The organism is Rahnella sp. NRRL B-41462 (assembly GCF_003263525.1).
In the GTDB taxonomy this organism is placed as follows: Bacteria; Pseudomonadota; Gammaproteobacteria; order Enterobacterales; family Enterobacteriaceae; genus Rahnella; species Rahnella aceris.
On sequence record NZ_JYDF01000014.1, the window covers coordinates 1 to 57,671 of the forward strand.

Consider the following 57,671-nt stretch of genomic DNA (forward strand, 5'->3'; position numbering starts at 1 on the left):
GGGGGACGTGCTGAATAACACCACCGGCATCTCGACGGAAGTCATCGACAGCGAACGCGTATCCTATTTCTCCCGCGGTTTTTACATCAATAATTACACTTACGACGACATTCCAACGTCCGTCAGCGACACCTGGAACTTTGGTGATGCCGCCGAAGACACCGCGATTTATGACCGCATCGAAGTGGTGCGTGGCGCCACAGGCCTGATGACAGGGGCGGGCAATCCGGCCGCCTCTGTCAACATGGTGCGTAAACACGCCGACAGCAAAGAATTCACCGGCGATATCAGCGCCAGTTACGGAAGCTGGAACAAACAGCGTTACGTGCTCGATGCTTCCGGCCCGCTGAATCAGGAAGGTTCGGTGCGCGGGCGCGTGGTAGCCGGTTATCAGGATCAGGACAGCTGGCTGGATCGCTATCACAAGCGTAAAAAATTCTTCTACGGCGTGGTGGATGCCGATGTGACCGATAACACCACCGTGTCGCTCGGTTACGATTATCAGGAAAATAACACCGGCAACCCGACCTGGGGCGGCCTGCCAACCTGGTACACAGACGGCTCGCGCACGCATTATGACCGCAGTACCAACACTTCCGCCGACTGGACGAATTATGCCATTCAGTCGCGTAAAGTGTTCGCCAACGTTAAACATGACTTTGATAACGGCTGGACATTCCGTGTAAACGGCACACATGGCGAGCAAACGTTTAATGATAAATTGCTGTATCTGATGGATTTCCCGGATCACACGACGGGCACTGGTCTCAGCGGTTTTGGCAGTAAAGACCGTGGCACGCGCAAAGTGGATTCCCTCGACACTTACGCCACCGGGCCGTTTGAACTGTTTGGCCGTCAGCACCAGATGGTGGCTGGCGTCAGTTACAGCCGCCAGCACAACCAGACTTACAGCGCAGACGGTTCTCTCGACAGCGACACAATTGGCAGTTTTGGCAACAGCTGGAACGGCAATGTCAGCGAGCCGGAGTGGGGAGACTGGTATCTGAATGCGGACGATGTCATCCGCCAGAAAGCCGGTTATTTTGCCACCCGCTTCTCACTGGCGGATCCGCTTTCGCTGATCGTTGGCGCACGTTATACCCAATGGAGCACCAATGGCAGCAGCGGCAGCATGAGCAAGAACAACATCACGCCATACGGCGGTCTGGTGTATGACATCAACGACACCTGGTCGGCATACGCCAGTTATACGTCCATCTTCCAGCCGCAGACTGACCGCGATATTAACGGCCATTATCTGTCCCCAACCACCGGGAAAAATTACGAAACCGGGCTTAAATCCGCGTGGATGGACGGTCGTCTGACCGCCACAATGGCAGTATTCCGTATCGAACAGGATAACGTGGCACAGGAAGATGGCAGCAATTACGTTAACGGCTCCAGCGAGCAGGCGTATGTCGCGGTCAGCGGCACCGTCAGCAAAGGCGCTGAGTTTGAGATCAACGGCGCGGTGACCGACAACCTGCAAATGACCTTTGGTGCGACGCGTTATGTCGCGAAAGACGAAACCGGCAGCCGTCTCAACAGCAATATGCCGCAGACCCAGCTGAAATTGTTCAGCCGTTACCAGTTACCGATGATGCCGGATCTGACCGTCGGCGGCGGTGTAAACTGGCAGAACCGCACCTTCCAGGATGCTACCGGGCCGGACGGCGAAACGCATCGTGTATCGCAGGGCAGCACCGCGCTGGTGGACCTGTTCACGCGTTATCAGGTGACAAAACAGCTGTCCGTGCAGGCCAACATCAACAACCTGTTTGACCGCACGTACTACTCGTGGCTCAGCGATTACGCCGTTTACGGTGAACCGCGCAATGTCTCGGTCAGCGCAAATTACACGTTCTGATATGAAGGTTTAACGCGCAATAAAAAAGGCACCGCCTGCGTGTTCAGGCGGTGCCTTACTGTCATTCTCTGTCCGTGCACGGGACTATCGTCGCGTGATCAGAGGACTGGAAGCAGCGGCAAAGGAATTCAGCATAGATGGATGTCAGCTAACTTATTTCAGCTTCCCCAGCGGCTTTTCAGGTAACGGACCGCGTCCAGCGTCTGCGGCTGGTTGAGGTAGTTTTCGCGGAACAAAATCGTGCCGTTAATTTGCGGTACGGATTCATTCATATCGAGCTGTTTCTTCAGCTCCGGCACGCCGCCGCTGACCATCCAGTCCGGTTCATTTTTGGACGGTTCACCCACTTTATACAACGCCACACCAATGTAGAGCCGCGTATGTGTGGGCTTGACCACATTTGCCCACCAGTTTGCCAGCACGTCATAACGCGCCGCCTTGCGGGAGAATGGCCAGTACAGTTGCGGCGCAATATAATCGAGCAAACCTTGTTGCACCCACAGGCGGGTATCCGCATAGGCTTCATCGTAAGCCGCTGCGCCGGAAGTTTGTGAACCTGCCGGATCATGCGACACGTTACGCCAGACACCCGCCGGACTGACGCCAAATTCCACACCCGGTTTCAGCTGTTTTATGGTGCGTGAAACCTGCTCAATCAGCATCTGGGTATTGTGACGCCGCCAGTCGGCTTTAGAAGCGTAACCCTGACCGTACTTCCGGAACGTCAGGCTGTCATCCAGCGAGGAACCCGGTGATTCGGAATAAAAATAGTCATCAAACTGCACACCATCGACAGGATAACGCGCCACCACTTCCGCCACGATGCTGGTGATCCAGTCGCGCGCCTCAGGAATACCAGGGTCCACCACGAAACGATCCCCGGAGGTTCGGATCCAGTCGCGGTGCAGCACAAACACGCTGGCAGGGTGCAGTGGCAATGTCTGATTCAGTTCCGCCACAGTCGAAGGTTTGGTGTTCACAGACACACGGTAAGGGTTAAACCACGCATGGACTTTCATCCCGCGCTTGTGCGCTTCATCGAGCATAAACTGCAACGGGTCATAACCCGGATCCTGACCAATTTTACCCGTCAGCATATCTGACCACGGCAAAATTTTTGAAGGCCAGAACGCAGTACCGTCAGGTTTTACCTGGAAGAAAACCGTATTGATGCCCAGACTTTTAAGCTTATCCAGCTTGGCAGTCAGCGCTTGCTGCTGCTGGCTGATGCGCAAAGACGCACTGCCAGCATTCACCGAATTAACCGGTGGCCAGTCGAGGCGGGAAACGGTCGCCAGCCAGACGCCGCGCACGGGTTCATGACTCTGCACAGGTTGACCAGGAAGAGGGTGCTTCGCCACTGGCGGCAGCGGCGTCACCAGTGATTTTGGCGGTGTCGAGGCACAGCCAGCCACCAGTAACAGCGCAAAAGCCACAACGGCACCAGGGTGTTTGACGGCGGTGACGCAAGGAAAATGACGGGAAAAAGCGATGATAAACTCCGGTGATGTCTGGTCGTCGCGCGAAAAGAAACATTTTCTTATTATTGAAATTAAAGTCAATCACTCATGCACTTAGCGCTGACGTCAGCGCAATCCGCAAACCTGCCAGGATTTCGATTTCTGGAATCTGATACTGTATTTAACATAATCATGATTATGCGCACCGAAAGCAGGCGCCATATTTCCCTGAGTTCATTTCTGAAATCTGTGCTTTGAAAGCCATCATATATGGATTAGCATATGTTTTATTAATCCACAACGGGACTCAATATGTTACAGCCTGCGCAGCTTTTTAAACTGCTTGCCGACGAAACGCGCTCGACTATTGTGATGCTTCTCAGGGAATCAGGAGAACTTTGCGTTTGCGATATCTGTGCCGCAACAGCGGAATCACAACCCAAGATCTCCCGTCACATCGCGCTGTTACGTGAAGCCGGACTGGTCACAGACCGCCGGGAAGGAAAATGGGTACATTACCGCCTCTCACCACAAATGCCTGCATGGTCAGCGGCGATTATCGATTCTGCATGGAACTGTGACCGCGAAAACATACGCCGCAAGCTGAATAATAAGTCACCGGTTTCATGTTAAAACCATAAACACATTCACTATAACAAATATGTACGGAGTCGATCATGTTGCTGGCAGGTACTATTTTTTTACTCACCCTGATTCTGGTTATCTGGCAGCCCCGCGGGCTGGGCATTGGCTGGAGCGCCATGCTGGGTGCGGGTCTGGCATTACTGACGGGTGTCGTTCACCCGGGTGATATTCCGGTTGTCTGGCAAATAGTCTGGAACGCAACGGCCACTTTTATTGCCGTTATCATTATCAGCCTGCTGCTGGATGAATCGGGTTTCTTCGAGTGGGCGGCACTGCATGTTGCACGCTGGGGAAACGGACGCGGGCGTCTGTTATTTACCTGGATTATTTTACTGGGCGCGATGGTCGCTGCCCTGTTCGCCAATGATGGTGCCGCACTGATTCTGACGCCGATTGTCATGGCGATGCTGCTGGCTCTGGGTTTCAGTCGCGGCGCGACATTAGCCTTTGTCATGGCAGCCGGGTTTATCGCGGATGTTGCCAGCCTGCCGCTGATCGTCTCAAATCTGGTGAATATTGTCTCGGCTGATTTCTTCAACCTGGGATTCACGGAATATGCGTCCGTCATGGGCCCGGTTAATCTGGCAGCCATTGCGACAACACTGGTCATGCTGCACCTGTTTTTCCGCAAAGACATCCCGCCGGTTTACGATATTTCTCTGCTGAAACAGCCTGCTGAGGCTGTCCGCGATGCCAGCACCTTCAAAGCAGGCTGGCTGGTTCTGATCCTTCTGCTGGCGGGTTTCTTTGGTCTTGAACCCCTCGGCGTACCGGTCAGCCTGGTCGCCGCTGTCGGCGCACTGATCCTTTATATTATCGCCAGGAAAGGTCACATCATTAATACCGGCAAAGTGCTGCGCGGCGCGCCGTGGCAAATCGTCATTTTCTCGCTGGGTATGTATCTGGTGGTTTATGGTTTACGTAATGCCGGGCTGACGCATGCCCTGTCTGCCGTGCTGAATCAGCTGGCAGAACAGGGTTTATGGGCCTCTACGCTGGGAACCGGCTTTATCACCGCCTTCCTCTCTTCCATCATGAACAATATGCCGACCGTGCTGATCGGGGCGCTGTCGATTGATGGCAGCACAGCCACGGGAGTCATTAAAGAGGCGATGATTTATGCCAACGTGATCGGCAGCGATCTGGGGCCAAAAATCACCCCGATTGGCAGCCTGGCAACACTGTTATGGTTGCATGTGTTGTCACAGAAGAATATGACGATTACCTGGGGATATTACTTCCGGGTGGGTATTGTCATGACTCTGCCTGTGCTGTTTGTCACGCTGGCAGCTTTAGCGCTGCGGTTGTCTGTGGCGCTGTAACGGATGTTTAACGCCTGACCTCACACTAAGATTGAAAAAGAGAACCTCCTGATGAGCAATATCACTATTTATCACAACCCGGCCTGTGGTACATCGCGCAATACCCTTGAGCTGATCCGCAACAGCGGCGCTGAGCCCACCGTGATTTTGTATCTTGAAACCCCACCGGCCCGTGAAGAACTGGTAAAACTGATTGCGGATATGGGTATTCCCGTGCGGGCCTTGTTACGCAAAAATGTCGAGCCGTATGAGCAATTAAAACTGGCAGACAATCATTTCAGCGACGATCAACTGATCGACTTCATGTTGCAGTACCCGATTCTGATCAACCGGCCGGTGGTTGTCACGCCGCTGGGCACCCGGTTATGCCGCCCTTCTGAGGAGGTATTAGCGATCTTGCCTGATGCGCAACGTGGCGCGTTCACCAAGGAAGACGGTGAAGCAGTTATTGATGAAAACGGCAAACGTATAACGAAAATCTAAAAAAAATAAGGCCGGTCATCAGACCGGCCTTATTGATTCTTAGCGGTATTCGACAAACACCTTACCCGCCATCAGGCATGTGACACCGGTTTTTGTTCTGTCTTAGACTGAACGTTTTCCAGCATTCTGCGAACCGGAATGATCAGGACGAACAGCACCGCAGCGCAGATAAGCAACGCAATGGAGCAACGGGCGAACAGGTCAGGCAGCATATCCAGTTGATCGGCTTTTACGTGTCCGCCAATCAAACCGGCCGCCAGATTCCCCAGCGCACTGGCACAGAACCACAGGCCCATCATCTGACCGCGCATTCTTTCCGGCGCCAGCAGCGTCATGGTCGCCAGACCAATCGGACTCAGGCACAGCTCACCGAGCGTCAGCATCAGAATGCTGCCCACCAGCCATAATGGCGATACGCCTGCCCCGCCGCTGTTCAGCACGTTCTGGGCAGCCATCATCATGATCCCGAAGCCCGCCGCCGCGCATAAAATGCCGATGATGAACTTGGTGATGCTGCTCGGGCGCACGTTTTTACGCGCCAGCAACGGCCATGCCCAGCTGAATACCGGTGCCAGCAGGATGATAAACAACGCATTGATGGACTGGAACCAGACGGCAGGAATTTCAAAATCACCGATCATGCGGTTGGTGTAGTCGTTGGCGAACAGGTTGAACGAGGTCGGCTTCTGCTCAAACGCAGACCAGAAGAAAGCAGCCGAGACCAGCAAAATAAAGCACACCAGCAGTCGGGCGCGCTCTTTCCGGTTCAGTCCGGCAAACAGGAACAGATAGATAAAATAGAGCGCAACGGACGCCGCAATCACATACACCAGCACGCTGGCGACGGCAACCGGGTTAATGACGATCACGCCCTGCGAGATCAGCGCAACGATGATTGCCACACCGGCGGCCAGCGCCAGCAGCCAGACACCTACACCGTTTTTCTTAGCAACCGGACTGTTCCAGGTGGAATCCAGTCCCACTTCGCTGTCGTAACGTTTCATGGCCGGCACGGCGTACAGACGGAAGATAATCAGCGCCACCAGCATACCGATCCCCCCGATACCAAAGCCCCAATGCCAGCCATGCGTTTTTATCAGCCAGCCGGAAATCAGCGGCGCGATAAACGACCCCATGTTAATGCCCATATAAAACAGTGAGAAACCGCCATCACGACGCGCATCACCTTTTTTATACAGCGTGCCCACCATGACCGAGATGCACGTTTTGAACAGGCCGGAGCCGAGAACAATAAACATCAGGCCGATAAAGAACAGGCTGTCGCCCATGAAAGCGGAAAGCGCAATCGACAGGTGGCCGAGCGCAATCAGAATCGATCCGTACCAGACCGCCCTCTGCTGCCCGAGCCAGTTATCTGCCAGCCAGCCGCCCGGCAGCGCCGCCAGATACATACAGCCAGCAAATATACCGACGATAGCTGATGCGTTTTCACGCGCAAGCCCCATACCGCCGTCGTAAACCGTCGCCGCCATAAACAGGATCAGTAAAGGACGGATGCCATAAAACGAGAACCGCTCCCACATTTCAGTGAAGAACAATGAGCCGAGCGGATAAGGATGGCCGAAGAAGGTCCGGCTTTCGTTTTTATTAACAGAGGAATGCATAAATTCTCCAGAGAAAGTCTGTCGTAATCGTTGTGAATACCCTTGCCCGGCGGCTGTCTTGCAGCCGCTCTTAAGCATTCAGCGCTTATTATTTGATTGCCGAATACCGGTATTGTCTGGCATTAACCGCAGAAGTTTTAGAGGAAAAGTCGACTAATGTCCACTTTTACAGATTTTATAGCGGCAGAAAACCGGACATGGCAGGTGAATTTACGAAGAAAAAAGCCCCTCAGGATAAAATATGCATTCAGAACAACGCCCCTTCACCGGCTGCCGTTGGCAAAATATGTGCCGGTATAGGGGATTGGCAGGTAGTCATGAAAGATCTGTTTTAATGTCTGCTCAGGTTCGATATCCGCAAACACATCAGGATAAAGGGTTTTTGCCATGAACTCGGTCGCGGCAACATGCCACGGGCTGAGGTAGAAATTATGCCATATCATCCCGGTGCGGCCGTTATGCACCGCTTTAAGTTCACGCAATCCATTCTGCCTGGCAGTCAGTTCCCGCAGACTTTGTTGTGCCATTTCCGGTGATATGGCGGGCCCCAGTTTCAAATCATTCTGATCATCAGGAGAACCTGCACCCGTGGCGAAATAAACCTCAGGTTGCGCCATGATAACCGTTTCTTCATTCAGCTGGCCAAAGACACCCTGCACCGTTTTGCTGGCGATATTATCCCCTCCGGCAAAATTCAGCAGTTCACCAAGACTGCCTTTCACGGCAGTCACGCAACATTCATTGCGACGCCCAAGATGTAACTGAAGCAGCACCGTCGGTTTGTGGCCGGAATAAGCGGCCAGACGATCATGGATAACCTGCATATGAGTATCGTAAAAGTGATTAAATGCCTGGGCGCGTGCAGTCTGGTTAAGCACCTCGCCCAGAATACTCACACTGCGCGTAGTATTTTTCAGCAGATGGACACGAAGATCGATTTTCACTATCGGGATATGCGCAGCGTTGAGCATTTCTTTAAGACGCAAATCGGCATCGTCATAGCGCGCAAGGCTGGGCAGGATCACCAGATCTGGTTTCAGCGCCAGCACCTTTTCAGGGTTCATATCATTTGTTCCCCCCAACCCCAGCGACGGAATCGTCAATATATGCGGAAAACGCTGCGCAAAAATGTCCCAGGTCTGGCTGTCATACTTCTTCAGATCGAGTGGCCAGCCGACAATCCGTCTGACAGGATCACCCGTTTCCAGAAGGGCCAGCGTATAAAGCATCCGGCTTTCGCCCAGCACGATACGTTGCGGATTATCGGGAATGTCCACATGATTACCGTCGATATCGATGACAGTGCGGGCCTGTACGCCAAAGCCCGTCAGCAACAACATAAACAGCACAGTCATAACAGAATATCTACGCGCTCGCGGAGTCAACCGCAGATCAGAATTCAACACTTGCCTGCACCATAAGATTACGGGTTTCACCTTCGCGCACGCGCAGGTTACCGCCGCTGGACGTGTAATAATGTTTGTTGAACAGGTTATTCAGGTTGAGTTTCAGCTGCGTCTTCTCCCCGAACAGACGGTTGTTCCACGCAACAAAACTGTCAGCCACAACATAATCAGGTAACGTGAAACTGTTCTCCGGGTCTCCCGCACGGGTGCCGACATAACGCGCCCCGCCGCCGACACGGAAATCACCCGGCAGGCCGTTAATCACCAGATTATGGCTCAGATAGAGCGCGCCCGAATGGCGCGGCGCATTCTGCAAACGGTTGCCGTTATTCGCAGAGTTTTCACCGTCATCCACAATTTCGGCTTTGTCATAGCTGTAATTGGCACTGACTTCCCAGTCAGGAAGGATCTCACCATTCAGCTCAAATTCCGCCCCGCTGGAACGTGCTTTATCAATGGCGCGTGTTTCGCCGTTAATGCTCAGTGACATGTCCCGCTCATCGATACGGTACAGCGCCACGCTGGCAAACATGCGTGGCGTAATCTGCCATTTACTGCCCACTTCCCAGGTAGTGCCCTGTTCAGGTTTTCCTACGTTGCCGTCATCGTCTACATCCGTTGAGGGCGTAAAGGATTTGCTGACGCTGCTGTAAAGAGACACCTCTGGCGTGACTTTATAAATCAGACCGGCCTGAGGTAAAAACTTATTCCCTTCGGAATCAAGCGTCTGAACGACGGGGTCAAAGCCTTTTGAGGCTCGCTGCTCATAATGTTGATAACGGCCGCCAAGCACCGCAATCCAGTCCGGTGTCAGTGAAATGCTGTCTTTGGCATACACCGAACGACTGTGTATCCGGTTCAGGTTATTGCCGTTAGCCGTATTCTCAGTCGTGCTGTCGGCGACCGGGGAGAGAATGTCGTATTGCGGATCCATAAAGTTGAAGCTGCTGTTGGCTTTGCCCTGGTATTGATGCGCACGATAAGTCTGGTTCATCTCATAATCAGTGCCCAGCACAAGATCATGATTCATACCCAGAATGTCCTGTGAACCCAGCAGATCCCAGGAAACATATTTGGTCTTGTGATTAAAACCGCGATTGGCATCCGCCCTGCGCGTCACGGCGCCGGTTGTCGCGTTAACCGCTGTCACCCTGACTTCGTCATTATTGTAGCGGCGCTGGTTCCATCCCAGCGTCAGGCGGGTGCTCCAGTCATCGCTGAACTGCCAGTCATAATGGGCGTTCAGCGTTTTATTATGACCCCAGGCGCGGTTTGACTTGTCATCCAGCCGGTCCTTATAGCCGATATCGATCGGTTTGCCGTTAATAAAAGCGGTTCCGCGATCGTATGGAATGTCGTAGCGGTAATCAGAATAGCTGATCAGGAAACTGGCCTTTTCGCCGTACCACTGCAGCGAAGGCGAAATCAGGGTGTGTTTATCACTGCCAAAATTACGCCAGTAATCCTGATCCTGTTTTTCCGCAATCATGCGAAAAGCAAAACCATTACCCAGCGGGCCGGTGACATCCACTGTCCCTGCTCCGCCACCTTCACTGGCGTAACGTCCGCTGACTTTGGTGTGCCAGTCATACTGCGGTTTTTTACTGACCAGGTTGATGACACCCCCGGGGTTTTGGATCCCGTAGAGTAATGACGCGGAACCTTTCAGCACTTCAACCCGCTCGGTGGTGGCATCAAAATTGAGACCCTGACTGCTGCGGACGCCGTCGCGATAAATGGACCCATCAGAGTTGGAACCAAAACCACGCCGGACAAATCCATCTTCCGTGCCCGCGAGCGTATTCCCCTCACTGACACCGCTGACAAAACGCATCGCATCAGAAAGACTTGTGGCCTGATAATCGTCAAGTTGTTGTCGCGTCACGACGCTGACCGATTGTGCCTCGTTAAGGCGCGGTGTGGGCGTTTTACTGGCAACAGAACTGGTGCCTGCGCTGTATCCCTGATCGTTCGTCTCATTTCCGGTGATGGTCAGCGTGTCGCTGTCTGCGGCTGAATACCCCGTAACAGGCGCCAGCATCGCAACGCCATAAATAGCAGCAAGAATCGCCGGATGGCCTTTTCTTTTAAAATCAAACAGTTTTTTATTATTCATTTCAATCAACCCGGTGTTAAATATAACGCACTTCCCCGTAATGCAATTGATAATCATTCCAACATGCAGATATGTAGTAGTAAATGATATGTTTCAGAATTTTGCTACAGGAAGAAATCATGACTTTACGGCAGGCATCTTGCTTTCAGCAGAACTTAACAAACTGTTTTTAAATAATTTTTATTGAAACCCGACGTTTCAGCCGCATAGGGTTCCGGTTCAGCACAGAAGAATTTGAATATTTTTGCTGCTAAAAACGCTACATTGTTAAAATAAACCCACAGTGTGAATGCTTTGCATTCACCGGTAAGCCTTTCAAAACTAACAGGATCGGTAAAATTACATGGCTGCCATTCCGGTAAAAAGACGTATTGATGTTTTCGGTGAACGCTACCGCGCCCGGGCGCCCTCACTGTCTCCCGGCTTGCAGGCGGTGGTGTCTTATATCCACAACAACCGTGAATCGGCGCTGGAAGCCACGGCAATGGATATTGCAGCCGCGACAGAAGTTTCGGATGCCACTGTAGTACGCGCCGTTCAGGCACTCGGTTTCGCCGGATTACGCGACATGAAAAAGACGCTGGAAGCCTGGTTTGGTACGGAGGTGAACTCGGAAGAGAAGATGAGCACGACGGTCAGCGAACTGGCCAGCGATATCAATTCGGGTATCAACTTCGTTCTCGACGGGCATAAACGTGCATGCGATACGCTGGCCGAGCCCGCTAACCGGCAGGCCATTTCTGAAGCTATCGCGCTGCTGATTAATGCGCGTCAGGTGGCGGTGTTTGGTCTGAACGCTTCAGGCATTTTAGCGGACTACAGCACACGGCTTTTTAGCCGGATTGGCATTCCGGCAGTATCACTTAACCGCTCAGGCATTGCGCTGGCGGAACAGCTCATAAACCTGCAACGCGGCGATGTCCTGATCATGATGGCGCAGAAAAGTGCTCATCGTGAGGGCAGAACGGCAATACAGGAAGCAAAGCGTCTGAATATCCCTCTCATTTTACTGACCAACGCCAGTGATTCTTTTTTTGCAAAGCAAGCTGATATTGTCATCAATGTTCCGCGCGGTGGTGAAAATGGCCGCATGCCGCTCCATGGCACGGTACTGGTCTGTCTGGAAATGCTGATTTTATCCCTTGCCTCGGCTACCGCATCGCGGACCCTGAAAACCATGAAGCGCATTCAGGATCTCAATCAGTCTCTGAAATCCGCCAATAAAATCAGAAAGTTGCAGGACGGCGTGTAGGCCAGACGACCTGTGATACTGAACTGGCACTAAAAATGGTAACGGGGAAACACCGGACACCAGTCCTGCTGTTTATCTCGTCGTTATTTGCAGGAGCAGGCATGGGCCGGGGACAACTGGGCGGGCTGGCATTAATCATGGTGATATCTTTGTCTGTTTGCGCTTCAATGTTTATTGCCAGTAAGGCAAAACGGACGCTGAATATTCAGAGAATAAAATTATGCAATTTGCCAGGTTCGGTCAGGAAAGTGTCATAGGAACCACTGATATACATACCGTCCCTGAAGATAACAACTTCTTCCACCCGCACCGGGTGTTGGCAAACGGCACAAATCAGAGAATGTACGGTCTCTGCCAGGGGCGAGTTCACTGCGGCGATGAAACGATCTGCCCCGCATTGCTCGCAAACAATTTTGATATCCGGCATGTGATGCACTCTGCACAAAAAAGAAAATGATTCCTTCAAATATAGCATAATTGGAATAATCTGATTGCTTATTATTAAATCGATATCTATCAAAGCATTTTAAGGCAAAAAAAAGCCCGCATGCAGAGCGCGGGCAATCACACAGACACGAAGAATAAAAGCAGTGGTTATCTGGTACCTGTAAAAGATGAGTAAAGATGAAGGGTTATGCCGAATTAATTAGCAACGTAATTATTTATGACGTACCAATGCACGGGAAAATGTCTGAATAAAAAAGCCCGTCAATGACGGGCTTTGGCGTTGCTGAAGGCGGCTTATACCGTGCCGGTTCCCCCATCAGAACACCAGATTTGTCCTGAGGAATAACTGTTGTCATTTGAGGCCAGCGTCACGTATATCGCGGCGATTTCCGCAGGTTGCCCCGGACGCTTCAGAGGAGCCTGCTCACCAAACGACTCGATTTTTTCCTGCGGCTGACCGCCTGAAATCTGCAACGGCGTCCAGTATGGCCCCGGTGCAACGCCGTTCACGCGGATGCCATCCTCCGCGAGCTGTTTAGCCAGCCCTTTGGTAAAGGCCATGATCGAGGCTTTGGTTGATGAATAATCGAGCAAGTTATCGCTCGGTAAAAACGCCTGCACGGAGGTGGTATTAATGATCGAACCGCCGCGAGGAATGAATTCCAGCGCCGCTTTGGTTATCCAGAACATCGCATACACGTTAGTTTTGAACGTGGCGTCAAACGCTTCAGTGGTCAGATCCTTAATCGAATCACAGAACTGCTGACGACCGGCGTTATTGACCAGCAGATCCAGCCCGCCGAGTTTCTCTTCGGCTTCTTTCACCAGTTGCTGGCAGAATTTCTCGTCACGGATATCGCCCGGAATGGCGATCACTTTCCGCCCTTCGGCCCATAACAGATCGACCACTTCTTTGGCATCGGGCTCTTCGTCCGGCAGATAATTAATGGCGACCTGCGCACCTTCGCGGGCGAAGGCAATCGCCACCGCACGACCAATGCCGGAGTCACCGCCAGTGATCAGCGCTTTACGCCCTTCCAGCCGGGCACTGCCTTTGTAGGTTTTTTCGCCATGATCGGGGACAGGGTGCATTTTGCTGGCCAGCCCCGGAAACGGCTGCTTCTGATGCTCAAACGGCGGCGTCGGATACGCATCAACGTGAGGTTCATTCAGGGAGATCGGGATTGTTTTGTTGTTCATAAACACTCCTTATTTTTAAAATGAATCTACAAAACGCATGTAGAAAATGAATGAACCTTAACCATAGAACATACAGACAGGCTGGTTGAAATCATCGGACGGTTCTGAAGTCTTATCAGCAACGGCACAGCCTTAAATGTCATCATGTCCGGGCTGGCTGTTGCGCCATTTGCATTTCGACACAAAAAAACCTCCCAGCCTGCGCTCACTTTCTCGTTATTATCCTGCCCTACAGAAAAAGCACAGGCTTCGGCTTTACTGCTCATACAACGGACTGGCGGCATATCACCGAGGCAGGCATTAAGTTGATGGTTTTAACGGGATAATCTATGCGTCATTCTAAAATTGTTATGTTATCAGCCCTGGTTGTTTCATCGTTGTTACCTCTGGCTAACACGGCATTTGCCGCGTCAAACTCACATGAAATCAAATCGTTCTACGATGATTCCAAATTGTATTCCATCGGCGATCAGGTGCCTGCGCTGTACCGCACCAAACCCTATGAAATCGTCGGCTGGCAGGAACGTCACCTGCCTGCACCCGATGCGGGCAGCCACTGGACTTACATCGGCGGCAGCTACGCGCTGATCACCGACACCGACGGGAAGATCCTCAAAGCCGAAAACGGCGATATTTACTTCCAGTAATCTGTCATCAGGATTGCAAAGATAAGGCCTGAAGAGATTCAGGCCTTTTTTATTGCGGTTCCCGCACCGTAAATCGCACTTTCGAAAGTAATAAATAGCGGAAGTATCAAGCAAATAAACATATCATTATGCGTGAACAGGGATGGTTCACGCAGAGTTCTACGCCATACCACCGGATGAACAACGCGAACCATCAAAATTATCAATGAGCATTTGGCTCTATTCTCTCCGGGGCTCCCATGAGCGACTCGCAGCAACGCCATTCCGTGCGCAAGCACCCCATGAAACTCAGCACGTCAGTCAGCCTGATGATAAGCGCCGTGATTGCGTCTGTTTTGCTGGTTGTCCATATGCTCTATTTTGTTCAGGTAAGCGACACCACCCGCGATGGTGTGAAAGAAAAGGCCCTGGCCGTCGCCAGAACCATGGCAGATTTGCCCGAAACAAAACGCGCTCTGCTGCTGCCCCCTGACAGTAATATAATTCAGCCCATCGCCAGCGCAGTGCAAAAACGTAATGACCTGCTCTTTATTGTGGTCACCAATATGGATGGCATCCGTTATTCGCATCCGAATGCGGATGTGATCAGTCATCATTTTATCGGCGATGACATTAATCCGGCGCTGCTCGGCAACGAAAATGTCTCCATCAACAAAGGTACGCTCGACAAAGCGCTGCGCGTATTCACGCCGGTCTATGATGACCACCATAAGCAAATCGGTGTGGTTGCCATCGGGATTTCGCTGGTCAAAGTCACGGAGCAAATCAATAAAAGTCGCTGGAGTATTCTGTGGACGGTGCTTTTCGGCCTGATGGTCGGCGCGCTGGGCACTTACTGTCTGGTGAAATTGCTCAAACGTATTTTGTTCGGGCTGGAACCTTATGAAATTTCGACGCTGTTTGAACAACGTCAGGCGATGCTGCAGTCGATCAAAGAAGGGGTGATAGCCGTCGACGATCAGGCGCATGTCACGCTGATCAACCAGACGGCGCGGCAGACTTTCCGTGAAACCGCCATCGACGTAACGCCGGACGCCGATTCCCTGCCACTTATCGCCAACCTTCGCGATGTGCTCAATACCGGCGTGCCGCGCCGTGACGAAGAAATCAACTTCAAGGGGCGTTTGCTGCTGAGCAACACCGTACCGGTACGCAACAACGGCGTCATCATTGGCGCGATATGTACATTCAGGGATAAAACCGAAGTCAGCCAGTTAATGCAGCGCCTGAGCGGCATGGTAAACTATGCAGATTCGTTGCGTGAACGTTCGCATGAATTCATGAACAAACTGCATGTGATCCTCGGATTACTGCACATGAAAAGTTATGCTCAGCTTGAGGATTACATTCTCAAAACGGCCAATAACTATCAGGCGGAAATCGGTTCACTGTTGCTGAAAATAAAGTCTCCGGTAATTGCCGGTTTCCTGCTCAGCAAGATGAACCGCGCATCGGACACCCGGCATCTGTTAACGCTCAGCGATGACAGTCTGCTGCCGGATAATAATAATGAAGATCAGGTGGCAGCACTGATTACCGTGCTGGGCAATCTGATTGAAAATGCGCTGGATGCGCTTGGCGATCAGCCTGATGGTGAAGTCAGCGTCTTGCTGCACTATCAGAATGGTTCGCTGGCCTGCATCGTCAGTGATGACGGGCCGGGCATTCAGCCGGAAAATATTGACGCAATATTCGAAAAGGGTGTGTCGTCGAAAGGCGATCAGCGGGGCATGGGACTTTTTCTTGCTAAACAGCAAGTGGAAAGCCTCGGCGGAACGATTACTGTAGAATCGGAACCTGATGTTTACACTCAATTTTTTGTACAACTTCCCTGGGATGCCGAGAGGACAAATTCTTGATCAATGTACTGATAGTTGATGATGATGCCATGGTGGCAGAGCTGAACCGATGTTATGTCGGCCAGATTGACGGCTTCGCGTGCTGCGGCACCGCGTCGACGCTGCAACAGGCGAAAGATCTGGTACTGAATTCAGAACTGTCTATCGACCTGATATTGCTCGACGTCTATATGCAGCAGGATAACGGGCTGGATTTGCTGCCTGAACTGCGTAACGCCCGACGGCCTGTCGACGTCATTGTCATTTCTTCGGCTGCAGATGCAGAAACCATCAAAAAATCGCTTAATTATGGCGTGGTGGATTATCTGATCAAACCGTTCCAGTTTTCCCGTTTCGAGGAAGCACTGACCGGCTGGCAGCAGAAGAAAACACTGATGGATAATCAGCAGTATTACGAACAGTCAGACGTTGACCGGCTGATCCACGGCAACAATACTGCGGCGGCGGACACCAAAAAGTTGCCGAAAGGCTTAACGCTGCAGACATTACGCACATTGTGTCAGTGGATTGATGCCCATCCGACAATGGAATTTTCCACGGATGAACTGGCAACGTCAGTGAATATTTCGCGGGTGTCTTGTCGTAAATACCTGATCTGGCTGGCACAGATGAACATTTTGTTCACCAGCATTCATTACGGCGTCACGGGCCGGCCGGTATATCGTTACCGTCTGCAGGCCGATCACTACTCGTTGCTGAAGCAATACTGTCAGTAAGTCACCAGACGGTAACAGTCATCCAGTGGCATGAAGGTAAACTGCCGCTGAGATGACAAGATAATCCGCCCGTCGCGGGTGACGAAAATCGCCTCGATGTGCGGAATCTGCGACATATATGCCAGACTCTTCTCCACGCCCATCCCGTACAGCAACGTTGTCCAGATATCCCCGTCTATTGAATCCTCAGAAACAATGGTCACGCTGAGCAGTTCGTTATCCAGCGGATAACCGGTTTTCGGGTCAAGGATATGATGATAACAGTGACCGTCCAGTTCGAAATAACGCTCGTAAATACCGGACGTCACCACCGATTTGCCGATGACGTTGATCACACCGATCAGCGCGTCCGGGTCCGAAAACGGTTTTTTCAGCCCAATCGCCCATGTCCCTTCCGCACCGGAACCCAGCGTTTGTACGTTACCGCCCAGATTGATTAATGCGTTCTCAACCTGTTGTTCCCGCAGGTAATCCCGCACAACATCGGCGATATAACCTTTGGCAATCGCCCCGAGGTCTATTTCCATTCCGGCTTTTTGCAGAAACACCGAACGGGTTTGTTCATCAAGGATCACGTCTTCAGGATCGGTCAGCGCCAGCAATGTCTTGATATCCTGTGCAGCCGGGATGGTGTGACCGTTGAAGCCGATTTTCCAGCGCTTGACCAGCGGGCCGATGGTGAAATTAAAATGGCTGTCCGGCAGGCAACTGATGGCTTTCGCACGGCGGATTAATGCATAGACCGGTTCGCTGACGGTGACAGGGTCACGTCCTGCGGCATGGTTAATCGCCATAATATCGGAGTGCGCGCGGTTCACCGTGAAGGTGTTTTCCTGCAATTTGATCAGCCTGAAAACGCCAGACGCCAGACTTTCGTTATGTTCAAACAGCTTGAGAAGAATGGGCGAACCCATCAAAACAGCGGAATAAGCATAAACACGATCGTCTGGCGTCATTGTAATACCCTGCGTGATAAACGGTTACCGCATCGCGAATTTCGCGGCGTTTTGCCCTGCAAGGATACCGAAGATAATGATATCTGCAACGGCATTACCGCCGATACGGTTGCCGCCGTGGATACCGCCAACCACTTCACCCGCCGCGAATGCGCCGCCGAGCACCTGTTGCTGCGCGTCCAGCACGCAGGTTTCGGTGTTGATGGTTACGCCACCCATGGTGTGATGCACGCCGGGTGCGATACGGATAGCATAGAACGGCCCCTGATTGATCGGGTGGCGCAGCGCAGTTTTACGGCCAAACTCCGTGTCGTGCTGTTTATCCACGGCGACGTTGTAACTTTCCAGCGTTGCCAGGAAGGCATCGGAGTTCATTTCCAGTTTCGCCGCCAGATCACGTGGTGAACTGCCGCTGATAACAAACCCTTTCGCAATGTATTCATCAGCCGCTTTATTGTTCAGGCGCACCTGCTCGTCAAACACCACGTAAGCAAATTTCTCCGGCAACGCGATGATGTTCGCCGATACTTTGTCGCGGGTTTCCATTTCGTTGAAGAAGCGTTTTCCCGCCTGACTGACCAGAATCGCCCCGCCGCCACGAATGGCCTCCGAAATCAGATAAGACGTGGTTTGTTCAACCGTAGGGTGGATCTGAATTTCGCCCATATCCACCGTGCCTGCGCCAATATTCTGCAGAATGGCGATGCCGCTACCGGTGCGCCTTTGTGATTGGTGGTCACGAAACCGTCCAGTTCAGGGCGATATTTCACCACCATTTCGCGGTTGGCGCTGAAACCGCCGGTGGCGACGATCACGCTTTTGGCATTAATCATCAGCACTTCATTGTCGTCATTGAGCAACTGCACGCCCTGTATCGCACCATCGGCATAACGGATTTCCGTGACCGACGTATCGAGCATCACGTCGATATTACGTTTGTTAAGATTCTTCACCAGACCGCTGATCAGGAAGCCGCCCACTGCACTGCGGTCCGCCGGACGGTGTGTGCGGTCGATGCTCATCCCGCCGGTAATGGTGATATCGCTCAGTTCAATATGGTGATCGGCCAGCCATTCCACCGCCTGCGGCGCACGTTCGATGAACTCTTTCAGCAGCACAGTATTGTTTTTGAACTGACCGCCTTTCAGGGTTTCCTGATAGAACAGCTCTTTGCTGTCTTCGATACCTTTCAGGCGCTGATAACGGGTTTCCGCGGCGTTCATACCGACCGACGCTTTAATGGTGTTACCGCCGATGGTCGACATTTTCTCGACGATCAGGACTTTCGCCCCTTCGTCACAGGCCTGAATCGCTGCCGCCAGACCGGCACCGCCGCTGCCGACGACCACAACGTCGTAGTTTTGTGGTTCATTCAGGCTGCCGCCCTCTTCCAGCAACTGCGCTTTGCAGGATTTGGCGATAGCTTTGGAGACGGCTTTTTTCACCGCTTCACTTTGCTCGGTTGCGCCGGTCACCGCATCGACGTGCGGGCTGTTAGCGTCGAGAATACGGCTGCGGATAATTTCAAAGCTGGTGGTGAATTCCACATCCGTGTCCGCGCCCGCTTCCAGCGCGATATCCGTAATGCGGTCGGTTTCCAGACTGACGTTAACGGCCAGTTCATGCGCAGGATCCTGCACTTTCTCCCGGAACACACCGGCTTTGAATTTCTTCGAGGTCATGCTCATGTCGCGGATCATCGCGTCCACCAGCGAGAAACGCCACAGCGGTTCAGGAATGGTCAGGGCTTCGCGTTGTGTGCTGTCAATAAACAGGTCGAGTTTCTGATCGGCTGCGATACGGTCAGTCCAGTCCGGATAAGCGATGCAGGCTTTACCGATGGCGATCATGTCATAGCCGTGTTCAAGCGCCATTTCCGCATCGGATTTATTCACGATACCGCCCACGCCCATCACCGGAATTTTGGCCAGTGTGTCGGAACGCATCGCGACATATTTGTCGATCAGTGGCGTTGGATCAGTGGTATCAACAATGGAAGGCCGCAGCGAGTAACCGAGGGAGAAATGCAGGTAATCCAGCCCGCGGGCAGCAAGCTGTTCCAGCAGATACATTGTGTCGGCAAAACGGATCCCCGGTTCTTCCAGCTCTTCTGGTGAGAAACGATAACCGATGATGAAAGAAGAATCGGCGTATTTCTTCGCCATCTCATGGGTGATATCGAGAACAGCCAGCGGGAAGCGGGCGCGGTTTTCGCGGCTGCCGCCCCATTTGTCGTCACGCTGGTTGGAATTCGGCGAGAAGAATTGCTGGATCAGATAGGTGTTCGCGCCGTGGATTTCCACGCCGTCAAAACCGGCTTCAATCGCACGACGCACGCCTTCACCGAATTTGGTGATCATGCCGTCAACTTCATCTGCCGTCAGTGCCACCGGTGTGGCTGCACCGTCACGTGGTGCCGCCAGTGCGCTTGGCGCAACCGGCTGCTGGCCACCAATCAGTTTTGGCTCGCTCATGCGGCCACCGTGATAAATCTGCAAAAGGGCTTTTGAGCCCTGAGATTTCACGGCTGCGGCGATTTTTGCCAGACCGTCGATTTTGCTGTCGTTATCGATACCGATAGCGCCGGGGAATGCCAGACCTTTATCATCGACAAAACAGCATTCAACAATCACGGTGCCGATGCTGCCGGCACGGGCGCGGTAATATTCAACCAGCTCGCTGGTGACGGTGCCGTCGTAAAAGCCGGTGCAGGTGGTCATTGGCGCCATCAGAATGCGGTTTTTCAACTCAGTACCATTGGGCAGAGTGAACGGACTTAATAACAGGTGGTTGGTGCTCATAATAATTACTCCAAACTTTAAGGTTTTAAATTCTGAATTCGTTATCGGCGCGCTATTTGAGCTATTTTAGATAAGCGCAGTGGAGTATTGATTTATTATTCGTTGTTTTTATTTCAATGCCGATGTCATGCTATTAATATAAGTTTATTTTTACTTCCAAAACTTATTACATTAGTTAATTAACTATTTATCTATTAACTTAACACCTGTTATATTAAAATTATGTTAACTATTAAATTAAATAATCACATTAATGCAAACTACAATCTTATTTGTATTTAACTGATGAGATGATTATTACATCCTCCGGGCTTTTCCCTTCGGCAGATCACGGAACCCGTCCGCTGGCAAGAGGTGGCAGATCGCCTGATGAGGGAGTGTGGCTGTGAATGACTCTCATTTTGCCCTACTCCATTTTTTGCTTTCCGTTACCCCGAAAGATACCCCCGTCACAAATTGCCCTTTAATTAATCAGGCAGGCTCTGCATAACGGTTTCATACGATTTAAAAAAGAATTCAGCACCGTATTTTGTTGATCAAGATCAACAGTTAAAAATAGGGAAAACGCATTATATAAACATTTCCTCCCTCTTACGGGGAATAGTAAGCACTTAACAAAAATAACAATAACGAGGCAATTAACATGCCACTATTGAATAATTAAAAAAAAGATTAAGTAACTAAAAAAACCAAACGACATCTTACCTATGCATCATCACAATATTCCTAACTACCTAAGATAAATATTATGAGCGAAATATCAAAAACTGCGGTGAAAGAACCAGCGAAAAAAGCCGAATCCGGCAAAAAAAATCGCTGGATCTTTATGGTACTTCCCGTGCTGGTGTCCGTGCTGTTGCTGCTCGTTCCTGTACCTGCCGGTCTGGAACCTCATGCCTGGCACTTCTTCGCCATCTTTGTGGGCGTCATTATCGGTCTGATCTTCGAGCCATTGCCGGGGGCCGTTATCGGCTTAACCGGTGTGGTGGTCATCGCCCTTTTCAGCCAGTGGTTGCTTTTCAGCCCGGCTGAACTGGCGGATCCTAAATTCAAAACCGCAGCACAGTCCTTCAAATGGGCGGTCAGTGGTTTTGGCAACTCCACGGTATGGTTAATCTTCGGCGCGTTCATGTTTGCCGCCGGCTACGATAAAACCCAGTTCGGCCGCCGTCTGGCGCTGATTCTGGTGAAATATCTTGGCCGCCGCAGCCTGACGCTCGGTTATGCCATCACCTTTGCTGATCTGTTACTGGCACCCTTCACACCGTCCAACACCGCGCGCAGCGGCGGCACGATCTACCCGATCATTGCTAACCTGCCGCCGTTGTATGGCTCAAAACCGAACGACCCGAGCGCACGTAAAATCGGTTCTTACCTGATGTGGGTGGCGATCACCGCAGCCTGTATCACCAGTTCGATGTTTCTCTCTGCACTGGCGCCTAACCTGCTGGCGCTGGGTATCGTGAACAGCGTAACCGGTATCAACATTTCGTGGGGCACCTGGTTCATCGCCTTCCTGCCGGTCGGTCTGCTGCTTCTGTTGACTATGCCGCTGCTGGCGTACTGGTTCTACCCGCCGGAAGTGAAAATCAATGACGAAGTGCCGCGCTGGGCAACCGCTGAGCTGGCAAAACTGGGCAGAATGTCCCGTCACGAAATCCTGCTGCTGGTGTTCGTCTGCTGCGCGCTGGCGATGTGGATTTTCGCTGCGAGCTTTATCGAACCGGCCATGGCTGCTTTGCTGGTCGTGGTACTGATGCTGTGGACCGGCGTTCTGAACTGGAACGACATCACCAGCAACAAACCGGCCTGGAATACCTTCGCCTGGTTCGCCACGCTGGTAGCACTGGCTGACGGCTTATCCCGCACCGGTTTCATCGCCTGGCTGGGTAAAGAAGGCGCAGCACTGATGGGCGGTATCTCCCCGGGCGCGGCGACAATTGCCCTGCTGCTGGCGTTCTACCTGCTGCATTACCTTTTCGCCAGCACCACGGCGCACACCACCGCCCTGTTACCGGCTATGCTGACCATCGGCGCGGCAATCCCTGGCATTAACATGCAGGTATTCTGTTTGCTGATGGTGACGTCTCTGGGTGTTATGGGGATCATCACACCTTACGGTACCGGCCCAAGCCCGATTTATTACGGCAGCGGTTATCTGCCAACCAAAGATTACTGGCGTCTCGGCACTATCTTCGGAGCCATCTTCCTGATTGCCTTACTGGTCATCGGTTATCCGTGGATGATGATGATGTTCTGATTGTGGCGATAAAATCACCCACAAAGCATTAACAGAGCATTTACTGAAAGAAAACATATAAACCCCGTTGCCAGCCTGTGTATTTGGCTGGCAACATACAGAACGAATATAAACGTCGCCCCGAACACCCCTGCTATACCGCGTCAACAGTCCCACCCGTGGCGGCAAAAACGGAAAAAGTGAGAAAACAATGTCGAACAAACCGTTCTATTATCAAAATCCCTTCCCCGTTTCCAAAGATGACACCGAATATTATCTGCTGACCAAAGAACATGTCTCCGTCAGCACCTTCGACGGCGAAGAAGTGTTAAAAGTGGAACCGCAGGCGTTAACGCTTCTCGCGCAACAGGCGTTCCACGATGCCTCTTTCATGCTGCGCCCGGCGCATCAGCAACAAGTGGCTTCCATTCTTCATGACCCGGAATCCAGCGAAAACGACAAATACGTTGCGCTGCAATTCCTGCGTAATTCTGAAATTGCGGCCAAAGGCATTCTGCCGACCTGTCAGGACACCGGCACCGCAATCATCATGGGTAAAAAAGGGCAGCGAGTCTGGACCGGCGGCGGCGACGAAGCCAGCCTGTCTCAGGGTGTGTATAACACCTTCATCGAGGATAACCTGCGCTATTCCCAGAATGCCGCACTGGATATGTACAAAGAGGTAAACACCGGCACCAATCTGCCTGCACAAATCGACCTCTACAGTGTCGATGGTGACGAGTACAAATTCCTGTGCATCGCCAAAGGCGGCGGTTCGGCCAACAAAACCTACCTGTATCAGGAAACCAAAGCGCTGATTACCCCGGCGAAGCTGAAAGATTACCTGGTTGAGAAAATGCGCACGCTGGGCACGGCAGCCTGTCCGCCGTACCATATCGCGTTCGTGATTGGCGGTACGTCTGCTGAAGCAACGCTGAAAACCGTAAAACTGGCGTCCACCCATTACTATGACGGTCTGCCAACGGAAGGTAACGAACACGGTCAGGCATTCCGCGACGTCAATCTGGAACAGGAACTGCTGGTGGAAGCCAACAATCTTGGTCTCGGCGCGCAGTTCGGCGGCAAATACTTCGCCCACGATATCCGCGTAGTACGTCTGCCGCGTCACGGTGCATCCTGTCCGGTCGGGATGGGCGTTTCCTGCTCCGCAGACCGTAATATCAAAGCCAAAATCAATCGTGACGGTATCTGGATCGAAAAACTGGAAGACAATCCGGGCCAGTACATCCCTGAGGCCCTGCGTGAGCAAGGCGAAGCGGGGGTGGTGAAAGTTGACCTGAATCGTCCGATGCCTGAAATCCTGGCGCAACTTTCTGAATATCCGGTATCTACCCGTCTTTCCCTGAGCGGTACGATTATCGTTGGCCGTGACATCGCACACGCCAAACTGAAAGAGCGTCTGGATAACGGCGAAGGCTTGCCGCAATACATCAAAGATCACCCGATTTACTACGCAGGCCCGGCGAAAACCCCTGAAGGTTACGCATCCGGTTCCCTCGGCCCGACCACCGCTGGCCGCATGGATTCTTACGTGGATCTTCTGCAATCCAACGGCGGCAGCATGATCATGCTGGCCAAAGGTAACCGCAGCCAGCAGGTGACCGACGCCTGCCATAAACACGGCGGTTTCTATCTCGGCAGCATCGGTGGCCCGGCAGCGGTGCTGGCGCAGCAAAGCATCAAGAGCCTGGAATGCGTGGAATATCCTGAATTAGGAATGGAAGCCATCTGGAAAATCGAAGTCGAAAACTTCCCGGCATTCATTCTGGTGGATGACAAAGGCAACGATTTCTTCCAGCAAATTCATGCAAATACCTGCGCGAAGTGTGTGAAATAAACGCCTGCTGAAAGACAAAAGGCCTGCCAGAAATGGCGGGCCTTTTTTATGGGTAACATGTCGCAAATCAGCGCATTTACGACATCATGTAAATCACGAGACCTTCTGTCACTATGCCCAGTGCAGTGCCGATGAGTATTGAGGAAGACGCAGATTCCACATAGGTGTCGCTGCGCACGGCGAACATACCTGCAGCAATGGCGGAAGGCGTTGCGCCGATGATCACCACCTGCTGCATCAGCGTATGGCTCAGCCCAAATGCCAGACCGGCAGCGGCCATAATCGCGGGCTGGATCAGGTTTTTCATGCCGATGTTAGTGACCGTATGAATATTCAGCGTCGGGCGCTCGCCGAAGAACAACAGACCCAGCGCGAACAGAGAAATCCCGCCTGCGGTTTTACCCATCATTTCCACCGACGAGGACAACAGTTCCGGAATTTTAATGCCAGCCAGACTCATCGCCACACCCAGCACCGGGATCCAGACAATCGGATTGCGTACCGCTTTGAACAGATTATTCAGGATCATCTTGCCGAGGCTGCCCTGTTGAGCCAAATCGCTGTTTTTGTCACCCATGCGGATCAACACAATCGTCAGCGGGATCATCAGCACGCTGGTGATAAGATTACCGACCAGCACCCCCAGAAAACCTTCCGGCCCGATAAGCACCGCCAGTACAGGCGCGCCAAAGTAAGCCATATCCGGGAACGCGCAAACCAGCGACTGAATGGCGCTGGTTTTGATGTCATGGCGGAAAAACCAGCGCGAGATGCACAACGTCAACAAATAAGAGCCCATCAGGCCAATCACCAACACTGCCATAAACGATAAATTCTGAATCTTGGCCGGATCAGTATGTAATGCACCGATAAAAAGATGTAATGGCAGCGCGAAACGGATCACTACCGTGGCTAATACCGTAGCATCGTCACGTTTCATATAACCCAGTTTTCCGCTCAGCCAGCCTAATACCATAATAAACACTAAAGGAAATAATGAGGATAAGAGTAATGTCGGCATAATATGACCTTTCTTTATTATTGTTGATGAGATAATTGAAGGAACAAAATGGCGGTTAGTTATATTATTTAAAAACCCACATCATTGTGACCCGCGTCACATCTGCCTTTATGGCAATAATAACAATAATTACTTAATAACAAATTACAGCAAATACAATGAGTTAAAATCAATACATTAATTTCACTTAAATATCAGATAATATATTTACTCAACTTGAACCATCCGGAAACATTCAAAAACATTATGCAGAATTCATCACTAAAAAAGTATTAAAACGCTTTTGTAATTTAAGTAACCGGAATCAGTGCCTGTGTCGTGTTATAAAAAACAAATAATAAACAATCATCTTATTCAGGCTGCTATGGCCATTGGTTTTATTTTGGTAGTTCATACACTAATTCGACCGGTTATAGGATTTTACTGTGAGGGATCCGGCAACGGGAAATAACGTACCGGAAATTAACTGAGTTCAAATGTTCTAAGGCTTAATGATGTTAAAAAAACGCCCGCTCTACACCCACTACACAGGTTCATTATTACTCGAAAACCCGCTGCTCAATAAAGGCTCGGCCTTCAGCCGCGATGAACGTCTGGCGCTCAATCTTAACGGACTGCTGCCCAATCAGGTTGAAACTATCAACGAACAGACTGACCGCGCTTATTCTCAATTCTCTGATTTCAAACGTGATATCTCCAAGCATGTCTACCTGCGCAATATTCAGGACACCAACGAAACCCTTTTCTACAACCTGGTGAATTCACATCTGGAAGAAATGCTGCCGATTATCTACACCCCGACGGTCGGCGAGGCCTGTGAACACTTCTCCGATATATACCGCCGTGCCCGTGGCCTGTTCATCTCTTATCCTGATCGCGAGCATATCGATGAAATGCTGCAAAACTTCTCCAAAAATGACATCCGGGTGATCGTTGTCACCGACGGCGAACGCATTCTGGGACTCGGTGATCAGGGGATTGGCGGCATGGGCATTCCTATCGGCAAGCTTTCGCTTTATACCGCCTGCGGTGGGATCAACCCGGCCAACACGCTGCCGATCATGCTTGATGTCGGAACGAATAACGCCCAGCGCCTCGACGATCCGCTGTACATGGGCTGGCGCCACCCGCGCATTACCGACGGCGAATACAATGAATTCATGGATATGTTCATTCAGGCGGTAAAAACCCGCTGGCCGGATGTCCTGCTTCAGTTCGAAGACTTCGCGCAAACCAATGCTATGCCACTTCTGGAGCGCTACCGCGAGGAGTTGTGCTGTTTCAATGATGATATTCAGGGCACCGCGGCGGTCACGCTGGGCTGTCTGATTGCCGCCAGTCATGCCGCAGGCACCCGGCTACGCGACCAGCGGGTCACCTTCCTCGGCGCAGGTTCTGCCGGTTGCGGTATCGCGGAGAAAATCATCGCGCAAATGGTGGCAGAAGGTGCTTCCGAAGACGAAGCGCGCAGTCAGGTCTTTATGGTGGATCGGTTTGGCCTGCTGACAGATGACATGCCGAATTTGCTCGATTTCCAGCGTAAACTGGTGACAAGTAAAAACAAAATCAGCCACTGGAATGTGGACAACCAGAATATCTCGTTGCAGGACGTGGTGCATCATTCCAAACCAACCATTCTGATTGGCGTTTCCGGGCAACCGGGGCTGTTTACCGAAGAGATCATCCGTGAGATGCATCACAACTGCCATCATCCGATCATCATGCCGCTCTCTAACCCGACTTCCCGCGCAGAAGCCCGTCCTCAGGACGTGATCGCCTGGACCGAAGGTGCCGCGCTGATGGCGACAGGCAGCCCGTTCGCACCGGTACATTATCAGGATCACACGTACCCAATCCCGCAATGTAACAACGCGTATATTTTCCCCGGGCTGGGGTTAGGCATTCTGGCGTCGGGAGCGCGCCGCGTGACCGATAGCATGTTGCTGGCTGCCAGTCAGGCGCTGGCCAGCCTTTCTCCGCTGGCGACCACCGGAAAAGGGTCATTATTACCGGCTATTGCCGATATTCAGCATGTGTCTAAAATCATTGCCGCCGAAGTGGCGCGCGTCGCGCAACGGGAAGGCGTGGCACCGGAAGTTTCAGAAGATGAGTTACAGAGTCGTCTCACCAGCGAATTCTGGAAACCGGAATACCGGTCTTATAAACATTCGTCGTTCTGATGTGTATGGCCGGTACCTCGTACCGGCCAGTTGCGCACTGACATCGTTAAAGCTCCGCTTTCCCCGGATTATCAAAGCCTACCCGCCCGACAAACGGCAAACGCAACGCCGGATTCTTCACATCAATGCCCAGGTTCAGCCCCAGCACATTGACTTCAATGCCCTCTTCCACACCCAGCGTCACGCCCAGCAGTCCCAGCAAAGAAACCTGCACGCCGCGCCCGGATGGCGGTAAACCGATCGGATTGGTAATGCCGCGGTAATCTTTGCCGATCGCATTGGAAGGAAGATCAAGCTGCAGATCCGGCACTTCACGGCCGATGTGGGCGATAAACGTATTGCTGTTTGGCCCCGGCCACGCGTGATAGGTATGCGGATACGGGTAACTTTTGATCGCTGCTTCTATTTTGGGGATCATAATCTGCGCCTGCGCGCCGCGGTGATCAACCAGTATACGGGGCTGCGAGCCAAACCAATACCCATCTGGAATAGCATAATCGCGGCGTACTACGTTGGTGCTGCCCCAGCTGATCACGTCATAACGGGTGAACTCTGTTTCCCCTTCACGTTTGTAAATTATCCACGGATGCACCGCCACCAGCCCGCGCCAGCCATAAGTCGGTGCAGCATAAATCTGGATAATAGCGATACTTTTCAGTCTGGCAGGATCCGGCGCAATACCGGCTGAAGTCCGTCGTGCCGTTGACCAGCTCTGGCCTGCAGGTTCTGTCCGTGTTTGTGTCGCTTTCGCGTAGCTGTATCCGAAAGACAGCAGTAAAACCAGAACAAACCCGAGACTTACCCATTTTATGGCGATCATGCTTTATTCACCTTTGCCGGTCCGTTCAAAAGAACAACGGTACTCATTCACCGAGAGGCTGGCAACGTGAAAGTCTGTTGTAAATCACAAAATTTGCTGCAAATAGCCGATTGGGATTGGGGGAATGCCAGGGGATAGAAACGTGAATCATGCGATGTTGCAAAATATATGGAAAAATGCGGATGACTGATGTAAGCCTGATCTGTAAAGTGCAATGCCACTCCTGGCACCCAAACTATCATTATCTTTTTTCCCGGGTACAGGATGGTACGGCACTCTTCCTTATGGGCGATTTCAATCAGCCTCGAGGTTGAGTTTATTAAGGTATGAAGCGCGCCCATGTCGGGAAATTTGACTAATTAGAGTAACGATAAGATGAAAATGAAATTCATACCGCCAATCATTGTACTGGCAGGTGCTGTTGGTTTTATGGTGTGGTTCTTTGTTAGCGGAGCTGCAATGCCTGGCGGCTGAAAGAACATCAATAAATGTGAGGCGTTTTTTACAGACAGGTCTCTATTACTTCAGATGCACCTGCAATTCAGTTAAGAAGGGCTGTATCTCGTTTGAGAATTTGAAAAAGCACCGTCACCAGGCGGTTATTTTATGTTTAACGTTACCAGCCCTGAAGCCGTCGTATCGCGAGTTGTAAAGCAACGTTGGGTCTGCCATTTGTGTCTATAGCCTCGTCCTGCGCGCGCTTAAGGCATAAGACTATGCGTCCCGCGCTAAAGTCTTCCCCCGCCTGAGCAAACATTAAGCAGCATTCGCCTACCATCCTGCACCCTTCTCCAAAAGCCGAATTCTTACCTTGCATAATTACTCCTGTAAACAGTAAACCTGAACATCAGATTTAACATAATAACTGAAATAATTGGATAAAGTTTGCGCAATGCATGAATTTCATCCCATTCTCATCTGAATTGCTCAAAACGTCGGTGAATTTTCTTTAATTACTAAACCCATTTCATTAAGCCAAATTCCCGGAAGAGACTAGTATGTTTTCGGGAGCATCGCTCTCGTTCCAAAACTAAATATTTAGTGATGATTCACTGGCCTTCGTTCGCGAGGGCTTTTTTGCGTCCCGATACTGACCTCATGCAGCGAACACAGCTATTTATGGGCTGTTATCCTTTTGATTGGATAATTATTACTCCGCTATGCTTATTTGGTTCTACCCGATCAAATTTCAAAACTGATGTTTATTGCCCGCCTGTCGCGGGCATCTTTTTATGATGCACAGTGTGTCATCAAACACCTGGTTGCCAGCATCGTTAACAATGAACGTTACCACGCCTTCAACCACAATCGCGCCATAGTCACTGGGCTCACAGGTGATTGAAGCCGCCTTTCAGCAGTCCATAAAGTCCCCGTCCATCATCAGGCGCTCCGACGGCGCGTCCCGGTTATCTATCAGTCCGGCGGCCAAAATCAGACTCCAGCCCATTGTTGCAGCCGCCTTGCTGACTCATACTGCCCGTAACACTGAAGAGATTTCGCGCATTAAATGAAAACAACAAATTGACGTTAACGCTTTGATTATAAAAGGATGAATATGACTGACTCTAAGAAAGCATTGATCATCGGCGCATCACGCGGTATCGGTTTGGGTGTGGTGGATGTACTCGCAAAACGCGGCTGGCAGGTCACCGCCACAACACGTGATGCCGTTCCGGCCAAAACACCGGCGGCTGTTGAATGGGTAAAACTGGACATCAATAAATCCGAAGCGCGGGAAGCGGTGAAAGACGCGCTGTCCGAAAGCCATTTTGATCTGATTTTTGTGAATGCAGGCGTATTTGGTCCGGATCATCAGGATATTGATCAGGCCAGCGACGAAGAAATTATTCAGCTATTTTTGACTAACGCCATTTCCCCTGTGCGTTGCGCCAGTGAATTACTGCCTTTCCTGAACCACCGTACCGGTGTGCTGGCGCTGATGACCTCTGAGCTGTCGAGTCTCAATGAGAATGACGTGGCAACTTATCCGCTTTATTCCGCCAGTAAAGCTGCGCTGAATATGCTGACCCGCGGGTTGCAGGCACAGATTGAAAAACAAGAACTGACGCTGCTTTCCGTGCATCCGGGCTGGGTACAGACCGATATGGGCGGTGAAAATGCCACGCTGACCGTGGCCGAAAGCGCCACCGGCATTGTTGATCAGTTCGAAGCCTGGCGCGGCAAAGGTGGCCATCACTTTGTTGAATATTCAGGCCGTGAACTGCGCTGGTAAATATGAAGTGAGCTGACAAAGGGCTTGATCAGTTTTTGTGTTAATGCCACCATTAGGAAATAAACGTTTCCTAATGGTGGCATTTTTTATGGCATTCCCTTCACCGAAGGATCGCGGTCGTCCGCGTGAATTCGATACTGAACTTGCACTGGATAACGCCATGACGGTATTTCGCGAAAAAGGCTTTCATGCGGCGTCCATCAGCGATCTGAGTCAGGCCATGAACCTTACTGCAGGCAGTATTTACAAAGCCTTCAGCGATAAAAGGACCCTGTTTCTCAACGTATTTGAACGTTACACCTCACGGCGAAATACCCAGTTACGCCAGCAAATTGAACGCATCTCCACCGGCCGCGAACGCATTGCCGAAGTGCTGCGCTTTTATCTGCGTTCTTCTCATGAAATTGAAGGCCGCCGCGGGTGTCTGGTCGTCGGCAGCACCGTCGAATTACTCACGCTGGATGAGGAACTCGCCGCACTGGTGCGTCAGGCTATTATGCGCAATAAATTGTTCCTGACCTCCCTCATTGAACAGGGCCAGCAAGACGGTTCTGTCACCCCGGATATCGATGCGCAGGCCGCGTCATCCCTGATGTTATGGATTGTTTTGGGCATGCGTGTCGCCGGTAAAGTCGAAAACAATCACGCCAGCGAAACCACGCTGGAACTGGCGCTTAAAATTCTCGATTAAAAATTTTTTCTCATTTAGGAAATGATTATTTCCTAAATATGACTATAACGGAGATTGGCTATGAACGAGATGACCCCTTCTGTTGTTGTTACTGCCGAACCCTTTGCAGTGGCTGACCCCACCCTTTGCGGTTTTACCCATCGCTACGCCACGGTCGAAGGCGTGAGGATGCATTACGTCAGCGGCGGTAATCCGCAAGGCAAAGTCTTGCTGTTGCTGGCGGGTTTTCCGCAAACCTGGTACGCATGGCGTAATGTGATGAACGCGCTGGCACAGGATTTCTGGCTGGTGGCACCAGACCTGCCCGGTCAGGGTGATTCGGACCGCCCGCAGACCGGTTACGACACACAAAGTCTGGCGCAGAAAATCCACGGGTTAATGCAGCTTCTCGGGCATAAGCGTTACTCGCTGGCAGCGCATGACGTCGGCGCGTGGGTCGCTTATCCCTGCGCGGCGATGTATGGCGAGGAAGTACAACACCTGGCGCTGCTGGATGCGGGGATCCCCGGAATCACCTTGCCGGACGTGCTGCCGGTCACACCGGACAAATCGTGGAAAACCTGGCATTTTGCCTTCCACACATTGCCTGATTTGCCTGAAGCGCTGATCGCCGGTAACGAACGTGTCTATCTCGACTGGTTTTTGCGCCGGAAAACCGCTGCGCCGGATGCCTTCACAGATGACGATATCAGCGAGTATCTGCGGGTGTTCCTCAAAAGCGGCGGCCTGCGCGCCGGGCTGGCGTATTATCGTTCGGTTACTGAATCTGCGGAACAGAACCGCACACTTAATCGTGCCGGAAAATTAAAAATGCCGGTACTGGCGGTCAGCGCCGATCAGGGTTCGATCCCGGACATGGCCGTTCCCCTGCGCGCTTTCGCTGAAAATGTCACCGGCATCATCATCCCTCACAGCGGCCATTTCATTCCGGAGGAACAACCGGAAGTCTTAGCCCGTCACCTGCATAGTTTCTTCACAATGTGAGATGAAGATTTGCTGAACTTTTTATGATAAACATAGAACTCGGATTGTTTGTTAATAATTTGTATTCACAATAATTGCCGGGCTAACGAGTTTTCAAAAACCACAGACACGGCATCTTTCATTTTTCAGGGATTTGTCATGTCTGCTGCTTCCGGTAATTCAGACTCACTGTTACGGCACCGCTCGTTTGTCGCTTTCTGGATCGCCCGTGCAGCGTCCAGCTTTGGTTTCCAGATGCTTTCCATCGTGGTGAGCTGGCAGATTTATTCGATCACCGGCCGGGCGTTTGATCTCGGGCTGATCGGGTTGGTGCAGTTTTTACCTTCCGTCGCGCTTGCGCTGGTGGCAGGCCACGTTGCCGATCAGTTTGACCGCCGCCGCGTGGTGCTGCTCGGGCAAATCGCCGAATGGGTGGCGATTGGCTCGCTGGCTTATCTGACGCTGACACATCACGTCAATGAAGTGGTCGTGCTCGGACTGATTTTCGTGATTTCGACTGCCAAAGCGATGGAAGCCCCTTCATTACAGTCGATGTTGCCCGCGCTGGTGCCACCGAATTTGCTGGCCCGCGCAATGGCCGCCACCAGCGTTTCCGGACAGGCCGCGTCGATGGTTGGCCCGGCGCTGGGTGGCTTTCTGTATGTCGCGGGCGCGGGTGTGGCATACGCCGTGTGCGCCTGTCTGTATCTGTTATCTATCGTAATGGTCAGCCGTTTACGCTATGAACAGGCACAGCCGCATCGTGTACCGGCAACCTTCAAAACGCTGTTCGCAGGCATTGGTTTTATCCGCGCCCGCCCGGACGTGCTGGGCGTGATTTCGCTCGACTTGTTCGCGGTTTTACTCGGTGGCGCAACCGCCCTGTTACCCATTTTCGCTCACGACATTCTGCATACCGGTCCGTGGGGATTAGGCTTGCTACGTGGCGCACCGGCGGTCGGCGGTCTGATCGTCGGGTTCTGGCTGAGCCACCGCGCACTCAACCGTAATGTCGGAAAAATCATGTTCGCCGCCGTCGCCGGTTTCGGTGCCGCCACACTGGTTTTCGCGTTTTCCACTTCGCTCTGGTTATCGATGCTGGCGCTGTTTGCTCTCGGCGGTTTCGATATGATCAGCATGGTGATCCGCGGTGCGCTGGTACAGCTTGATACACCGGATGACATGCGCGGTCGTGTCAGCGCCGTGAACTCCATCTTCATAAACACCTCGAATCAGCTCGGTGAATTTGAATCCGGTCTGCTGGCCGCCTGGGTTGGCGCAGTTCCCGCCGCAGCCATCGGCGGTGTCGGCACGCTGATCGTGGTCGGATTGTGGATGACCTGGTTCCCCGGCCTGCGAAAAAGGCAGAAGCTGGAAAATGAAGTCGTTGAAGCTTAATCGCATCACGACACGCAAATCAGCGCCGTCCCTCTCATGAGTGGACGGCTGGGATGGCGTTATGCGTTTTAACGAGTTGCTCTGACTGGAATAATTCAATAATCCCCAATATAATCAGCTCATTCATTCACCAACGTTATATAAGGAGGATTGCCATGCTGACCCGTGAAGTTTTTTTAATTTCACTCGTCCTTAGCGATCGTCACTGCTCAGGCATTTCCGGCACCGTGCCGCGATAACCTGCTTGAGCGAAGCTAACTGACAACCTGAGAACTTCCCTCCGGCTTACCGGTTATCGTCGGCTTTTCTGACGACAGGCATCTTTGTGCCTGAAAACCTGAGTAAGCATTCATGACGACTTTATTATCCGCACAATCTTTATCTTTCGATAACGCCTTCGGCCCGTTACTGGCTGAGATTTCCTTCGGCCTGAAAAAAGGCGACCGCATTGGTCTCATCGGCCATAACGGCTGCGGCAAAAGCACCTTGCTGAAAATCCTCAGCGGTGAACTGGCGGCCTCCTCCGGCACCGTGACACTGGCGAATCAATGCCTGATGGCGCGCGTTGAACAGCATCTTCCCGCAGAACTCAATGATTGTACCCTGCTGGAATCGGTGCTCGGTCATCTGCCCGGCAGCCTTCATCAGCCCGAACCCTGGCAGGCGCAGGTGCTGCTTTCGGACCTGGGTTTTGATGAAAATGCCTGGGAACTGACGGCGGGTACGCTCAGTGGCGGCCAGCATACCCGTCTGCTGCTGGCGCGGGCGCTGATCCACCAGCCGGATTTACTGCTGCTCGATGAGCCAAGTAACCATCTGGATCTGCCGACATTACTGTGGCTGGAGCAGTTTCTGAAAAACTGGGCGGGCAGCTTTGTGCTGGTTTCCCATGACCGCAGTCTGCTGGACAGCGTAACCAACTCAACCTGGATCCTGCGCGATAAAACGCTGCAATTTATCCGCCGGCCTTGTACCCAGGCACGTCAGGCGCTGGAAGAAAAAGACATTGCCGACGCACTGCGTCGTAAAGCGGAGCAAAAGGAAATTGACCGCGTGACACTGAGCGCCAAACGGCTGGCCGTCTGGGGCAGCGTTTACGACAATGAGGGACTGGCGCGCAAGGCCAAGCAAATGGAAAAACACGTGGTGCGCATGAAGGAAGAGCAAACTGACGTCACCGCAGGCAATCAGTGGAAACTTCGCCTGAACGGCGAAGCGCTGGCGGCGGATCGCGTGCTGGCGCTGGCTGATTTACAGGTGCGACCGGCGCCTGATGCCCCGGTGCTGTTCACCCTTGATGAAATGCGGGTGAAGAGCGGCGATCGTATCGCGCTGGTCGGGCGTAACGGTTGCGGTAAATCATCCCTTCTGCACAGTTTGTGGCAGGCGTTTATCTGCCCGGAAACGACGGTCAAAGGCGTGATTTTCCACCCGCGCGTGCGAATGGGTTATTACGATCAGAACCAACATCAATTGCAGGATAACGATTCGCTTTCTGATGCCCTGGCGCATTTCGCGCCGCTGACCGAAGAACAGCGAAAAATGGCGCTGATTGGCGCGGGATTTCCGTATATCCGTCATCAGCAAAAAGTGAGCACGCTCAGCGGTGGCGAACGTTCACGGCTGCTGTTTATCGGCCTGACGCTGGCGAACTATTCCCTTTTGTTACTTGATGAGCCGACCAACCATCTGGATCTGGAAGGTAAAGAGGAGCTGGCGGAAACGCTGAAAACCTTCAGCGGCGCAGTGCTGATGGTTTCCCATGACAGGACGCTGATCGAGCAAAGCTGCAACCGTTTCTGGCTGATAGACCAGCAGCGTCTGGAAGAATGGCATTCCCCCGCGCCGGTGTATGCGATTCTGGCAGGCGCGGTTCCTCCTGCCGACGCGCCGGTGTCGGACGTGAGGCTGGAAAGCGTGGTGATTCAGGAAACTGAAGAGGAACGCTTGCTGGCGACACTGATGGCGCTGGAAAACAAGCTGGAAGACGACCTGGCGCGCAAACCAAAGCATCAGAAACCGGAACTGCAACGCCAGTGGCAACAAAAGATTGATGAACTGAATGCGTTGCTGGATCTGCTTTAAAGACATATGTTAAGAAACTGTATATTGATTTTTACTTACACAACGCATTGCTGTTCCTGCCGGAGAAATTATGTTTAACGTTTTACGTGCTGAGCCTAAAACCACCTTCGAATACGGCCCGTTCCGTATCCGCCGCATGCGCCCCGGGAAAATTCTGCCCGAAAATAGCGATGATGCATTCGGACCGCTCAGTGTTATCGATCATGCCAACCTGGAACTGGGTACGCTGGTGAAAATGCATGAGCATAACAACGATGAAATCTTCAGCTATATGTGGCGCGGTTCGATGGTGCACGAAGATTCTGCCGGTCATCGGATATCGCTTTCACCGAAAAAGCTGATGATGATGAATGCCGGAGAAAGCTTCTGGCATGAGGAATCCACACCGCTGGTGCCCGCCGAAATGTTGCAGATTTTCATTCGTCCGCGCAAAGCAAACCTCGAGAGTCGTGTGCAGTTCATGGAACGTCCGGACGGCGTAAAGCAAAACGAATGGACGCTGCTGGCCGCACCGGAAGGGATTGAATCCCCATTGGAAATTCGTCAGGCAGTATATGTTTATGACATCCGCATGGATGAAAATACCACCACGGAAATTCCGGCACATCCGGGATTTGCACAGTGGTTGTATGTCATGGATGGCGAAATCAGCATTGCGGACGTCAGCCTGTCAAAAGGTGATGCGATCAGTGATGAGGAAAGTGCATTGCCTGCCGCCTCGGCAAAAAAAGAAACCACCCTGGTGTGTTTCCTCGTTTGTCTGGGTGCAGAAGCCATTCTGGAAGGGGCGATTAGCGGAAAGTAATTAAAATCTGGCAGTTAAAATATAAAAGCCCCAGTTGTTAAACCGGGCTTTTAAGGTACTACCAAATTAATATTTAACATTCATCAACTTAATTACATATTACAACTTCTAAAGATGCACATATTTTCACAGGATATATTTTGAAGCCAGGTAACGCTATCCTCCTATAATTTTGTGGAATAACATCGGCATCCTGTTAATTTCACTTATACCGGTTTTCAGTCGGGATAAATGAGTACATCACCCTCGCGATATATACTCTTTGATGCGTGACCTTACTCTCGTCGCGATATTCTCGATTTCAGACTTAACGTACCCAAATCGCGAACATTACTCTGACTAACAAGGCGTTACATCATCGCGTTTTCTTCCACATCATGCGATTTTACAGCTTTACTGCATGGCCTTAAAGCATCATCTCACGGATTTTAAATGACAATCCGGTGTTGAATCACCCAAACTAAAATACTTCGTGGCCTTTATCGCATCTCATTACTTGCAAGTTTATCAACCTGCTAAATGCACCGCGAAATAAAATTTTCATCCCATTTCTCTCTGGTGCTGAGTTCTAATCTACTCGTTATAAATCGTGTGTCAACCCTGTATTTACGAACAGGTTTTTTAATCTATGCCATATTAGAAAACATAATGAAATCTGTGACCTATACCAAAGATATTGATAAGGCAAGTAACCAAAAAGTCGAATAAAAATAATCCTGCGTGCACATCTCCTGCCTCCCCGCCCCGCTGAACGTGATAACAACTACTTTTGTACCAGCAAGCTAGTTCAACAGTGTACATCAGTGCTTAAATCCACTATATTGCTGCGCTCATGGCCCTGACCGCAGCATAAACGCGCGATTTCCGGACAATTTTCATATCAAATCTTTTACAGCAATTCACTTAACGAATCGTGATAAAAGCCACGCGAGGATCCGCACTATGGCGACGCTTTCCGTGACCGCTCCGCAGCATTCTGTATTGGGTGGCGCAATGATTATCGGTGGAACTATCATCGGCGCAGGGATGTTTTCTTTGCCAGTGGTGATGTCCGGAGCCTGGTTTTTCTGGTCAGTTGCCGCATTGATTTTTACCTGGTTTTGTATGCTGCACTCAGGCCTGATGATCCTCGAAGCGAATCTTAACTATCCTGTAGGGTCGAGTTTTAATACCGTCACCGGCGATTTGCTGGGGAAAAACTGGAACCGGCTGAATGGCATGACCATCGCGTTCGTGCTGTATATCCTGACTTATGCTTATATTTCTGCCAGCGGTTCGGTTATTCAACATACGCTGCGCGAAATGGCAGTGAGCTTTTCTCCCCGCCTCGGCGGCCTGCTGACCGCACTGGCAGTTGCGTTTATTGTCTGGCTCAGCACCCGCGCCGTGAGTCGCATGACCGCAATTGTGCTGGGTGCCAAAATCATCGCCTTCTTCCTGACATTTGGCAGCTTACTGTGGCACATCAAACCGGTAAACTTGCTTAACAGCGTGGAGTTGAACCCGAGTTACACACCGTATGTGCTGGCGACGCTGCCGTTTTGTCTCGCCTCGTTTGGCTATCACGGTAACGTACCGAGCCTGATGAAATATTACGGCAAGAACCCGCAGATCATCAAAAGATGCCTGTTGCTGGGTACCCTTATGGCGCTCGGGCTGTATGTCATCTGGATGCTGGGCACGATGGGTAACATTCCACGCACGGCGTTTATTGGCATCGCCGAACGTGGTGGCAATATTGATGTGCTGGTGCAATCGCTGAGTCAGATCCTCAACAGTGCGGGGCTGGATTTGCTGCTGACCATTTTCTCCAACTTCGCCGTGGCCTGTTCATTCCTGGGCGTGACGCTCGGATTATTCGACTATCTGGCTGACCTTTTCAAATTCGACGACAGCCGTACCGGTCGATTTAAAACCGCACTGATCACCTTTGTGCCGCCGATCATTGGCGGTGTGATCTACCCGGATGGTTTTATTTACGCGATTGGTTTTGCCGGTCTCGCCGCCACGGTCTGGGCGGTGATTGTTCCGGCACTGATGGCACGGGCATCACGCCAGCGCTTCGGCAGCCCGCTCTACCGTGTATGGGGCGGCAATAAAATGATTGTGCTGGTGCTGTTGTTTGGCGTACTGAATGCGGTAGTGCACATTCTGTCGAGCATAAATTTACTGCCGGTATATCGTTAAATGATTTCCACCCGTTTTGTCCGTCGGACAGGGCTGGTGCATCAAAAGACATAGGGTATAGCAAAGACAGAGGTGAGGCAGGAAGGATTTCTGAAGGCAATCACATCACGCAGCCTGCTCTTTGCTTAATACAAACAGGCCGCGATCATAGAGAAGGTCGTTAACGTTACGCTTTATTCACTGAAACAATTTCTTTGATGAAGGTGAAGTTCGAATCGCCGTGATCAGTTTTGATCGTCGGGTAAATTCTTTCGCCTTTCTTCACAAAGCCAGTGACTTCATGGGTTGAGCCGTTCTTGACAGTAAAGCTATCGCCAACACTGATGGAACTTGCAACTTCGCTCATAACAATCCTTAACTCTTACTTCATTGAACTTCAATAAACCCGTGTGTTGCTGATCGATGGTAGGCTTTTATGCGGCAGGTAGCCAGCGGCGTCATCAGAATCGCTCAAAAAGGGAATACGGCGTCCTGACGCGCCGGTACTAAGTATTCGGTGCGGCCTGACGCGGCTTAATCGATTTGCGCAGTAAATTCGCCGTCAGCGCCAGCAGGAAAATGGCCGCCTGCACCAGAACGATTGTCGGCCCGGTGGCAGCATCAATATAGAAGCTGATAAAAGTGCCTGAGATGGCCGCAAAAAGTGACGTTGTCACGGAAACCACCAGCATCTTCGTCAACGTCTTACACAGCAGAAACGCCGTAATGCCCGGCGTAATCAGCATCGCCACCACCAGCACCACACCGACAGCCTGTAACGCTGCGACAATGGTCAGTGCCAGCATACACAACAACGCATAGTGATAAAAACGTACCGGCAGCCCGATGACTTTCGCCTGTACAGGATCAAAACAAAACAGCATCAGGTCTTTAAATATGAGGATAATCGCCAGCGTCACGACAGCGGCGATAATCAGGGTTTGCAACATTTCACTGTCGGTCACACCCAGCACGTTACCAAACAAAATGTGGCTGAGATGCTGCTCGGTATTCACCCGCGAGAACAGCACCAGACCACCGGCAAACATACCGGAGAAGACGATCCCCATTACCGAATCTTCTTTCACCCGGCAATGTTCTTTGATGAAACCCGTCGCGACCGCGCAAAACAGGCCGGAACCGAACGCGCCAATCACCAGCGGAATTCCTGCCAGATAGGCCAGCACTACGCCCGGAAGGACCGCATGAGAAATGGCGTCCCCCATCAGCGACCAGCCTTTAAGTACCAGAAAACAGGAAAACATTGCGCAGACGATACTGGTGGCCGCAGCGGTCAGCAGAGCACGTTGCATAAAATCGAAGCTCAGCGGCTCCATCAGCACATCAAACCAGGACATCATGCGCGGCTCCGGTTTTTAATGCGGAAATGATTCACCAGCCAGCCATGTTTCGGCGCGAACAAGAACGCCAGCAGGAAGACGGTGGTTTGCAGACAAACAATCACCCCGCCGGTTGCACCATCGAGGAAATAACTCAGCCATGCCCCCGCTGCACTGGTCACTGCACCGATGATCACAGAAATAATGAGCAGATGTGAAAAACGGTCTGACAGCAGATAGGCCGTTGCGCCGGGTGTGATGACCATTGCGATCACTAAAATTGCGCCGACAGTTTGTAACGCCGCTACGCTGCACGCGCTGAAAATAGTGAAGAAAATCACTTTCAGCCACAGCGGCGAAAGGCCGACCGAAACCGCATGCGCTTCGTCGAAAAATACCGCCAGCAGGTCACGCCAGATAAGACACAGCACCAGCAGCGAAACGCCGACAATAATTTGTACCTGTAAAATATCGGCGTCATCAATCCCTAAAATATTGCCGAACAGAATCGACTGCACGTTAACGGATGTCGGGTTAAGCGACACCAGTAACAGGCCAAGGGCAAAGAACGTGGAGAACACAAAACCGATAATCGCGTCTTCCCGCAGTTTGGTGAAGTGACGCAACAGTGTCATGCAAAGTGCGGCCAGAATACCGGTCCCGAATGCGCCGATCGCGTAGGGAAAGCCCAGCGCGTAAGCGCCCGCGACACCGGGCACTACCGAATGCGACAACGCATCGCCCATCAGTGACCAGCCTTTGAGCATCAGATACGCCGATAAAAAGGCACACACTGCACCGACCCCCGCACTCACCCAGATGGCTTTCACCATATAGTTGTACTGAAACGGCTCCAGCAACAGTTCGGTCATACCGCCCGCCTCACCGGTTCTTGTGGCACCAGATAGCCGATATTACGCAGCGCACCGCCAAAGGTATTTTCAAGATTCTGATGGGTAAAGGTAGTTTCCAGCGGACCGGAAGCCATCACCGTGCGGTTAATCAGCACCACGCGATCACAAAAATCGGGCACGCTGGCGATGTTGTGCGTCGACACCAGAATCAGATGTCCTTCCTCGCGCAGTTGTCGCAGCAATTCGATAATGGCGTTTTCAGTTTTGATATCCACGCCGGTAAACGGCTCATCAAGCAACATCACCCGCCCTTGTTGTGCCAGCGCACGCGCCAGGAAAACGCGTTTTTTCTGACCGCCGGAAAGCTCTCCAATCTGGCGGTGGGCCAGCTCCGTCAGCCCAACACGCGCCAGCGCGGAAGCAACTTGTTTTTTATCTTCCTGTGAGGGAATGCGCAGAAACGACATTTTGCCATAGCGCCCCATCATCACCACATCCCGCACCAGCACCGGGAAATTCCAGTCCACCTCTTCCGACTGCGGCACATACGCGATCAGATTTTGTTTCAGTGCTTTGGCGACATTGAGGCCATCAAGTGTCACCCGCCCGTGCGTCGGACGGATAATCCCCATAATGGTTTTAAACAGCGTGGATTTACCGCTGCCGTTCACGCCCAGCAGTGCGCAAATCGAGCCGCCGTGCAGCGTGAACGAGGCATTCTCAATCGCGGTATGCCCGTTGTTGTAGGTCACCGAAATATCATCAACCTTGAGATGCAGCCTGGTGTCACTCATTGTCCGAACCCTTCTGCGATGGTACTCACCGTGACTTTCAGCAAATCAATGTAAGTCGGCACCGGCCCGTCAGCGGCAGACAGTGAATCGACATACAACACGCCGCCATATTTCGCGCCCGTCTCTTTACTGACCTGCTTCGCCGGTTTGTCCGAGATTGTGCTTTCGCTGAATACCACCGGGATATTTTGCTGACGCACCAGATCGATGATTTTTTTCACCTGCTGCGGCGTACCCTGTTCTTCCGCGTTGATCGGCCACAGGTAGGCTTCTTTCAATCCATAATCTTTCGCCAGATAACTGAACGCGCCTTCGCTGGTCACCAGCCAGCGCTGTCCTTCCGGGATTTTCGCCAGACGCTCACGCAACGGCGCATCGAGCAGGCTGATTTTTTCGGCATAATTTTTAGCATTGCGGTCATAAACGGCGGCGTTTTCAGGGTCATATTTCACCAGCGCGGCGCGGATATTTTCGACGTAAACCAGCGCATTTTTCGCGGACATCCAGGCATGAGGGTTTGGATTGCCGACATACGGTCCTTCCTGAATAGGCAGAGGCGCGATGCCGTCCGTCACTGTCGCAGAAGGCACATTCCTGATGTTGGCAAAAAAACGACCAAACCAGCGTTCAAGGTTAAAACCGTTCCACAAAATGAGATCCGCCGACTGGGTTTTCACGATGTCGCGCGGCGTCGGCTGGTAATCATGAATTTCTGCGCCGGGTTTGGTGATGGATTCTACCGTCGCCGCATCACCGGCAACGTTCTGCGCGATATCCTGGATCACTGTGAAAGTGGTGACGACTTTAAACTTCTTTTTGTCTTTTTCGGCCGCCTGCGCGTTTCCGGTGATCAGCGCCACGATCATCCCGACCAGCATCAGTCGCAAACGAAACGGCGAATAGCTGAATAATTTTAAAATGCTTTGTCCTTTTTCCATCAAATCTCTCCTGTCACTCTGCGCATTAACCGGCGGTTTATTATTCAGGTATAGCACAGGCTATACTCCATAGCCAAGGCAAAGTTTTCAGAAATTGGTAGATGTGTGTACTTGGTTTACAATGCGTGAGTTGCCGTGGTGTACGCGGCAACGGTAAAAACCGTTGAGCAAGAAAGAGGCAGGCGTAGTGAAAGAAAAAAAAAATAAATCCATTACTGGATGTGGAAGAACACGCTCAGGGTTTTTTACAGGTGCGCGAGGCACATCGCCGGGAATTAATGGACGATTACGTTGAGCTGATTTCAGACTTAATCCACGAATTTGGCGAAGCGCGTCAGGTCGATTTGGCCGCGCGGCTGGGGGTTTCTCAGCCTACCGTCGCAAAAACGCTCAAACGACTGGCCAATGCCGGGCTGGTTCATCAGTTACCCTATCGCGGAACCTTCCTTACGCCTGAAGGTGAGCGGCTGGCAGCGGAAAACCGCGAGCGTCATAACGTCGTAGAAGCGTTCTTTATTGCCCTTGGGATCAGCCCCGAAACCGCGCGCCTCGATGCAGAAGGTGTTGAGCATCACGTCAGCGATGAAACGCTTGAAGCGTTCAGACGCTTTACGGCAGAGAAAAAATCCTGATTTAACGCCGCATCTCATCCGCCGCCGGGTTGGTTTTTTAACAGAACCGGGCGGTTTTCCCCGATATTCCCACGCCCTCTCCGATGTTCGTAAAGTAATCTTTTCCCGTGAATTTTTTGCTCACAATTGCTGGCGTTACCTTGTCAGATTCACCCTGATCTCCCGCCAACCTTTTCCCACACTTGGGCGTATCGTTACGCTCAGGAATGGTGGCATTTAAGCCATTCCCTGTATCCGATCATTGCGCGTCGAGGTTGTTATGAAAAGGTTGTTGTTGATGCTGACCGCTGGCGTGCTGATGTCTGCCAGCTTTGCATCGTTTGCCTATGGCTATTACGGGCATGGTTATTATGGTCACGGCTACTATCACGGTGGATACGGTGGACCGCGCATTATCGTCGGCATCCCCTGGGGACCACCACCGCCTCCGGTGTATTACGGGCCGCCGCCGGTGGTCTACGTTACACCAGCACAACCGCAGACATATGTTGAGAAAACTCCTGACTATGCCTATTACTGCCAGAATCCTGCGGGCTACTATCCGCATGTGCAGCGCTGTCCGCGCGGCTGGATGAAGGTGGTTGTAGGTGATTCCGCACCGCGTTAACAGGCGATAATTTCATGAACAGGTTCACTCCGCTGGCGGTTATCGCCCTGACTGCAGCGCTTTCCGGCTGCGTTTCTCCTCCCACCCGGCCCGATGTGATGGTGTTACCCGGCACCGGTAAGGATTATCAGCAATTCCGTATGGATGAAATGGCCTGCCGGAATGACGCCTACAACAGTGTTAACGGCGGCGCACAAACAGCCAACAATAACGCAGTCAATACCGCCGCGGCAGGCACCGTTGTAGGTGCAGCGGCGGGTGCGCTGCTAGGCGCGGCGTCTCATCAGGCCGGAGCGGGCGCGCTGGTTGGCGCAGGCAGTGGTTTGTTGATTGGCAGCGCGATGGGCAGTAACGGCGCAGGTGCCAGCAGCGGTAATTTGCAGGATCAATACGATACCGTCTACACCCAGTGCATGTATGCCAAAGGCAATAAAGTGCCGGTCGATGCCAGCTATGGTTACAGTGCGCAACCTCAGGCACAGTCAGAGGTGCCACCGGACTACTATCCGGCCCCGCCGGGAAACAACGATGTTCCTCCGGATTACGTACCTTAAGTTTTTGCACAATTAAAAAGGCTGCCCGTTCTCTGGCAGCCTTTTGTTTCAGTTCACTTTTCTTCAGTCTTTCGTCGTTCAGGCAAACGGCGCACGGTCATTAAGCACATCATCGATAATGTTCAGCACACCCTCATCGCTGTTTGATGGTGCCGTGTATTTTGCGGCAGCTTTGGCCGCTGCCGAGGCGTTTTCCATCGCAAAACCAAATCCGCAATAGCTGAGCATTTCGAGATCATTTCCGCTATCACCGAAGGCCAGCACTTCCTCATCCCGGATACCGTAGATTTTCTGGATTTTTTGCAGGCCGCAGGCTTTGTGATTTCCGCTGATGATCAGATCCACCGAACCGTGCCCGCTGGTAACCGGCGCAACAATATTGCCCAGATGGCGGGTAATTTCGCCCATAAGCGGATAGACGTCATCCTCCCTATAGCTAAGCGCGAATTTGAAAATCGTGTCGTGAATTTCGGCATAATCGCTCACTTTGCTCAGGCGGTGATAGTAACGACGCATCCGGCTGATAAAGGCTTCATCGGTGCCGTTCAGTACATACGCGCCCTTTCTGCCGCAAACGATGGTGTTAATGCCCGGTGTCCGGCTGATCCAGTGCAGTACGTCAGCGACCTGTTCAGGTTCGAGTTTGCCGCAATAAACTTCTTCTTTTTTGTCGACGACATAACCCCCACCTTCCGCCACATAGGCAATCTGTTCATCGATGTCATCGAAGAAAGATTTAAGCTGGTAATACTGATTACCGCTGGCCACCACAAATTTGATATCGCGCGCCAGCAGTTGCTGATATTGCTCGCGAAAACGGATTTTATTGTATTCATGTTGCGGGTTCAGAAAGGTTCCATCCATGTCTACGGCAATAAGTTTTACGGCCATCACAGCTCCTTGCAGGGTCGGATTTTTATCATTAACGGTGAAAGAAGGCTGGCGGGGTTGAGGCGCCAGCGGGCAAATTTACTACTCAGTTATAAAACCTTGATCTTTGAAAACAATCAATACTTCAGTTTGTATGCGCCAAACGTGATGATAAGAAACGCGGCAGCTACCGCCGAAAATGCCACATATAAACTGGATAAATGGGCGATAAAGCCAATGACTGCCGGGCCACCGAGCACACCGAGATACCCAAGTGTGGCAACCATCGCCACAGACATATTCACCGGCATCACTTTCTCCTGGCCTGCGAGGGTAATCAGTACTGGTACGATATTGGCCGCACCGATACCGACCAGCGCAAACCCGCATAACGGCAGGATCCAGCCCGGTAACAGCACCACCATCAGGTAACCGGCGATCCCCAGCACACCGCCCACCACCAGAATTCTTTTGCGTCCCAGCGCGCTGACAATGGCATCGCCGGTCAGGCGCATCAGCGACATCGCGACAGCAAACACCGCAAAGCCCCAGCCTGCATGTTCCAGCGCCAGCCCGCGCTCACGAGTCAGAAATACGCCACCCCAGTCGAGCACCGCTCCTTCAGCCATAAAACAGATCATCGCCATCACGGCCATCAGCGCAAGGCGAAAATTCGGCCTCGCTTTAGGTTTGCCCTCAGCCCCGTCTTCCTCATGCGCGCCAAACGGTAACATGCCGCGGAAAGACCAGGCAGTCACGATGACAACCAGCGCCACGGCAAAAAACGTGCTGCCGAGCGGCGAAATACCGGCACTGAGCAGTAACGCGCCGCCACCGGCCCCGGCAATACCGCCGACGCTCCACAGGCAATGAAAGCCAGACATCAGCGGTTTATCCGCTGCCTGTTCAACCAGCGTTCCCTGCACATTGACCGCAACATCAGCCAGACCAATTCCCATGCCGAAAATAAACAGACTCAGCGCCAGCAACCCGATATCACTGAACACCGCCAGCAACGGCAACATCAGGCAATACAACACCACGGCGGCCACAATCACCGCCCGGCAACCGAACCGGCCAATAATCCGACCGGAACCCAGCATCGACAGCAGTGACCCCGCACCCAGGCACAGCAACAGTAATCCGAGATCACCCGCTTCGGAATGCGTACGCAACTGCGCGTAAGGCACCAGCGCCGCCCACAACCCCATCGCCATGCCGGTAACAAAAAATATAGCCCGCGTGGCGACACGTCGGGCAGGACTTCCGGCATGCGCGTTGACACTTTCCATTTCAGATGACAGTGACATCAGGTTCCCCCGGCAGAAAATTAATTATTAAAAGACTTTTAATAAGTGGCAAGTATAGAGGTGAGGACAAAAAAAAGTCAATACGGATTACTCGCCGAAAGCGACGTACAGATTGTAATTATGCAGGGTCAGTTCGGTGATACCTTGCAGATAATCCTTACGCATGGAGGGGCGGTAAGTCAGTTCAGGCATATGTTGCGCGGGAATATACTGCTGGCAGAGTGCCGTCAGTTGCGGGATCAGCGCTTCGCTGATTTTAGGGCCGGAGAGTGCAATGGTGACCGGGTTGATAATCGCCGTCAGCGAGACAATCACTTTTGCCATCTCTTCCGCCACCGGCAGCGTGTTCAGATGCTCAAACGGCAGGTTGGAAACTTCACCGGCAAACTGGCTTGCGCCCTGTAATACCTGTCCGTTAATCACCATCCCGCATCCGAGACAAGGGACATCCGGCTTAAATACATAGGCAACCGGCGCAGTGACGCCGGCACAACTGCTGCGGTAAAAACCCCAGGCGGTATAGTTCATGTCGTTATCGACTTGCACGTACAGGCCAAAACGGTCACGCAGTTGTTGTTCGATGGCAACACCGGCAAACACCGTGATATCGCAGGTCGCGACGGTGCCTTTCACCACCACACCCGGCAATCCAACGCCCAGCGCTTTAATATTCGGGTAATCTGCCAGCAGCGATTCAATCTGCTGATAAAACGTTGCCAGCATCAGCGGCAAAAAACGAACTTCGCCCTGAGCCAGGCTTTCACCCGTGGCTGAATTCACCGACCAGATAATCTGCGCCGCCGTGTCACTGCCCTGTGCATACAAACTCAGTACGGAGAAGAAGTCCGGGTTATATGCATAGCGCTGCGCCGGACGCCCACCACGAGAAACTTCCAGTTCCAGCGCCAGTACCTCATGGCGCAGACTCAGTTCATTAAGCACCGCACCACACGTCGCAATGCTCAGCCCGGTAGCAACCGCTAAATCTGCTTTTGTTGCCGACCCCAGTGATTTCAATGCATTAGTGACCAGCACAACATTGTTGATCTTCATTTCACGGGTGGTACGGTTGAGCGGAGTGAACATGTTGCCTCGGGGAATACGGGTAAGAATGAGGGCTAATTTAGCACAAAGTGGAATAATGCTCCGGTTGTCTGACGACAAAAGTCTGCACGCAATGCCATAACCGGCTATAAAAAGTGTTCAGTTTCAATGGAGGCACCCATGATTTCACACATCTGTATCGGCGTTAACGACTTTGAGCGCGCTTACAAATTTTATGCCACGGTGATGGCTGAACTGGGGCATATCCTGAAGTTTTGTGACGATGAAAAACCCTGGGCGGCGTGGATGGCACCTGATGCACCGCGCCCGTTATTTTTGATAGGTAAACCTCTTGATGGCGATACCGCCAGCGCCGGTAACGGCCAGATGGTGGCATTGCTGGCAAAAACACGTCACACGGTTGATCGGATCTATGAATACGCTATCGCCAATGGCGCAAGGGACGAAGGCCAGCCGGGATTACGTCCGCATTATCATGCGGATTATTACGGCGCGTATTTCTGCGACGCCGATGGCAATAAACTGTGTATTTGTTGTCATGAACCGCAGGTCTGAACCCCTTTCCGCATTATTCGACGTTTTGCACAAGTCTGCCGAGTTCAGTCTCGGCTTCCCCTTCGTGATATCCGTCAGTAAAGCAGGCTCCGGTCACGGGTTCGCTGAGATCCGGGAAGTGATAGACCGCATTCACGCACGACGGACCGCCGCCTGAGTGACCTGCCGAGCGTCCGGCTTTTCCCATTGCGCCGCTCATCAGCCCGAGCGCGTAACCGCATTCGGTCCACGGTCGCCCTTCAAGGGCACCGCCGAGCGGGTATGTCACCCGCATGTCAGCCAGCGATGCCGGGCTGAGGAGTTTGCCGGTGAATAAACCGTGCAACAGTCTGGCGGCGTCCCGCACATTGCCTGCCAGACAACCGTGAGACACCCAGCCCGGATCGTACTTTCCGGCGGCTTCACAGTGAAGTTGCGCGAACTCTTCGCGCGTGGTGGCAAGAGAAATGCTGGTGAGCCCGAGCGGTGTGGTGATGATGTCTGCCACCAGTTGCGCAAAACTCTGTCCAGACGCGGCTTCAATCTGCTCGCGTGCCAGCATGTAGCCGACATTGGAATAGGACCAGCCTTCACCGGGTGCAAACAACATGCCTTTGGCTAAGGCGGCATTGAGTAATTTTTGGCGCTCCCAGGGTTGCTCACCGGCAGCGACAGCGTCGTGATAGATTTTCAGCGAGCCGTAATCCGGCAATCCGGCGGTGTGGTTGAGCAGCTGCCGCAGTGTATAAGCCGCGCCGTCAATGCGGCTGTCGGGCTGCAAAACGCCACGTTCACTGAGCTTCAGCGCGCAAATCGCTATCGTGGTTTTGGTGAAACTCCAGTAAGGAAAACGAGCCTCGAAATCCCCTTGCCCCCTTTCTTCCCCTGAGGCTGAAATACAATAAGAATGGAATTGATGCATGACTAACCTCATCGCATGAAAGAAAACGGGCAAGGCCGAAGAATAGCTGATAACAGACTGCTCTGAGTTCCCGGAATGCGCATTCATCTCTCACCGGAGATCGGGTATATTGGTACGCAGATCACAAAAATCCCTTAAAGGAAGACGTCGCACTATGAGTTATCGTTTCACCCTGGCTGCCGTAGCAGCCGTTTTAGCCCTGACAGGATGTGCAAAATCGAAAACCGCCGACCAGGCACCGGCTTTCGATTTTGGCTCCACGCGGGTGACCGTAACGCACGTCCCGACCAAAACCGACGACGGCACCAAGCTGTATGTGACCATTGATGGTAAAGATGCCGGTGCGCTGGGGATTGGCGAGAGTATGGAGTTACAACTTCCGGAGGGCAAACATAAAGTCGGCGGCTATGCCCGTTCACTTGTTGGCCGCGTGACCATATCCCCTGTCGAAGTGGCCACTTCGCGCGATGCGATCAGTCATGTAACCTATTCGGTTGCGAACCTCAAACCGACATTCCTTGTTCGCGCATCAACGCCGGTTCCGAAACCGAAGTCAGAATCAATTCCGGCAGAACCCGTTCCGAGCATGCCAGCACAAATTGAAGATCCTGCCGCAGCTGAACAGACGCAAACTGTAGCGCCTGCCGCGCCGGTAACGACCCAGCAAACGCAGACTGTAACACCTGCCGCGCCGGTAACGACTCCGCAAACGCAAACTGCAACACCGGTAACCACGCAGGGGACGCAGACGCCGAACATCACCGAACTGACGCCCGTCACTCAGTCGCCAGCATCACAAGCGACGCAGGATTCAGCAGCGTCTGTTATCACAGATTTAACCTCCTCCGCTCCGCAAACTTAATCCGCCTTTACCGCTGGTGCCTGATGCACCGGCGGTTGACCTGTGGCCTTCCTCAGAATTTCACCACCGCACCCAGCTCAATCACCCGGTTTGGTGGAATATGATAATGTTCCGGCGCACGCAGAGAATTTCGCTGCAATACCTGAAATAGTTTTCCGCGTGCCTTCAGGTACCACGGGCGCGGCTCGCCGAGAATAAAGGTGTCGCGCGACATAAAAAAATGAGGTTTCATTCATGTTGCTTTGCAGCCCTTCCAGCCCGCAACGATAAAGGATATCCGTCACATTCGGCTTTTCCCGCCAGCCATAACGGGCGATAACCCGCCAGAATGCCGGTGAAAGCTGTTCGATAATCACCCGCTGTACGTTATGCACATACGGCACATCCTCGGTGACGATAGTCAGTAACACCACGCGCTCATGCAATATCTTGTTGTGCTTGAGGTTATGCAACAACACCAGCGGCACTTCATATTGCCCGCGCGACATCACCACGGCCGTTCCCGGCACCCGTTGTGGCGGCGCTTTTTCAAGCGAGGTAATCAGAGCCTCCAGCGCTTCCGGATCCTGACGCAAGCGGCGCAGCAACCGCGAACGTTCCGTTTTCCAGGTCAGCATGATCACCAGAATGGTCAGCCCGATTGCCACTGGCAACCAGCCGCCCGAGAAAATTTTGCTCAGGTTGGCGGCAAACAACGGTACATCAATCAGCAACATGGCCGTGATCACCAGGCCGCCAGCCCAGCTTTTCCATCCCCAGTTTTTAATCATCACAATGCCGATCAGTACAGACGTGATCACCATCGTACCGGTGACCACAATACCGTACGCCGAGGCCAGATTACTGGAATGTTTGAAGCTGACGATCGCAATCAGCACGGCAAAATACAGCAGCCAGTTGACGACCGGAATGTAGATTTGCCCCGACTCCACATCGGAGGTGTAAATAATGCGCATCGGCGGCAAATAGCCCATACGCACGGCCTGACGTGTCAGAGAGAACACGCCGGAAATTACCGCCTGCGAAGCAATGACCGTCGCCAGCGTGGCCAGCACCAGCAGCGGAACCAGCGCCCAGTCAGGTGCCAGCAGGAAAAACGGATTCTTAATGGCCGCAGGCTGGCTGAGTAACAACGCGCCCTGCCCGAAATAATTCATCACCAGCGAAGGCCCGACCAGCACAAACCAGGCGATGCGGATGGGTTTCTTACCAAAATGCCCCATATCTGCATATAGCGCTTCGCCACCGGTGACTGAAAGCACCACCATACCGAGTGCGAAAAACGACACGGTTTTGAATTCCACAAAGAAATGCACCGCCCAGTAAGGGTTGAGCGCCTGTAATACGTCAGGATTACGTACGATGCCGCCGATGCCCAGCGCGCCGATCGTGATAAACCATACCACCATCACCGGGGCGAAAATTTTCCCCACGCTACCGGTACCGTTCTTCTGAATAAAAAACAGCAGCGTCAGAACAGCAATAGAAAACGGAATGATAAAGCGGTCGAGCGATGGCCCGATAATTTCCAGCCCTTCAATCGCCGAAAGCACCGAGATGGCAGGCGTGATAACGCCGTCACCATAGAAGAAGCTGCCGCCGACCAGGCCGATAAACATAATGAACGGGATCCAGCGCGGATTCAGATTGCGGATAGCCAGCGCCATCAGAGTGAGAATGCCGCCCTCCCCGTCGTTATCAGCCCGCATGACGAAACTGATGTATTTAACGGAAACGACCAGCATGAGAAGCCAGAAAATCAATGACAGAAAGCCGAACAGCGCGCTTTGCGTCACGGCGATGCCCGCCTGTCCGGTCAGGCATTCACGCAGGGTATACAACGGGCTGGTACCGATGTCGCCATAGACAACACCGATACAGGCCACGGTCACAGTAAGCAGCGATGATTTATTTTTAGTTTGCTTCATGAGTGGCTTCACAATTTCCGGGGCGACGTTGGTCGTCCCACAGAAAGAGTATAGATACACTCATACGCCATCGGGTATAGATGAACGCTTTATTATTCAAGGCTAACTTTTGACATTAAGGGCATGATAGTCATGCGTAAAGCGAACCGGTTTAAGGGGGCTTACACATGACGCTCATCTCTGTGAAGGGGATTTTTAACGAGAAATGTCAATAACCGGAACGCCAGGATTACATTTTTTCATCCGTTCAACTAACTTGTACAACCTTTCGTTAATCCCTAGGGTCGCTTCCCGAGTCGGACGTATAGTCTTAGGTGCTACAAAAATCCCCGCTATTTTAATCTCACGCGTCGGAGGTAATCCCTGATAAGTATTAATATCCGGACGACCAATAAGCAGGATCTCATTATGCCATTGGTAATTAGTGTTCTTGAGTATCTTTTGGGGTGGCTGAATTTGATTGTAACCACCGGGAGCAATGATTTCTTTCTTTTTAGATCTGCCCGCGAAAATATTGTCAGCAAGGGCAAAACGGTTATAGACCATACCATTACTGACACCCGCATGATTAGGAAACCATACATCACCGCTGAATGTTCCCATTATATTTTGCACCGGCACATCGAGAATAAATCCTGCTTCGAAAAATAATCCTGATTGCGACCTGACCGTGAGTCCGGCCCCCAGCCGGAAACCGGCCAGCACGTTATCCAGATCAATGAATGAACTTGAAATAATATCCCAGGTTTTAAAAACATCTCTGCCCGGTTTCATGAGCAGTGGTGTATTCACATAGTTAGCAGAAACCGTGTGAATCAGCAGTTGTCTTTTTTTATCACGAGCGTCCCATTTCTTCAACGCTTTGACTTTATCTGCATCGGGAGACTTTAACTGTTTTTTACCGAACATAATGTAACTCCATTACATAATTACTATTAATAAATTCTTCAGATAGGCTTTTCAAATAAATACATAAAATAGATTGAATTTAACGCTTCGATTCTTTGTGAGACCTGCTTTAATAATGCCGAATTAGACTGATCGGTATTTTCATTTTGCTGACTGAGTTGCCAGAGTAGGGTTTCAGCGGGCACACCATTGCGCTGCAGGTCCTGCCGTATCTGATATACCGCTGTTTTCAATTCTGACACGGTCATATATTGGCTGTGTTTCTTTTCAGCGTTCAGCAACCGGGCTTCAAGCTCATCAAGATGTTTATTAGCAAGCACTAAACCGTCCAGCGCCGGAATATCTCCCGCCTTTTCATCTACTGTGCGCTGCCATTGAGCACTGTACTGATTTCCCGGATAGGCTTTTTCCAGATGATCAGACAATATTTCACCCTGACGCAGCAATACATCAGAGGGTTGTTCGCTCAGCCATGTCAGCACCGGCGCCGCCTGCGCTAACACTGCCTCTTTTTGCGCATTCAGATCGGCTTCAGGCGCTTTGTTCCAGGCGTCATTTATTTGACGCTCACTGTGTTGCAATGTCAGTAACGGGACGCTCAACTTTTCACTAAAACTCAACGTCTGCGATGAGAACCAGAACGCCGCAGCGACGGCGCAAACCGCTATGCCAGCAGCCATTCCACCGAGCCCCCACAATAACGGGCGCGGGTGATGTGTCTCAGCAAGCTGGATTTCAACCGGTTCTACATCAGGTACGATGTCAGTCAGCAGTGCAGCGACATTTTTCTCACTCAATACCTGAGGAGTCTTATCTACGGGCTCACGTATCGCTTTCGTCACTTTGGCGTGGACCGGATACGGCACGGAACGACAGCGAACCTGCAGGAAATAATGCAGATTGTTCAGCGAGTCATGGCTGCGTGATTGCAGGTTTTTGGACTGTGTGCACAGCACGCCGATACTTCTTTCTACCTGTCGCATTTCCGCGCTGTTTTCCGGCCCGTACTCCAGCGTATAAATATGCGTCGCCACATTGGCATTGAACCAGTCGATCAACTGCTGTCGCTGCTGAACGGCGGCCACCGGCGGCCAGCAGCGCTGGCTGTTGTGGGTAAATGCCGTCGAAAGCAGATCGAGTGCCAGCGCCAGCCCTTTCCAGCTCTTAAGCCGCAGATTGATGAGACAAAACCACATGCCACTCTGCAGGTCGTAGCCATATTCATGGAACAGCTGAAAACACCGTTCTTCCAGCGCATTCCAGTCCAGTCTGGCGGGAATGGTGCCATTCAGCGGGCTTAGCTCACTGCTCAGCAACAGAAAGGATTTGCTGAGCCTCGGATCGTGCCCGTTAATTTTCAGTGCGCGCAAATTCACCCGGTTTTTCATGGTTATCCTTTTCCTGTCACTCAGACGGGTTGTTTCGCGGCAGAGCGTTTGGTCGCTGACTGTTTCGTCAGAGTGAGCTGATCTTTACTGACACCAACCTGCAGGCGGATATCGGCTTTGCTTTCGACCGCCAGCAGACGGTCGGTCAGCAACGGCAGCAGTTCCCGATTCAGGACAGCATCAATTTCGCGCGCCCCGCTTTGTTCGACCTGACAGCGGCTGGCCATGAACTCCACCACTTTTTCGCTGTAGCTCAGGGAGGAATTACCTTCACCGGCACCGCTAAAGCGTTTGCACACTTTATCGATTTTGAGACGGATGATTTTTGCCAGTGTTTCGCCCACGACCGGCAGATAAGGGATCAGCTGTAAACGTCCCATCAGCGCCGGACGGAAGTACTGATCGAATTCAGGCCGCAGGAGTGCTGTCAACGCTTTCTGATCCGTATTTCCGGCGGCACAGGCGGTCATCACGCGATCGCTGGCCAGATTGCTGGTCAGAATAATCAGGGTATTGCGGAAATTGATCAGTTGGCCTTCAGCGTCTTCCATCACGCCTTTATCAAATACCTGATAGAAAATCTCCATCACATCCGGATGGGCTTTCTCAACTTCATCGAGCAGCACCACGCTGTATGGACGACGACGCACCGCCTCGGTCAGCACACCGCCCTGCCCATAACCCACATACCCGGGCGGGGAACCTTTCAGGCCTGATACAGAATGTGCTTCCTGATACTCGGACATATTGATGGTAATTAAACTTTGCTCGCCACCGAAAAGCAGCTCAGACAAGGCCAGCGCCGTTTCTGTTTTCCCAACTCCGGAGGGCCCGGCCAGCATAAAGACGCCGGTCGGCTTAACCGGATCCGCCAGATTGGCGCGCCCGATGCGGATTTGCTGCGCAATGTCCGCTAATGCGTGGGATTGCCCGATCACCCGGCTTTCCAGACGTGCAACCAGATCGCCAAGCTGTTGCTGCTCTTTTTCCATCATCCGGCCCAGCGGAATACCGGTCCAGCCAGCAATCACATCTGCGACACAGGTCGCATCCACGCAGTCATACACCAGAGCTTGATCTTTATGCATCTCAGCCAGTTGCACACGCAATGCGGCAATCTGCGCCACATCCTCAATACTATTAATTTGCGCCACGATCTGCTGTTGCTGACGCCAGACCGGCAGCAGTGCCTCCAGACTTTGCTTCAGTTCGCTTTCACGCTGGTCCAGCCATTTCACCCGGGAGGGATTCTCGCCCTCTTTCAGCAGACTTTCCCGCTCAGTGTGAATGTTGCTGATCATCGCATTAAGATCTTCGATCTCTTTGGGCTCATGGCACTGTGAAATCGCCACCCGAGCGCAGGCGGTGTCCAGCAAGCTGATGGATTTGTCCGGCAACTGGCGGCCAGAAATATAGCGGCTGGAGAGGCGAACAGCGGCCACGAGCGCGCTTTCGAGGATTTGCACGCCATGATGTTTACTGAGAGCCGGTTTCAGGGATCGCAGCATGGCGATGGCGGTCTCTTCATCAGGCTCCGCCACTTTGATCACCTGAAAACGTCGTGCCAGGGCAGCATCTTTCTCAAAATATTTTTTGTATTCAGCCCAGGTGGTGGCTGCCACCACGCGCATTTCCCCACGAGCCAGCGCTGGTTTAAGCAGGTTAGCAGCGTCGTTCTGACCGGCCTGTCCCCCCGCGCCAATCAGTGTATGCGCCTCATCAATGAACAGAATGACCGGAGACGGGTATTCTTTCACTTCACGCAACAGGGTTTGCAGGCGGTTTTCAAATTCGCCTTTCACGCTGGCACCGGCCTGAAGCAACCCCATATCCAGCGACAGAATCTCCATTGACTTCAGCGCTTCCGGTACAGTGCCATCCGCAATGCGCTGTGCCAGCCCTTCAACCAGCGCGGTTTTCCCCACTCCCGGTTCACCGGTCAGCACCGGGTTGTTCTGACGGCGGCGTAATAGCACGTCGATCAGTTGACGAATTTCAGGCTCGCGACCCAGCGCGGGATCCAGTGCCGCATCACGCGCCTGTTCAGTCAGGTTACGGGTAAATTTCATCACCGCAGAATCCGTATTGTGGCGGGTTGCAGCAGGATGATTCGTGGCCTGTGCCGGTGCGCAGGCATCGTGCAGCAACCGGTCAGCGCAATCAGCCTGACACAGCAGCGCCTGCTGTAAGGCTGACGACAGGTGAATCTGATTGTCTTTTTCACTGGCAATCAGGCTACCCAGAAAAGCCTGTACCGGCAGTTGTGTTTGCTGCCAGCAGGCACTGGCGTGCAACCAGGATTTCTCCAGGTGTTCGACCAGCAGCTCCGATAATACCGGGCTACGCGTATTGCCGCTGCGCAGGTGGTTGAGACTGACTTTCAGCGCATCGACTAACGCATCACCCCGCAATCCGGCATTCAGACAGAGTTGCTCAATCAGCGCAGGCTGACGGGTCACCAGTGCGAGCAGTAAATGCTCGATGTCCACTTCGTGATGCGTGCGGCTGACGGCCAGACTGATCGCGGCATCAAGGCACTCACGTGCCTCGACATTCATTTTCTCAACAATTTTCTTCAGGTAGTTACCCATAAATTATCCTTTCTAAATTTTTCAAAAGGCGTCCTGACCAGACGCTCAGTGACATCCGGTAATGCGGACAGGCAGTTGCGAGAACGCACTTTTCAGCGCTGTCGGTCGTTGTTTTTCCGCTTTTTTAAGGCCGATTTCCTGCTGCGCCTCAGCGTTGTCATTCAGTGCCTGATTGAGTTCCTGCCACTGATGCCAGCGATCCTGCACCGCGTTCTGTGAGCCGCTCTGATAACGCACCATGACTTCTTTGATGCCCAGTGCCGTCAGCTGAGCGGCATCATCCGGGAAATCTTCCGCTTTGAAACGATGCTG

Annotated in this window: 45 protein-coding genes and 2 pseudogenes (1 of these 47 running past the window's edge); 23 read left to right on the plus strand and 24 right to left on the minus strand. The window is 52.2% G+C overall.

What is annotated here, in order from left to right; all coding sequences use genetic code 11:
* Nucleotides 1-1,867 (plus strand): ferric-rhodotorulic acid/ferric-coprogen receptor FhuE (gene fhuE / locus UC14_RS04630; RefSeq protein ID WP_112197318.1); only part of this gene is annotated, 1,867 nt, incomplete at its 5' end.
* Between the two features lie 158 nt (nt 1,868-2,025).
* Here fhuE and UC14_RS04635 read toward each other — a convergent pair.
* Nucleotides 2,026-3,360: a glycoside hydrolase family 10 protein gene (locus UC14_RS04635; protein ID WP_049804369.1), complete on the minus strand. Its 1,335-nt coding sequence runs from the start codon at nt 3,358-3,360 to the stop codon at nt 2,026-2,028.
* Nucleotides 3,361-3,639: 279 nt separating this feature from the next.
* Between UC14_RS04635 and UC14_RS04640 the strand changes: the two genes are divergently transcribed.
* The 3 genes from UC14_RS04640 to arsC are packed head-to-tail and all read left to right on the plus strand — an operon-like array spanning nt 3,640 to nt 5,777.
* Nucleotides 3,640-3,960, plus strand: coding sequence for a metalloregulator ArsR/SmtB family transcription factor (locus UC14_RS04640; RefSeq protein WP_013578301.1), 321 nt, complete (start codon nt 3,640-3,642; stop codon nt 3,958-3,960).
* A 44-nt stretch (nt 3,961-4,004) separates the two neighbouring features.
* Nucleotides 4,005-5,294, plus strand: coding sequence for an arsenic transporter (locus tag UC14_RS04645; protein ID WP_013578300.1), 1,290 nt, complete (start codon nt 4,005-4,007; stop codon nt 5,292-5,294).
* Between the two features lie 51 nt (nt 5,295-5,345).
* A complete protein-coding gene (gene arsC, locus UC14_RS04650) occupies nt 5,346-5,777 on the plus strand; it encodes a glutaredoxin-dependent arsenate reductase (RefSeq protein WP_112197319.1) in 432 nt (143 codons plus the stop codon).
* A 71-nt stretch (nt 5,778-5,848) separates the two neighbouring features.
* Here the strand turns inward: arsC and UC14_RS04655 are convergent, their stop codons facing one another.
* The 3 genes from UC14_RS04655 to UC14_RS04665 form a co-directional block, all read right to left on the minus strand.
* Nucleotides 5,849-7,402: a peptide MFS transporter gene (locus UC14_RS04655; protein ID WP_112197320.1), complete on the minus strand. Its 1,554-nt coding sequence runs from the start codon at nt 7,400-7,402 to the stop codon at nt 5,849-5,851.
* Between the two features lie 263 nt (nt 7,403-7,665).
* Complete coding sequence (locus tag UC14_RS04660) at nt 7,666-8,757, minus strand: ABC transporter substrate-binding protein (RefSeq protein ID WP_112197321.1); 1,092 nt, start codon at nt 8,755-8,757, stop codon at nt 7,666-7,668.
* A 37-nt stretch (nt 8,758-8,794) separates the two neighbouring features.
* The gene (locus UC14_RS04665; protein WP_112197322.1) at nt 8,795-10,924 is read right to left on the minus strand and encodes a TonB-dependent siderophore receptor; all 2,130 of its coding nucleotides are present in this window, start codon (nt 10,922-10,924) and stop codon (nt 8,795-8,797) included.
* A gap of 343 nt (nt 10,925-11,267) precedes the next feature.
* Between UC14_RS04665 and UC14_RS04670 the strand changes: the two genes are divergently transcribed.
* Nucleotides 11,268-12,176 (plus strand): MurR/RpiR family transcriptional regulator, encoded by a 909-nt coding sequence (locus tag UC14_RS04670; RefSeq protein WP_112197323.1) that lies wholly within the window; start codon nt 11,268-11,270, stop codon nt 12,174-12,176.
* A 205-nt stretch (nt 12,177-12,381) separates the two neighbouring features.
* Here the strand turns inward: UC14_RS04670 and UC14_RS04675 are convergent, their stop codons facing one another.
* A complete protein-coding gene (locus tag UC14_RS04675; RefSeq protein WP_013578293.1) occupies nt 12,382-12,603 on the minus strand; it encodes a hypothetical protein in 222 nt (73 codons plus the stop codon).
* Nucleotides 12,604-12,917: 314 nt separating this feature from the next.
* On the minus strand, nt 12,918-13,823 hold the full coding sequence (locus UC14_RS04680) for an SDR family oxidoreductase (RefSeq protein WP_013578292.1): 906 nt from the start codon (nt 13,821-13,823) through the stop codon (nt 12,918-12,920).
* Between the two features lie 329 nt (nt 13,824-14,152).
* Between UC14_RS04680 and UC14_RS04685 the strand changes: the two genes are divergently transcribed.
* The 3 genes from UC14_RS04685 (at nt 14,153) to dcuR (ending at nt 17,045) form a co-directional block, all read left to right on the plus strand.
* On the plus strand, nt 14,153-14,470 hold the full coding sequence (locus UC14_RS04685) for an RcnB family protein (RefSeq protein ID WP_013578291.1): 318 nt from the start codon (nt 14,153-14,155) through the stop codon (nt 14,468-14,470).
* A gap of 239 nt (nt 14,471-14,709) precedes the next feature.
* On the plus strand, nt 14,710-16,329 hold the full coding sequence (locus UC14_RS04690) for a sensor histidine kinase (RefSeq protein ID WP_037032932.1): 1,620 nt from the start codon (nt 14,710-14,712) through the stop codon (nt 16,327-16,329).
* Nucleotides 16,326-17,045 (plus strand): two-component system response regulator DcuR, encoded by a 720-nt coding sequence (gene dcuR / locus UC14_RS04695; RefSeq protein ID WP_014416701.1) that lies wholly within the window; start codon nt 16,326-16,328, stop codon nt 17,043-17,045. Before UC14_RS04690 ends, dcuR begins: the two co-directional genes overlap by 4 nt.
* Here the strand turns inward: dcuR and UC14_RS04700 are convergent.
* Both UC14_RS04700 and UC14_RS04705 read right to left on the minus strand, forming a co-directional pair.
* Nucleotides 17,039-18,001 carry an FAD:protein FMN transferase gene (locus tag UC14_RS04700; protein WP_112197324.1) on the minus strand — a complete coding sequence of 321 codons (963 nt, stop codon included), beginning with the start codon at nt 17,999-18,001 and terminating at the stop codon, nt 17,039-17,041. The two genes, dcuR and UC14_RS04700, sit on opposite strands and share 7 nt — an antisense overlap.
* Before the next feature lie 24 nt (nt 18,002-18,025).
* Nucleotides 18,026-20,802 (minus strand): annotated as a pseudogene (locus UC14_RS04705) (flavocytochrome c).
* A 748-nt stretch (nt 20,803-21,550) separates the two neighbouring features.
* Here UC14_RS04705 and UC14_RS04710 point away from each other — a divergent pair.
* Nucleotides 21,551-23,062 carry an anion permease gene (locus UC14_RS04710; RefSeq protein ID WP_013578286.1) on the plus strand — a complete coding sequence of 504 codons (1,512 nt, stop codon included), beginning with the start codon at nt 21,551-21,553 and terminating at the stop codon, nt 23,060-23,062.
* Nucleotides 23,063-23,252: 190 nt separating this feature from the next.
* Nucleotides 23,253-24,899, plus strand: a complete 1,647-nt coding sequence (fumA, locus tag UC14_RS04715) for a class I fumarate hydratase FumA (RefSeq protein ID WP_013578285.1) — start codon at nt 23,253-23,255, stop codon at nt 24,897-24,899.
* A 76-nt stretch (nt 24,900-24,975) separates the two neighbouring features.
* On the opposite strand, the gene UC14_RS04720 is transcribed toward fumA, so the two are convergent.
* Entirely contained in the window at nt 24,976-25,920 is a 945-nt protein-coding gene (locus UC14_RS04720) for an AEC family transporter (protein WP_013578284.1), read from the minus strand.
* A gap of 494 nt (nt 25,921-26,414) precedes the next feature.
* Here UC14_RS04720 and UC14_RS04725 point away from each other — a divergent pair, with 494 nt between their 5' ends.
* On the plus strand, nt 26,415-28,100 hold the full coding sequence (locus UC14_RS04725; protein ID WP_014416698.1) for an NAD-dependent malic enzyme: 1,686 nt from the start codon (nt 26,415-26,417) through the stop codon (nt 28,098-28,100).
* A 46-nt stretch (nt 28,101-28,146) separates the two neighbouring features.
* Here the strand turns inward: UC14_RS04725 and UC14_RS04730 are convergent, their stop codons facing one another.
* Entirely contained in the window at nt 28,147-28,920 is a 774-nt protein-coding gene (locus UC14_RS04730) for a DUF3750 domain-containing protein (protein WP_013578282.1), read from the minus strand.
* Between the two features lie 1,555 nt (nt 28,921-30,475).
* Here UC14_RS04730 and UC14_RS04740 point away from each other — a divergent pair.
* From UC14_RS04740 to mtr, 7 genes are all read left to right on the plus strand, one after another.
* Nucleotides 30,476-31,153, plus strand: a complete 678-nt coding sequence (locus UC14_RS04740) for an SDR family oxidoreductase (protein ID WP_013578279.1) — start codon at nt 30,476-30,478, stop codon at nt 31,151-31,153.
* 88 nt (nt 31,154-31,241) lie between these two features.
* Nucleotides 31,242-31,844, plus strand: coding sequence for a TetR/AcrR family transcriptional regulator (locus UC14_RS04745; RefSeq protein WP_223509562.1), 603 nt, complete (start codon nt 31,242-31,244; stop codon nt 31,842-31,844).
* A gap of 60 nt (nt 31,845-31,904) precedes the next feature.
* The gene (locus tag UC14_RS04750; RefSeq protein ID WP_013578277.1) at nt 31,905-32,828 is read left to right on the plus strand and encodes an alpha/beta fold hydrolase; all 924 of its coding nucleotides are present in this window, start codon (nt 31,905-31,907) and stop codon (nt 32,826-32,828) included.
* A 138-nt stretch (nt 32,829-32,966) separates the two neighbouring features.
* Nucleotides 32,967-34,205, plus strand: a complete 1,239-nt coding sequence (locus UC14_RS04755) for an MFS transporter (RefSeq protein WP_013578276.1) — start codon at nt 32,967-32,969, stop codon at nt 34,203-34,205.
* A 351-nt stretch (nt 34,206-34,556) separates the two neighbouring features.
* Nucleotides 34,557-36,290, plus strand: coding sequence for an ABC-F family ATP-binding cassette domain-containing protein (locus tag UC14_RS04760; RefSeq protein ID WP_112197325.1), 1,734 nt, complete (start codon nt 34,557-34,559; stop codon nt 36,288-36,290).
* Nucleotides 36,291-36,360: 70 nt separating this feature from the next.
* Nucleotides 36,361-37,095 (plus strand): pirin family protein, encoded by a 735-nt coding sequence (locus UC14_RS04765; RefSeq protein ID WP_014416696.1) that lies wholly within the window; start codon nt 36,361-36,363, stop codon nt 37,093-37,095.
* Between the two features lie 942 nt (nt 37,096-38,037).
* On the plus strand, nt 38,038-39,282 hold the full coding sequence (gene mtr, locus UC14_RS04775; protein ID WP_013578205.1) for a tryptophan permease: 1,245 nt from the start codon (nt 38,038-38,040) through the stop codon (nt 39,280-39,282).
* Nucleotides 39,283-39,448: 166 nt separating this feature from the next.
* Here mtr and UC14_RS04780 read toward each other — a convergent pair whose 3' ends face one another.
* The 5 genes from UC14_RS04780 to UC14_RS04800 form a co-directional block, all read right to left on the minus strand.
* Entirely contained in the window at nt 39,449-39,628 is a 180-nt protein-coding gene (locus UC14_RS04780; RefSeq protein WP_013578204.1) for a hypothetical protein, read from the minus strand.
* A 139-nt stretch (nt 39,629-39,767) separates the two neighbouring features.
* Nucleotides 39,768-40,622 carry a metal ABC transporter permease gene (locus UC14_RS04785; RefSeq protein WP_112197326.1) on the minus strand — a complete coding sequence of 285 codons (855 nt, stop codon included), beginning with the start codon at nt 40,620-40,622 and terminating at the stop codon, nt 39,768-39,770.
* On the minus strand, nt 40,619-41,473 hold the full coding sequence (locus UC14_RS04790; RefSeq protein WP_013578202.1) for a metal ABC transporter permease: 855 nt from the start codon (nt 41,471-41,473) through the stop codon (nt 40,619-40,621). Before UC14_RS04790 ends, UC14_RS04785 begins: the two co-directional genes overlap by 4 nt.
* Nucleotides 41,470-42,249 carry an ATP-binding cassette domain-containing protein gene (locus UC14_RS04795; RefSeq protein ID WP_037032910.1) on the minus strand — a complete coding sequence of 260 codons (780 nt, stop codon included), beginning with the start codon at nt 42,247-42,249 and terminating at the stop codon, nt 41,470-41,472. Before UC14_RS04795 ends, UC14_RS04790 begins: the two co-directional genes overlap by 4 nt.
* Entirely contained in the window at nt 42,246-43,127 is an 882-nt protein-coding gene (locus UC14_RS04800; RefSeq protein WP_370447456.1) for a metal ABC transporter substrate-binding protein, read from the minus strand. The genes UC14_RS04795 and UC14_RS04800 overlap by 4 nt, the downstream gene beginning before the upstream one ends.
* A gap of 263 nt (nt 43,128-43,390) precedes the next feature.
* Here UC14_RS04800 and mntR point away from each other — a divergent pair, with 263 nt between their 5' ends.
* From mntR to UC14_RS04815, 3 genes are all read left to right on the plus strand, one after another.
* Entirely contained in the window at nt 43,391-43,819 is a 429-nt protein-coding gene (gene mntR / locus UC14_RS04805) for a manganese-binding transcriptional regulator MntR (protein WP_037040926.1), read from the plus strand.
* A 259-nt stretch (nt 43,820-44,078) separates the two neighbouring features.
* Nucleotides 44,079-44,426, plus strand: coding sequence for a hypothetical protein (locus tag UC14_RS04810; protein WP_013578198.1), 348 nt, complete (start codon nt 44,079-44,081; stop codon nt 44,424-44,426).
* Nucleotides 44,427-44,440: 14 nt separating this feature from the next.
* The gene (locus UC14_RS04815; protein WP_013578197.1) at nt 44,441-44,980 is read left to right on the plus strand and encodes a glycine zipper family protein; all 540 of its coding nucleotides are present in this window, start codon (nt 44,441-44,443) and stop codon (nt 44,978-44,980) included.
* Between the two features lie 78 nt (nt 44,981-45,058).
* Here the strand turns inward: UC14_RS04815 and UC14_RS04820 are convergent, their stop codons facing one another.
* The 3 genes from UC14_RS04820 to UC14_RS04830 all read right to left on the minus strand — a co-directional run bounded on the left by UC14_RS04820 (nt 45,059) and on the right by UC14_RS04830 (nt 48,246).
* The gene (locus tag UC14_RS04820) at nt 45,059-45,871 is read right to left on the minus strand and encodes a Cof-type HAD-IIB family hydrolase (RefSeq protein ID WP_013578196.1); all 813 of its coding nucleotides are present in this window, start codon (nt 45,869-45,871) and stop codon (nt 45,059-45,061) included.
* A 116-nt stretch (nt 45,872-45,987) separates the two neighbouring features.
* Nucleotides 45,988-47,160 carry an MFS transporter gene (locus UC14_RS04825; protein ID WP_112151393.1) on the minus strand — a complete coding sequence of 391 codons (1,173 nt, stop codon included), beginning with the start codon at nt 47,158-47,160 and terminating at the stop codon, nt 45,988-45,990.
* A gap of 87 nt (nt 47,161-47,247) precedes the next feature.
* Nucleotides 47,248-48,246, minus strand: a complete 999-nt coding sequence (locus UC14_RS04830; protein WP_112197327.1) for an ROK family protein — start codon at nt 48,244-48,246, stop codon at nt 47,248-47,250.
* Between the two features lie 138 nt (nt 48,247-48,384).
* Here UC14_RS04830 and UC14_RS04835 point away from each other — a divergent pair, with 138 nt between their 5' ends.
* A complete protein-coding gene (locus UC14_RS04835; RefSeq protein WP_112197328.1) occupies nt 48,385-48,780 on the plus strand; it encodes a VOC family protein in 396 nt (131 codons plus the stop codon).
* Between the two features lie 13 nt (nt 48,781-48,793).
* Here the strand turns inward: UC14_RS04835 and UC14_RS04840 are convergent, their stop codons facing one another.
* The gene (locus UC14_RS04840; protein ID WP_112197329.1) at nt 48,794-49,681 is read right to left on the minus strand and encodes a serine hydrolase; all 888 of its coding nucleotides are present in this window, start codon (nt 49,679-49,681) and stop codon (nt 48,794-48,796) included.
* A 154-nt stretch (nt 49,682-49,835) separates the two neighbouring features.
* Between UC14_RS04840 and UC14_RS04845 the strand changes: the two genes are divergently transcribed.
* A complete protein-coding gene (locus tag UC14_RS04845) occupies nt 49,836-50,543 on the plus strand; it encodes a hypothetical protein (RefSeq protein ID WP_112197330.1) in 708 nt (235 codons plus the stop codon).
* 52 nt (nt 50,544-50,595) lie between these two features.
* On the opposite strand, the pseudogene kup reads toward UC14_RS04845, so the two are convergent.
* The 5 genes and pseudogenes from kup to UC14_RS04870 all read right to left on the minus strand — a co-directional run.
* Nucleotides 50,596-52,471: pseudogene (kup, locus tag UC14_RS04850) on the minus strand (low affinity potassium transporter Kup).
* Nucleotides 52,472-52,666: 195 nt separating this feature from the next.
* Nucleotides 52,667-53,380 carry a hypothetical protein gene (locus tag UC14_RS04855; protein WP_112197331.1) on the minus strand — a complete coding sequence of 238 codons (714 nt, stop codon included), beginning with the start codon at nt 53,378-53,380 and terminating at the stop codon, nt 52,667-52,669.
* Nucleotides 53,381-53,418: 38 nt separating this feature from the next.
* Nucleotides 53,419-54,768, minus strand: coding sequence for a VasL domain-containing protein (locus UC14_RS04860; RefSeq protein ID WP_013578188.1), 1,350 nt, complete (start codon nt 54,766-54,768; stop codon nt 53,419-53,421).
* Nucleotides 54,769-54,788: 20 nt separating this feature from the next.
* Entirely contained in the window at nt 54,789-57,359 is a 2,571-nt protein-coding gene (gene tssH / locus UC14_RS04865; protein ID WP_112197332.1) for a type VI secretion system ATPase TssH, read from the minus strand.
* A 45-nt stretch (nt 57,360-57,404) separates the two neighbouring features.
* Nucleotides 57,405-57,671 carry the 3' end of a type VI secretion protein IcmF/TssM N-terminal domain-containing protein gene (locus UC14_RS04870; protein WP_112197333.1) on the minus strand. It continues 3,171 nt past the right edge of the window, so 267 of the gene's 3,438 nt are visible here — the last part of the coding sequence; its start codon lies beyond the right edge, outside the window; its stop codon occupies nt 57,405-57,407.

What these genes read in the sequence shown, in the direction of transcription:
- UC14_RS04730 (WP_013578282.1), bottom strand. Translation starts at nt 28,920, where the DNA reads ATGATCGCCATAAAATGGGTAAGTCTCGGGTTTGTTCTGGTTTTACTG.
- UC14_RS04825 (WP_112151393.1), bottom strand. Translation starts at nt 47,160, where the DNA reads ATGTCACTGTCATCTGAAATGGAAAGTGTCAACGCGCATGCCGGAAGT.
- UC14_RS04755 (WP_013578276.1), top strand. Translation starts at nt 32,967, where the DNA reads ATGTCTGCTGCTTCCGGTAATTCAGACTCACTGTTACGGCACCGCTCG.
- UC14_RS04780 (WP_013578204.1), bottom strand. Translation starts at nt 39,628, where the DNA reads ATGAGCGAAGTTGCAAGTTCCATCAGTGTTGGCGATAGCTTTACTGTC.
- UC14_RS04795 (WP_037032910.1), bottom strand. Translation starts at nt 42,249, where the DNA reads ATGAGTGACACCAGGCTGCATCTCAAGGTTGATGATATTTCGGTGACC.
- UC14_RS04820 (WP_013578196.1), bottom strand. Translation starts at nt 45,871, where the DNA reads ATGGCCGTAAAACTTATTGCCGTAGACATGGATGGAACCTTTCTGAAC.
- UC14_RS04815 (WP_013578197.1), top strand. Translation starts at nt 44,441, where the DNA reads ATGAACAGGTTCACTCCGCTGGCGGTTATCGCCCTGACTGCAGCGCTT.
- UC14_RS04810 (WP_013578198.1), top strand. Translation starts at nt 44,079, where the DNA reads ATGAAAAGGTTGTTGTTGATGCTGACCGCTGGCGTGCTGATGTCTGCC.
- UC14_RS04660 (WP_112197321.1), bottom strand. Translation starts at nt 8,757, where the DNA reads ATGACTGTGCTGTTTATGTTGTTGCTGACGGGCTTTGGCGTACAGGCC.
- UC14_RS04720 (WP_013578284.1), bottom strand. Translation starts at nt 25,920, where the DNA reads ATGCCGACATTACTCTTATCCTCATTATTTCCTTTAGTGTTTATTATG.
- UC14_RS04665 (WP_112197322.1), bottom strand. Translation starts at nt 10,924, where the DNA reads ATGAATAATAAAAAACTGTTTGATTTTAAAAGAAAAGGCCATCCGGCG.
- UC14_RS04725 (WP_014416698.1), top strand. Translation starts at nt 26,415, where the DNA reads ATGTTAAAAAAACGCCCGCTCTACACCCACTACACAGGTTCATTATTA.
- UC14_RS04830 (WP_112197327.1), bottom strand. Translation starts at nt 48,246, where the DNA reads ATGTTCACTCCGCTCAACCGTACCACCCGTGAAATGAAGATCAACAAT.
- UC14_RS04685 (WP_013578291.1), top strand. Translation starts at nt 14,153, where the DNA reads ATGCGTCATTCTAAAATTGTTATGTTATCAGCCCTGGTTGTTTCATCG.
- UC14_RS04790 (WP_013578202.1), bottom strand. Translation starts at nt 41,473, where the DNA reads ATGACCGAACTGTTGCTGGAGCCGTTTCAGTACAACTATATGGTGAAA.
- UC14_RS04840 (WP_112197329.1), bottom strand. Translation starts at nt 49,681, where the DNA reads ATGCATCAATTCCATTCTTATTGTATTTCAGCCTCAGGGGAAGAAAGG.
- UC14_RS04655 (WP_112197320.1), bottom strand. Translation starts at nt 7,402, where the DNA reads ATGCATTCCTCTGTTAATAAAAACGAAAGCCGGACCTTCTTCGGCCAT.
- UC14_RS04640 (WP_013578301.1), top strand. Translation starts at nt 3,640, where the DNA reads ATGTTACAGCCTGCGCAGCTTTTTAAACTGCTTGCCGACGAAACGCGC.
- tssH (WP_112197332.1), bottom strand. Translation starts at nt 57,359, where the DNA reads ATGGGTAACTACCTGAAGAAAATTGTTGAGAAAATGAATGTCGAGGCA.
- UC14_RS04800 (WP_370447456.1), bottom strand. Translation starts at nt 43,127, where the DNA reads ATGCTGGTCGGGATGATCGTGGCGCTGATCACCGGAAACGCGCAGGCG.
- arsC (WP_112197319.1), top strand. Translation starts at nt 5,346, where the DNA reads ATGAGCAATATCACTATTTATCACAACCCGGCCTGTGGTACATCGCGC.
- UC14_RS04845 (WP_112197330.1), top strand. Translation starts at nt 49,836, where the DNA reads ATGAGTTATCGTTTCACCCTGGCTGCCGTAGCAGCCGTTTTAGCCCTG.
- UC14_RS04855 (WP_112197331.1), bottom strand. Translation starts at nt 53,380, where the DNA reads ATGTTCGGTAAAAAACAGTTAAAGTCTCCCGATGCAGATAAAGTCAAA.
- UC14_RS04740 (WP_013578279.1), top strand. Translation starts at nt 30,476, where the DNA reads ATGACTGACTCTAAGAAAGCATTGATCATCGGCGCATCACGCGGTATC.
- UC14_RS04645 (WP_013578300.1), top strand. Translation starts at nt 4,005, where the DNA reads ATGTTGCTGGCAGGTACTATTTTTTTACTCACCCTGATTCTGGTTATC.
- UC14_RS04670 (WP_112197323.1), top strand. Translation starts at nt 11,268, where the DNA reads ATGGCTGCCATTCCGGTAAAAAGACGTATTGATGTTTTCGGTGAACGC.
- UC14_RS04675 (WP_013578293.1), bottom strand. Translation starts at nt 12,603, where the DNA reads ATGCCGGATATCAAAATTGTTTGCGAGCAATGCGGGGCAGATCGTTTC.
- UC14_RS04785 (WP_112197326.1), bottom strand. Translation starts at nt 40,622, where the DNA reads ATGATGTCCTGGTTTGATGTGCTGATGGAGCCGCTGAGCTTCGATTTT.
- UC14_RS04680 (WP_013578292.1), bottom strand. Translation starts at nt 13,823, where the DNA reads ATGAACAACAAAACAATCCCGATCTCCCTGAATGAACCTCACGTTGAT.
- UC14_RS04690 (WP_037032932.1), top strand. Translation starts at nt 14,710, where the DNA reads ATGAGCGACTCGCAGCAACGCCATTCCGTGCGCAAGCACCCCATGAAA.
- UC14_RS04765 (WP_014416696.1), top strand. Translation starts at nt 36,361, where the DNA reads ATGTTTAACGTTTTACGTGCTGAGCCTAAAACCACCTTCGAATACGGC.
- UC14_RS04760 (WP_112197325.1), top strand. Translation starts at nt 34,557, where the DNA reads ATGACGACTTTATTATCCGCACAATCTTTATCTTTCGATAACGCCTTC.
- UC14_RS04750 (WP_013578277.1), top strand. Translation starts at nt 31,905, where the DNA reads ATGAACGAGATGACCCCTTCTGTTGTTGTTACTGCCGAACCCTTTGCA.
- UC14_RS04860 (WP_013578188.1), bottom strand. Translation starts at nt 54,768, where the DNA reads ATGAAAAACCGGGTGAATTTGCGCGCACTGAAAATTAACGGGCACGAT.
- UC14_RS04745 (WP_223509562.1), top strand. Translation starts at nt 31,242, where the DNA reads ATGGCATTCCCTTCACCGAAGGATCGCGGTCGTCCGCGTGAATTCGAT.
- UC14_RS04700 (WP_112197324.1), bottom strand. Translation starts at nt 18,001, where the DNA reads ATGACGCCAGACGATCGTGTTTATGCTTATTCCGCTGTTTTGATGGGT.
- mtr (WP_013578205.1), top strand. Translation starts at nt 38,038, where the DNA reads ATGGCGACGCTTTCCGTGACCGCTCCGCAGCATTCTGTATTGGGTGGC.
- UC14_RS04835 (WP_112197328.1), top strand. Translation starts at nt 48,385, where the DNA reads ATGATTTCACACATCTGTATCGGCGTTAACGACTTTGAGCGCGCTTAC.
- UC14_RS04710 (WP_013578286.1), top strand. Translation starts at nt 21,551, where the DNA reads ATGAGCGAAATATCAAAAACTGCGGTGAAAGAACCAGCGAAAAAAGCC.
- fumA (WP_013578285.1), top strand. Translation starts at nt 23,253, where the DNA reads ATGTCGAACAAACCGTTCTATTATCAAAATCCCTTCCCCGTTTCCAAA.